Origin of the sequence: Ramlibacter sp. (genome assembly GCF_035627355.1) — a bacterium.
Lineage (GTDB): Bacteria > Pseudomonadota > Gammaproteobacteria > Burkholderiales > Burkholderiaceae_C > Ramlibacter.
In genome coordinates this window covers 1-46,607 of sequence record NZ_DASPLW010000062.1, presented here as the reverse complement: position 1 = coordinate 46,607, position 46,607 = coordinate 1, and the positions used below count along the sequence as shown (strand labels likewise).

Here is a 46,607-nt window from a genome sequence, read left to right as displayed (position 1 = left end):
GCAGTCCACCAGCGTCGGCCAGATCAACGTGTCCATGGGGCAGCTGAGCCAGATCACCCAGCAGAACGCCTCGGCCGCCGAGGAGCTGGCCGCCACCTCCGAGGAAATGAGCAGCCAGGCCCAGGCCCTGCAGCAGCTCATCGGATTCTTCCGGGTCGAGGAACGCAGCGCGGCAGCCGTCGACGCTGGTGCGGCGCCTGCGGCACCGGCAGGGGGCTGGCCGGGACAGCTGGCCGGCGCCCGGTGAGCCCACCCCCTCCGCCACCGCCATTCGTCGCCCAGGCGCTCGGCGACCAGGAGTTCCGCGCCTTCAGCGCCTGGATCTACCGCGAGTCCGGCATCCACCTGGGCGAGCAGAAGAAGGCGCTGGTGGCGGGGCGGCTCGCGTCGCGGCTGCGGCACCACGGGCTGCAGCGCTTCGGCGACTACTACGAGCTGCTGCACAGCCCGCTCCATGCCCCGGAGCGGCAGATCGCGGTGGACCTGCTGACCACCAACGAGACCTACTTCTTCCGCGAGCCGCGCCACTTCGATTTCCTGCGCGACCAGATCGTGCCGGCCCATGCGGGCGGCAAGCCGCTGCGCGTGTGGAGCGCGGCCTGCTCCAGCGGGGAAGAGCCCTACAGCATCGCGCTGGTCCTGCGCAGCACGCTGGGCGACGGCCCCTGGGACATCCTCGCCTCCGACCTCAGCTCGCGGGTGCTGGAGCGCGCCCGGACCGCGCGCTATGCGATGGCGCGTGCCAGCCACATCCCGCCGGCGCTGCTGCACGCGCATTGCCTGAAGGGCACCGGGCGGCACGAAGGCGTGTTCGCGATCGCGCCGGAGGTCGCCGCGCGCGTGCGCTTCATGCAGGTCAACCTCAATGCGCCGCTGCCGCAACTGGGCGAGTTCGAGCTGGTCTTCCTGCGCAACGTGATGATCTATTTCGACGCGCCCACCAAGCAGGCCGTGCTGGACCGGGTGCTGGCCTGCCTGCGTCCGGGCGGCCACCTGCTGATCGGCCATTCGGAGAGCCTGGCCGGCCTGCGCACCGGGCTCAAGGCGGTCGCCCCCGCCACCTACCTCAAGCCCTGAGCCCATGGCCAACCCGCCCGCGCCGCCGGACGTCCTGGAGATCTTCCTGCAGCCGGGCGAGCTCTGGTTCGGCGACGAGAAGACGCGCATCCGCACGGTGCTGGGGTCCTGCGTCGCCATCGTGCTGTGGCATCCGCAGCGGCGCATCGGCGGCATGTGCCACTTCATGCTGCCGGAGCGTCCGCGCCCGCGCACGGCCGGCCAACCGCTGGACGGGCGCTACGGCGACGAAGCGATGGAACTGCTGCTGCGCGAGATCCGCCGCGCCGGCACCGTGCCGGCGGACTACCAGGCCAAGCTGTTCGGCGGTGGCTGCATGTTCTCCGGGGAAGGCGCTCGCGGCGGTCCCGACATCTCCCGGCGCAACATGGCGGCCGGGCGCGCCCTGCTGGAGCGCGAGGGCTTGCGGCTGCTCACGCACGACCTGGGCGGGCAGGGACACCGCAACGTGATCTTCGACGTGTGGAGCGGCGACGTGTGGTTGCGGCGTCCGCCGCCGTCGCCGGGCGCCGCGCTGGAGGGCAATGCATGACCCCGATCCGGGTGCTGGTCGTCGACGACTCGGCCGTGGTGCGGCAGGCGCTGACGGAGATCCTGTCGCAGGACCCGCGGCTGCGGGTGATCGCGGCGGTCGCCGACCCGCTGTTTGCCCTGCAGCGGATGCGCAGCCAGTGGCCCGACGTGATCGTGCTGGACATCGAGATGCCGCGCATGGATGGCCTGACCTTCCTGCGGCAGGTGATGGCGCAGCGGCCGACGCCGGTGGTGGTCTGCTCGAGCCTGACCGGCCACGGCGCGGCCATGACGGTGGCGGCGCTGGCAGCCGGTGCGGTCGCGGTCGTGGCCAAGCCGAAGGCCGGCGTGCGCGCCCACCTGCACGCCTCGGCGGGCGAGCTGGTGCAGGCGGTGCGGTCGGCGGCGCTGGCCAACGTGCGCCGGCTGCCCGCGGCGGGCGAGCCAGTGGCGCTGGAGCCGGCCGGCACAGCGAGCCTTCCCGTGGCCGACCGGGAAGCCGCGAGCCATGTGATCGCCCTCGGGGCCTCGACCGGTGGCACGCAGGCGCTGGAGTCCGTACTGAAGGCACTGCCGGACGGGATCCCGGGGATGGTGGTGGTGCAGCACATGCCGGAGGCCTTCACGGCGCCATTCGCGCAGCGGCTGGACGGCCTGTGCCGGCTGGACGTCCGGGAGGCACGCGACGGCGACGCAGTGCTGCCGGGCCGGGTGCTGATCGCGCCCGGCGGACGCCACATGAGCCTGCGGCGCGGCGGAACCGGCTATTTCGTCGAGGTGCGCTGCGGACCGGCGGTGCACCACCACTGTCCTTCGGTCGACGTGCTGTTCCGCTCGGTGGCGGGTGCCGCCGGTGCACGCGCGCTGGGCATCATCATGACCGGCATGGGCGCCGACGGCGCCCTCGGCCTGCGCGACATGCAGCGGGCCGGGGCCTTGACGCTGGCGCAGGACGAGGCCAGCAGCGTGGTGTTCGGGATGAACCGGGAAGCGATCCGCGCCGGCGGGGTCGACCGGGTGGTGCCGCTGGGCGCGCTGGCCGGGGAGATCGTGCGCTACGCCGGCAGGATGCCGTCGGATTCGAGATAGCCGCCGAGGACCGGTTGCTGGGCGCGGCTGGCGTTGAGCAGGGCCACGACCCGGCTGCGGATCACTTCACAGAGGCGGCGCTCGAAGCGGATGATGACCCCTTCGCGCTCCAGCGTCCCCAGCGCCCGCGCGATGGTCTCGCGCGTGGTGCCCAGAAGCGCCGCTAGCGCCGAATGGGTGGGCAGCTCCACCACCGTGCTGCGCTGCGCCTGCGAGAGCAGCAGCACGGCATAGGCGAGCTGGTTGGTGATGCCCTGCACGCGCATGCACTCCGACCAGGCGGCGATGGAGCCGCAGCCGCGCACCATGCTGGCGGCGATCTGCTCGGCCAGCAGGGCGCTTTCCTTGGCGCGGGCCCTCAGTGCCACCACCGGGATGACGCAGGCGCGGCCTGCCGAGGCGGCGATGCCGGTGACCTGGTTGGGCTGGCCGAAGAAGCTGAACATCCCGAACGACGCGCCCCGACCCGCGATGCCGATCGGCCGCGCCGCCCCGTCCAGGCCGCAGCGGTAGCCGAACACGCTGCCCACCTTGATCACCTTCACCTCGTCCGATTGCTGCCCCTCCTCGAGCAGCACGTCGCCCTTGCGGAACCGGATCTCGCGGATGGCGGGTTGCAGCGAGCGCAGCATCTCCGGGCTCTGGTTGGCGAGGATGCAGGCGGGCCGCGTCACGCATTGTTCGCAGCCGCCGGGGCCGCGCAGAGTGCAAGCGGGCCCCGGGGCACGGGGGACGGAATCAAGGTCCAGCATGGGAGAGTGGAGTCACCGGGGATCGGGTCGGGGGAGCAGCCCGGGCATCCGGCGGTTCGGCCGGGCGCTGGCCGGCCGCACGTAACAGGATGTTTGCTGCATGTCGCGATTGTGCGGCGCAACAGTGACCTCCGACGCGGTCCGTTGCTGGATGTGATGCATCCGACATTCCGCCGCAGGTTCCGGCAACACCGGCCGGAAAAAACAACGCCCACGGCAAGCGTGGGCGTCGGGGTGGCGGAGGGTACGGTCAGCTGGCGGCCGGCTCGCTGCCCTCGGCGGCGGGTTCGGGCCGGTCGACCAGTTCGACCAGCGCCATCGGCGCGTTGTCGCCGACGCGGAACCCCATCTTCAGGATGCGGGTGTAGCCGCCCGGGCGCGACTGGTAGCGCGGGCCCAGTTCGCCGAACAGCTTGGCGACGCTGTCGCGGTCGCGCAGGCGGTCGAAGGCCAGGCGCTTGTTGGCGACCGAGTCCTGCTTGCCCAGGGTGATCATGGGCTCGACGACGCGGCGCAGTTCCTTCGCCTTGGGCAGCGTGGTCTTGATCACCTCGTGCTCGATCAGGGAGTTCATCATGTTGCGCAGCATCGCGAGGCGGTGCTCGCTGGTGCGATTGAGTTTGCGAAGGCCGTGGCCGTGGCGCATGGTGATTTCCTTTCCTTATCAATGATCCCAGCCGTATCAGGTACTGGGATGTTCACCTTCCGAAGGACAAGGCCGCGCAGCAGCCTTGGTTCCTGTTTGCGGAGCGTTACCGCTTGTCCAGGCCGGCGGGCGGCCAGGATTCGAGCTTCATGCCGAGCGTGAGCCCGCGCGAAGCCAGCACTTCCTTGATCTCGTTGAGCGACTTGCGACCCAGGTTGGGGGTCTTGAGCAGCTCGTTCTCGGTCCGCTGGATCAGGTCGCCGATGTAGTAGATGTTCTCGGCCTTCAGGCAGTTGGCCGAGCGCACGGTGAGTTCCAGCTCGTCGACCGGACGCAGCAGGATCGGGTCGAACTGCTGGCTGCTGCGCTGCACCGGCTGGTCGAAGGCGGCCAATTCGCTGCCTTCCAGCTGGGCGAACACGGCGAGCTGCTCGACCAGGATCTTGGCCGAGGCGCGCACGGCGTCTTCGGCCGTGATGGCGCCGTTGGTCTCGATCTCGACGACCAGCTTGTCCAGGTCGGTGCGCTGCTCGACGCGGGCGCTCTCGACCGTGTAGCTGACGCGCTTGACCGGCGAGAAGGAGGCGTCCAGCACGATGCGGCCGATCGACTTGGTCGGCTCGTCGGCGTAGCGGCGCATGGTGCCCGGCACGTAGCCGCGGCCCTTCTCGACCTTGATCTGCATGTCGATCTTGCCGCCCTGCGACAGGTGCGCGATCACGTGCTCGGGATTGATGATCTCGACGTCGTGCGGGGTCTGGATGTCGGCCGCGGTGACGACGCCTTCGCCGTCCTTGCGCAGCGACAGGGTGACCTCGTCGCGGTTGTGCAGCTTGAAGACCACGCCCTTGAGGTTCAGCAGGATGCTGACCACGTCCTCCTGGACGCCGTCGATCGACGAGTACTCGTGAAGCACACCGGCGATGGTGACTTCGGTTGCCGCATACCCGACCATCGAGGAGAGCAGCACGCGGCGCAGGGCGTTGCCCAGCGTGTGGCCATAGCCGCGCTCGAACGGCTCCAGCGTCACCTTGGCACGGTTGGTGCCAAGCTGTTCCACATTGATGGCTTTGGGTTTCAGCAGATTGGTTTGCATGCAGGACTTCCTCTCAATACCCCCGGCTCGTTACACCGGTAAGGCTGGCGAAGTGCCCGGCGGGGATGCCTCCCCGGCGGGAACGGAAACTGCGGAGATGGGCTGCACGGCAGCAGCCCGGTGGTCGGGTCCGCGAAGCAGCCCCGTCTTCCCCTTGCTTATCTCGAATACAGCTCAACGATCAGCGACTCGTTGATGTCGGCGCCGAATTCGTCGCGGTCGGGCACCTTCTTGAACGTGCCTTCGGCCTTGTCGGCATTCACTTCCACCCAGGCGGGGATGCCCACCTGCTGGGCCAGCTGCAGGGCCTCGACAACGCGGTTCTGCTTCTTGGACTTCTCGCGCACGGCGATCACGTCGCCGGTCTTGACCATGTAGGACGGGATGTTCACCGGCTGGCCGTTGACCGTGATCGCCTTGTGGCTGACCAGCTGGCGCGCCTCGGCGCGGGTCGAGCCGAAGCCCATGCGGTAGACCACGTTGTCCAGGCGCGATTCCAGCAGGAACAGCAGGTTGGCGCCGGAGTTGCCCTTGCGGCGCGAGGCTTCCTCGAAGTAGCGGCGGAACTGCTTCTCGAGCACGCCGTACATGCGCTTGACCTTCTGCTTCTCGCGCAGCTGCAGGCCGAAGTCGCTGGTGCGCTGGCCCGAGGTGCGGCCGTGCTGGCCGGGCTTGGAGTCGAACTTGGCCTTGTCGCTGATCGAGCGGCGGGCGCTCTTGAGGAACAGGTCGGTGCCTTCGCGGCGGGAGAGTTTGGCCTTGGGGCCGAGATAACGTGCCACTTTTCTCTTTCCTTCAAATGTCTGCCGCGGCCACTTGCCGCGGGAGCCTGCGATGCGAGCACCGCAGGCAGTGGGCTTCGAACAAGGACCGGAAGGTCACGGCGGGCCGAGGCGCACCGCGTTCCCAGTCGGTTAGATCCGGCGGCGCTTCTGCGGGCGGCAGCCGTTGTGCGGCACCGGCGTCACGTCGGAGATGGAGGTGATGCGGATGCCCAGCGCGCCCAGCGCGCGCACGGACGATTCGCGGCCCGGGCCGGGGCCCTTGATCTCGACGTCCAGGTTCTTGATGCCCTGCTCGATCGCGGCACGGCCGGCCACCTCGGAGGCGACCTGGGCGGCGAACGGCGTGGACTTGCGCGAACCCTTGAAACCCTGGCCGCCGGAGGAGGCCCAGGAGAGCGCGTTGCCCTGGCGGTCGGTGATCGTGATGATCGTGTTGTTGAAGGACGCGTGCACGTGCGCGATGCCGTCGGACACGTTCTTGCGGACCTTCTTGCGCACGCGCTGCGCTGCGTTGCTGGCGGGAGCCTTTGCCATGTCTTAACTCTCTTCCTATATGTGAGGGGCCCGGGCAACGCGCTACGCGCTCCTGGTTCCGACCCCTGGCACTTATTTCTTCAGGGCCTGGGCGGCCTTGCGCGGGCCCTTGCGGGTGCGGGCGTTGGTGCGGGTGCGCTGGCCGCGCAGCGGCAGGCCGCGGCGGTGGCGGAAGCCCCGGTAGCAGCCGATGTCCATCAGGCGCTTGATGTTCATCGTGGTCTCGCGGCGCAGGTCGCCCTCGATCGTGAACTGGCCGATGGCTTCGCGGACCTTCTCGAGTTCGGCGTCGGACAGGTCCTTGACCTTCTTCGAGTAGGCGATGCCGCAGGCCTCGCAGATCAGGCGGGCGCGGGTGCGGCCGATGCCGTAGATCGCGGTCAGCCCGATTTCGGCGTGCTGGTGCGGCGGGATGTTGATGCCGGCGATACGTGCCATTTCTCTCTACCTTCCGGAATGCCTGTTGCTCAGCCCTGGCGCTGCTTGTGCCGCGGGTCGGTGCAGATCACGCGCACCACGCCCTTGCGGCGGATGATCTTGCAGTTGCGGCAGATCTTCTTGATGGAAGCCGAAACTCTCATTCTTTCTCTCCTAAATCCTCTAATCGGAGGCGCCAGGGCAAATTGCTTCGCAATCCTGGTCTGGCACCTTCCTGCTCGGAGGTGCCCGAGCAATCGCGCTTCGCGCTCTTGGTCCGGCACCTGGTACTTACTTAGCCCTGAACACTATCCTTGCCCGCGACAAGTCGTAGGGCGTCAATTCAACGGTGACCCTGTCACCTGGCAGGATGCGGATGTAGTGCATGCGCATCTTTCCGGAGATGTGTCCGAGCACCATGTGCCCGTTTTCCAGCTTCACCCTGAAGGTGGCATTGGGGAGGTTTTCGACCACCTCCCCCTGCATCTGGATCACATCGTCCTTGGCCATCGCTCCTCTCAGCCGCCAAGCGAAGTCTTGAAGTTGGCTTTCTTCAGCAGCGACTCGTATTGCTGGCTCATCAGGTAGTTCTGCACCTGGGCCATGAAGTCCATGGTGACCACCACGATGATCAGCAGCGAGGTGCCGCCGAAATAGAACGGCACGTTGTACTTCAGGATCAGGAACTCCGGCAGCAGGCAGACGATGGTGATGTACACCGCGCCGGCCAGCGTCAGCCGCAGCAGGATCTTGTCGATGTAGCGGGCCGTCTGGTCGCCCGGCCGGATGCCGGGGACGAAGGCGCCGCTCTTCTTCAGGTTGTCGGCGGTTTCGCGGCTGTTGAACACCAGCGCCGTGTAGAAGAAGCAGAAGAACACGATCGCGCCGGCATACAGCATCACGTAGATCGGCTGGCCCGGCGACAGCGTCGCGGCGATGTCCTTCAGCCAGCGCATGGAGTCGCCGGCGGAGAACCAGCCCACCACGGTGGCCGGTAGCAGGATGATCGACGAGGCGAAGATCGGCGGGATCACGCCCGACATGTTCAGCTTCAACGGCAGGTGCGACGACTGCCCGCCGTAGACCTTGTTGCCCACCTGACGGCGTGCGTAGTTCACCAGGATCTTGCGCTGCCCGCGCTCGATGAACACCACGATGTAGGTGACCACCACCACGAGGGCGACGATGAGGATCGCGACCAGGATGCTCATGGCGCCGGTGCGCACCAGCTCCAGCAGGCCACCGATGGCACTGGGCAGGCCGGCCGCGATGCTGGCGAAGATCAGGATCGAGATGCCGTTGCCCAGCCCTCGCTCGGTGATCTGCTCGCCCAGCCACATCAGGAACATCGAGCCCGCCGTCAGGCTGACCACCGCCGTCATTCGGAAGCCGAAGCCCGGATCGATCACCAGGCCGGGCGACTGCTCCAGCGCCACGGCGATGCCCAGCGACTGGAACAGGCACAGGCCGAGCGTGCCGTAGCGCGTGTACTGCGTGATCTTGCGGCGGCCCGCCTCGCCTTCCTTCTTCAGCTGCTCGAACTGCGGCATCACGTAGGTGAGCAGCTGCATGATGATCGAGGCCGAGATGTACGGCATGATGCCGAGCGCGAACACCGTGAACCGGGACAGCGCGCCGCCCGAGAACATGTTGAACAGGCTCAGGATGCCGCCCTGCTGGCCCTTGAACAGGGCCTGGAGCTGGCCGGGGTCGATCCCGGGCACCGGGATGTAGGACCCGACGCGGTAGACCACCAGCGCGAGCAGCAGGAAGACCAGCCGGCGACGCAGGTCGCCGAACTTGCCGGTCTTCGCCAGTTGGGCTGCGTTAGTGGCCACGCACTGCTTCCTTCAGCGTCATTCAGCCGTGGCCACGCTGCCGCCGGCCGCCTCGATGGCAGCCTTGGCACCCGCGGTGGCGGCGACGCCGGTCAGCTTGACCGCGCGCTTGATCTCGCCGGACTTGATGACCTTGACGTTGCGGATCAGCTCGCCGACCAGGCCGGCCTGCTTGAGGGCCAGCAGGTCCACCTCGGCCGCACCGAGGCGCTCGAGCGCCGCCAGCGACACCTCGGCGTTGAACTTGCGCGTCTGCGACTTGAAGCCGCGCTTGGGCAGGCGGCGCTGCAGCGGCATCTGGCCGCCTTCGAAGCCGACCTTGTGGTAGCCGCCGGCGCGGGACTTCTGGCCCTTGTGGCCGCGGCCCGCGGTCTTGCCCAGGCCGGAGCCGATGCCACGGCCGACGCGGCGGCGCGGCTTGCGCGCGCCGGGGGCCGACTTGAGCGTATTCAGTTCCATCTCAAACAACCTTCACCAGGTAGGCGATCTTGTTGATCATGCCGCGCACGGCGGGCGTGTCCTGCAGCTCGGAAACGGAGTTCAGCTTGCGCAGGCCCAGCCCGCGCACGGTGGCGCGGTGCGATGCCTTGGTGCCGATGGGGCTGCGCACCAGCTGCACCTTGACCGTGTTCTGTTGGGTAGCCATCTCGTGTACCTCGCTCAGGCGGCGAACAGGTCCTCGACCGACTTGCCGCGCTTGGCCGCCACCTCGGAGGGGGTGGTGGAGTTCTTCAGCGCGTCGAGCGTGGCACGGACCATGTTGTAGGGGTTGGTCGAGCCGTGGCTCTTGGCCACGATGTCGGTGATGCCCATGACCTCGAACACCGCGCGCATCGGGCCGCCGGCGATGATGCCGGTGCCCTTGGGGGCCGGCGCCATGATCACGTGGGCGGCGCCATGGTGGCCGACCACGTTGTGGTGCAGCGTGCCGCTCTTGAGCGACACCTTGGTCATGTTGCGGCGGGCTTCTTCCATCGCCTTCTGCACGGCAGCGGGCACTTCCTTGGACTTGCCCTTGCCCATGCCGACGCGGCCGTCGCCGTCGCCCACCACGGTCAGCGCGGCGAAGCCGAGGATCCGGCCGCCCTTCACAACCTTGGTGACGCGGTTGACCGCGATCATCTTCTCGCGCAGGCCGTCTTCCGGACCGTCGCCTTGCGTCTTCGCTTGAATTCTTGCCATGTCTCTGATCCGTGTGCGTTAGAACTGCAGGCCTGCTTCGCGCGCAGCGTCGGCCAGCGCCTTGACGCGGCCGTGGTAGGCGAAGCCCGCGCGGTCGAACGCCACCTGTTCCACCCCGGCAGCCTTGGCCCGCTCGGCGATTAGCTTGCCGACACGTGCGGCCGCGGCGGCGTTCCCACCCTTGCCGGCACCGCCGAGTTCCTTGCGCAGGTCGGCCTGGGCCGTCGATGCGGAGGCCAGCACCTTGCTGCCGTCGCCGGAGATGACGCTGGCGTAGATGTGCAGGTTCGTGCGGTTCACCGTCAGCCGCGCAACGCCCTGGGTGGCGATGCGGATGCGGGTCTGGCGGGCCCGGCGAAGACGCTGTTCTTTCTTGGTCAACATCGTCCGCTCCTTACTTCTTCTTGGTTTCCTTGATCACGACCTTCTCGTCCGCATAGCGGATGCCCTTGCCCTTGTAGGGCTCGGGCGGACGGATGGCACGGATCTCGGCGGCCACCTGGCCGACGCGCTGGCGGTCGGCACCCTTGACCACGATCTCGGTCGGGCCGGGCGTGGCCACGGTGATGCCCGCGGGCATGTCCTTGTTGACCGGGTGGGAGAAACCCACCGCCAGGTTCAGGCGCGAGCCCTGGGCCGTGGCCTTGAAGCCCACGCCGACCAGGTTCAGCTTCTTCTCGAAGCCCTTGCTTACGCCCACCACCATGTTGTTGACCAGCTGGCGCATGGTGCCGCTCATGGCGTTGGCCTCGCGCGTCTCGTCGGCCGGGACGAAGGTCAGCTTGCCGCCTTCGTTGTTCACCTTGACCAGCGAATTGACGGTGAGCGACAGCTGGCCGCCCGCGCCCTTGACGCTGATCTGGTCTTCCTTGATCTGCACGTCCACGCCTTGCGGGACGGCGACCGGCATCTTGGCTACTCGGGACATCTCTCGTTCCTTCCCCTTACGCCACGTAGCACAGCACTTCGCCACCGACACCGGTGGCGCGCGCCTTGCGGTCGGTCATCACGCCCTTGGGCGTGGTGACGATCGCCACGCCCAGGCCGTTCATGACCTGGGGGATGGCGTCGCGGCCCTTGTAGACGCGCAGGCCCGGGCGGCTGACGCGCTCGATGCGCTCGATCACCGGACGGCCGGCGTAGTACTTCAGCGCGATCTCGAGCTGGCTCTTGTTGCCGTCCTTGGTCACTTCGAAGCCGTCGATGTAGCCCTCGTCCTTCAGGACCTGGGCGATCGCGACCTTGAGGTTGGAGGCCGGCACGCTCACCGACGGCTTGGCCACCATCTGCGCATTGCGGATGCGGGTCAGCAGGTCGGCGATGGGATCACTCATGCTCATGTCTTGTCACTCCTCGCCGCTTACCAGCTGGCCTTGATCACGCCCGGGATGTCGCCCGAGAAGGCCATCTCGCGGATCTTGTTGCGGGCCAGGCCGAACTGGCGGAACGTGCCGCGCGGGCGGCCGGTGATCTCGCAGCGGTTGCGCTGGCGCGTCGGGTTGGCGTTGCGCGGCAGCTTCTGCAGGGCGAGCCGGGCGGCGGCGCGCTCCTCGTCGCTGCGCTTGGCATCGCCGGCGATCGCCTTCAGTTCCGCATGCTTCTTGGCGTACTGCGCGACCATCTTGTCGCGCTTGAGTTCGCGTTGGATCAGTGCTGTCTTGGCCATGCTGCGCCTTCAGTTCTTGAACGGGAAACGGAAGCCCGCGAGCAGCGCCTTGCACTCCTCGTCGGTCTTGGCCGTGGTCGTGATGCTGATGTTCAGGCCGCGCAGGGCATCGACCTTGTCGTACTCGATCTCGGGGAAGATGATCTGTTCCTTGACGCCCACGTTGTAGTTGCCGCGGCCGTCGAAGGCACGGCCGGAGATGCCGCGGAAGTCGCGCACTCGGGGCAGCGCCACGGTGACGAAGCGGTCCAGGAATTCGTACATCTTCACGCCGCGCAGGGTGACCATGCAGCCGATGGCCTGGCCTTCGCGGATCTTGAAGCCGGCGATGGCCTTGCGGGCCTTGGTCACGACGGGCTTCTGGCCGGCGATCTTGGTCAGGTCGGCGACGGCGTTGTCCATCACCTTCTTGTCGGCCACCGCCTCGCTCACGCCCATGTTCAGCGTGATCTTGGTCAGGCGCGGGACTTCCATCGGCGACTTGTAGCCGAACTTGGCGGTCAGCTCGGGGACCACCTTCTCGCGGTAATGCTGCTGCAGTCGTGCCATGGTCATGCCACCTTGATTTCTTCGCCGGAGGACTTGAACACGCGCACGCGCTTGTCGCCTTCGACCTTGATGCCGACCCGGTCGGCCTTGCCGGTGGCGGGATTCCAGATCGCCACGTTGGACTGGTGGATCGGCATGGCCTTCTCCACGATGCCGCCGGTGGTGCCGGCCATCGGGTTGGGCTTGGTGTGCTTCTTCACCAGGTTGATGCCCTCGACCACCACGCGCTCGTCGTCCTTGCGCAGGACGACCTTGCCGCGCTTGCCCTTGTCGCGTCCGGCCAGGACGATGACCTCGTCGCCTTTGCGGATCTTGTTCATTGCGTTCCCCTTACAGGACCTCGGGGGCCAGCGACACGATCTTCATGAAGCGCTCGGTGCGCAGCTCGCGCGTGACCGGGCCGAAGATGCGGGTGCCGATCGGCTCCAGCTTGTTGTTGAGCAGCACGGCGGCATTGCCGTCGAACTTGATCAGCGAGCCGTCGCCGCGGCGGATGCCCTTGGCCGTGCGCACCACGACGGCGCTGTAGATCTCGCCCTTCTTGACGCGGCCGCGCGGCGCGGCTTCCTTCACGCTGACTTTGATGATGTCGCCCACGCTGGCGTAGCGACGCTTGGAGCCACCGAGCACCTTGATGCACAGGACGGACTTCGCGCCCGTGTTGTCGGCGACTTCGAGCCGGGATTCAGTCTGGATCATTTGTTTATTCCCAACTTGTCCCCGATGCCGGGCCAGGCGCCACGGCGATCAGGTCAGTCTTGGGCCTGTCGTCCCCGGCCGGCTGGCCGCCCGGTTCCGCTGTAGGCTGAAAGCTCGCCCAAAAATAGGCGAGCCCGCGATTATGCCTTATCCGCTGGCCTTGTCAAACCCCCGGGCAGCAGCAGGGCCTCAGGCCGGCTGGCGTTGCGGCAGGTAGCTGGCGGCCAGTTCGGCGAACGCCGCCTGGCGCGGGTCGCCCCGCGTCTCCTCCCGCAGCAGCCGCGCCACCACCGGCGCCAGCCGGGCGGCCAGGGCGGCGTCCAGGAACAGCAGGCGCGAGCGCCGCGCCAGCACGTCCTCGACCGTCCGGGCGTATTCGTGGCGGGCGGCGAAGCGGACCATGGCCTCGGTCAGCCCGCCACCGAGCTCGGCGCCGGCACCGGGCAGCGACTGCACGGCGGCAGCCTCGGAGCCGTACAGGTGCGCGCCGGGAGGCTCGGACAGCGGCACCGCCGTGCGTCCACCCAGGTCCCCGCCCACCAGCGTCAAGTTAGTAGTCACTCCCGCGGCAGCCCTTGCCAGCAGCTTCGCCTCGAAGCAGCGCTCCAGCACGTCCTCGGCCATGGCGCGATAGGTCGTCCACTTGCCGCCGGTCACCGTCACCAGCCCCGAGGGGCTGACCAGCACCGTGTGCTCGCGGCTGAGGGTCTTGGTCGCGGCCCCGTCGTCCCCCTGCGGCTTGACCAGCGGGCGCAGCCCGACCCAGATGCTGCGCACGTCCTCCAGCCGGGGTGCCCGGGCCAGGTAGCGGGCCGCCTCGCCGAGGATGAAATCGAGCTCGTGGGCGAACGGCCGGGGCTCGCGCGCCAGGTCGTTGCGCGGCGTGTCGGTGGTGCCCAGGATCACCTTGCCCAGCCAGGGAACGCCGAACAGCACCCGCCCGTCGGCCGTCTTGGGCACCATCAGCGCATACCGGCCGGGCAGGAAGGAGCGGTCCACCACCACGTGGACGCCCTGGCTGGGCGCCACGATAGCCTGCACCGGCCGCCCCGAGGCCTGGGCATCCTGCTGGCGCAGGTGGTCCACCCAGACCCCCGCGGCATTGATGACGCAGCGGGCGCGCACTTCGTAGGAGCGGCCGGTCTCCCGGTCCTCGCAGCGCAGCCCGCGCACGCGCCCCCCTTCGTGCAGGACGCGCACCACCGGGCAGTAGTTCAGCAGCAGCGCGCCCTTGGCCGCGGCGGTCCGCGCCAGGGCCAGCGCCAGCCGCGCGTCGTCGAACTGGCCGTCCCAGTACTCGACGCCGCCGCGCAGCCCTTCGGACCGCGCGGTCGGCAGCGCCTCCAGGGTGGCGGCGCGGCCGAGCAGCCGGGTGGGAGCCAGCCCGGCCTTGCCGGCCAGCGCGTCGTACAGCTTGAGGCCGGCGCCGTAGAAGGGCGTCTCCCAGAGCCGGTAGGAGGGCATCACGAAGGGCAGCGGCTGCGCCAGGTGGGGCGCGTTGCGCAGCAGCACGCTGCGTTCGTGCAGGGCCTCGCGCACCAGCGGGATGTTGCCTTGCGCCAAGTAGCGCACGCCGCCATGGACCAGCTTGGTCGCGCGCGAGGAGGTGCCGCCGCCGAAATCGTGCGACTCCAGCAACAGCACCGAGAAGCCGCGGGCCGCGGCATCCAGTGCAACCCCCAGCCCGGTGGCGCCACCCCCGACGACGGCCAGGTCCCACACCGTCGGGCTGGCCAGCCGGGCCAGCAGTTCCTGTCGATTCATCGGCGGCGATTGTCGCGCAGCGCGACCATTCGAATACGTAGACTCCGCGACATGGCACTCCAGGACACGCACATCGCCTTCATCGGGGGCGGCAACATGGCCACGGCGATCATCGGCGGGCTGATCCGGCAGGGCCTGCCGCCGGACCGGTTGCAGGTGGTGGAGCCTTGGGCCGAGGCGCGCGAGCGCCTCGCACGCGACCACGGCGTGCAGGCCGAGGCGGCCGCCGGCTCGACCCTAGGCCGTGCCGCCCTGGTGGTCTGGGCGGTCAAGCCGCAGACGTTTCGCGAGGCCGCGCAGCCGGTCGCCGCGCACACGGCCGGCGCACTGCACCTGAGCGTGGCCGCCGGCATCCGTTCGGACAGCATCGCGCGCTGGCTGGCCAGCGAGCGGGTGGTCCGCTGCATGCCCAACACCCCCGCGCTGGTCGGCCGCGGGATGACGGCCCTGTTCGCACGGGCGGCCGTGACCCCGGGGGACCGCGCGCTGGCCGAGCAGGTGCTGGCGCCCACCGGCGCCACTTTGTGGGTGGACCAGGAAGTGCAACTGGACGCCGTCACGGCGCTATCGGGCTCCGGCCCGGCCTACGTGTTCTATTTCATCGAGGCGATGGCGCAGGCCGGCCAGCAGATGGGCCTGCCGGCGGACAAGGCGCTGCAGCTTGCGATCGGCACCTTCGGCGGTGCCGCCGAACTGGCGCGCACGGCCAGCGAGCCGCCGCAGGTGCTGCGCGAGCGCGTCACCTCCAAGGGCGGCACCACCTACGCGGCGCTCACCGCCATGGAGCAGTCGGCGGTCGGCCGGCATTTCATCGAAGCCATGCACGCGGCCTGCCGGCGGGCAGCCGAACTGGGCGACGAATTCGGCCGCGACTGAGGCGCGCTACTTGAGCGAATAGCTGGCGACGATGCCGGAAAATACTGCGAAGCCGACCCAGTGGTTGAGTCGGAAGGCCTGGAAGCAGCCTTCGCGCGTGCGCTCGCGGATCAGGCGCCAGTGCCACGCGGCCTGCGCCGCCGCGGCGGCGATGCCCAGCAGGAAGGGCCAGCCCAGCTCGCGCGGCGCCAGCGCCACCCACCAGATCGCCAGGAAGGCGGCGTAGCAGGCCAGCACCACCGCGACGTCGGCGCGGCCCAGCGTGATCGCCGAGGTCTTGATGCCGATCCGCAGGTCGTCGTCGCGGTCCACCATCGCGTATTCGGTGTCGTAGGCCAGCACCCAGAACAGGTTGCCCAGCAGCAGCACCCAGGCCAGCAGGGGCACGCGCGACTGCACCGCCGCGAACGCCATCGGGATGCCGAAGCTGAAGGCCACGCCCAGCACCGCCTGCGGCATGGACACGACCCGCTTGGCGTACGGATAGATCACCGCCACGGCCAGGGCCGCGAACGACCAGGCGACGGCGGCGGCGTTGGTGGTGAGGACCAGCGCGAACGCCAGCAGCGCCAGCACCGCGCCCACGGCCAGTGCCTCCTTCACCCCGATGCGGCCGGCCGTGACCGGGCGCTGGGCGGTTCGCTTGACGTGGCGGTCGAACTCGCGGTCGGCCACGTCGTTGAGGCAGCAGCCGGCGCTGCGCATCAGGATGGTGCCCAGCGTGAACACCGCGATCAGGTGCCAGCCGGGAAAGCCGTGCGCCGCCACCCACAGGGCGCTGAGGGTGGGCCACAGCAGCAGCAGCCAGCCGGCCGGCCGGTCCCAACGCACCAGGTCCAGCCAGAGCGCGAAGCGTTGGGCCAGCGTCATGCGAAGCCGAGCCGGCGCAGGTCGAGCCGGCCGTCGCGCATGGGCGGACACCAGAAGTAGGCGCCGGTGACCGGCTTGGAGATGCCGAACAGCGCGTCGACGATGCCGTCGTCCTGGCCGGCCATGCGCCGCATCTGCGCCTCGAAGGCCGCGTGCGAATGGCCGAAGGCCACGAACATCAGGCCCGCCCGGGTGCCCGACATCCACGGCATGGAGCGGCGCAGCACGAAGGCGGGCGGGTCGAAGTCCTCCTGCGCCGTGCGCTTGACGTGGGCCGAGACCGGCGAGTCCTCGATTTCCTCGTTGTCCGCCAGCCGGCGCCCGAAGTGGTGGTCGCGGTCCTGCTCGGTGAGCGCTTCGAAGGCGTCGAAGTCGTGCACCCACTGCTGCACGGCGACGTAGCTGGCGCCGTCCAGCCCCGAGCCCTGCCCGTGCACGAACGCGGCCTGCAGTGCGGCCTCGCCCGACGGGTTCTCGGTGCCGTCCTCGAAACCGGTGAGGTCGCGGCCATGTCCGCTGGTGGCGCTCAGCTTGTGGCGGAACGCGTCCACGATGTGGCGCAACTCGAACACCGGCGCCAGCGCCTTCTGCACCCGTCGCGTGATGTGCATCAGGTCGCCCAGGTCGTCGCCGCGCAGCCAGCACCACAGCTGGCCGGGCGTGGACGGCACCTCCACCCGACCCGAGAAGTCGGCCGGGAATTCATGCAGGTCCGGGATCTCGCCGCCCAGCGCCTTGACCAGCGAGGGGCCGATGCCGACGACCACGTCGCTGCCATTGGCCAGCGGCGACAAGCGCATCAGCGCCTCGCGGATCGCCTGGGCCGGCTGCTGTTCGCCGGCCATCTCGAAGAGGACGTAACGGGCCAGCGCGGGGATCCCGTCCAGGATGCCGGGCTGGTAGAGGGCAGGAGTGGGTTGCATGTCGCGTGTTCGCTCGAAAGGCCGGATTGGAGCGCGTGCGTCAGGACAGCCGCTTGACGCCCGGCAACTCGCAGGCGTAGATCGCGTTGCGCAGCGCGGCGATCGCCTCGTAGCGCGTGAAGCTTCGACGCCAGGCCAGCACCACCCGCCGGCTGGGCGGCTCGCCCTCGAACGGGATGTAGCGCACGAAGGCCTGGTCGTCCTTGCGCCGCCGGGGCTTGGGATCCAGCGCCTCGGCCGGCACCGACAGGCGCGGCACCAGCGTCACGCCCATGCCGGCCGCCACCATGTGCTTGATGGTCTCCAGCGAGGAGCCCTCGAAGCTCTTGCGGATGCCTTCGGCATCGCTGGAAAAGCGCGCGAACTCCGGGCAGACCTCCAGCACGTGGTCGCGGAAGCAGTGGCCCGTGCCCAGCAGCAGCATGGTCTCGCTCTTGAGTTCCTGGGCGGTGACCGTCGCGCGCTGCGCCAGCGGGTGGTTGACCGGCACCGCGGCCAGGAAGGGCTCGTCGTACAGCGGCGCCAGCGCCAGCCCGGTGTCGGGGAAGGGTTCGGCCATCACGGCGCAGTCGATCTCGCCGGTGCGCAGCATCTCCAGCAGCTTGACGGTGAAGTTCTCCTGCAGCATCAGCGGCATCTGCGGCGTGCGATCGATGGCCTGGCGCACCAGCGAGGGCAGCAGGTAGGGCGCGATGGTGTAGATCACGCCGAGCTTGAGCGGGCCGGCCAGCGGGTCCTTGCCGCGCTTGGCGATCTCCTTGATCGCGGCCGCCTGCTCCAGCACGCTCTGCGCCTGGCGCACGATGTCCTCGCCCAGCGGGGTGACGCTGACCTCGTTGGCGCTGCGCTCGAAGATCTTGACCTCCAGTTCGTCCTCCAGCTTCTTGACCGCCACCGACAGGGTCGGCTGCGAGACGAAGCAGGCTTCGGCGGCCTTGCCGAAGTGCTTCTCCCGGGCCACGGCGACGATGTACTTGAGCTCGGTGAGGGTCATTCGATTCGGTTCTTCGTGTCGGTTGCTCAACTGCGCGTCGCACGACGCGTAGCGTACGAAATCGCGTGGCCTAGTCCAGTGGCCACCGCGGAACCGGCTTTGCCGGGCCGCTGGTGGCGCCCCTTGAGGGGAGGCGCCGCAGGCGCTTCGGGGTGGTCTTTCACTTCAAGCCTTGAGGTACTCGGATTTTCCCCCCAACCAGCGCTCGGCGTGCCGCCGCGCGTGCTCGGGGAAGCGATCCAGCATGGCCGGCGCCAGCCGGCGCGCCGCCTGCAGCAGCCGGGTGTCGGTGGCGAGGTCGGCGAACCGCAGCAGCGGGGCGCCCGACTGGCGCGCGCCCAGGAACTCGCCGGGGCCGCGGATCTCCAGGTCGCGCCGCGCGATCTCGAAGCCGTCGTGGGTCTCGGCCATGGCCTTCAGGCGGGCCCGGGCGGTGTCGCCGAGCCGGCCGTTCTCGCCCGGCGAATACAGCAGCACGCAGGCCGAGGCCGCCGCGCCGCGCCCGACCCGCCCGCGCAACTGGTGCAGCTGCGACAGGCCGAAGCGTTCGGCATGCTCGATCACCATCAGCGAGGCGTTGGGCACGTCGACCCCGACCTCGATCACCGTGGTGGACACCAGCACGCCCATCTGGCCGCCGGCGAACTGCGCCATCACCGCCTTCTTCTCGCCGGCCGGCATGCGCGAGTGCAGCAACCCGACCTGCACGCGGGGCAGTGCGGCGGCCAGCTCCTGGTGGGTCTCGGTGGCATTGCGCAGGTCCAGCGCCTCGCTCTCCTCGATCAGCGGGCAGACCCAGTAGACCTGCCGGCCCTGCGCGAGCTGGGCCCGGATGCGCTCGACCACCTCCTCGCGCCGGCTGTCCGCCACCACCTTGGTGACGACCGGCGTGCGGCCCGGCGGCAGCTCGTCGATGGTGGAGACGTCCAGGTCCGCGTAGTAGCTCATCGCCAGCGTGCGCGGGATGGGGGTGGCGGTCATCATCAGCAGGTGGGGTTCGAGGGAGCGCTGGACCTCCGCTGCCCGGCCCATTTCTTCCTCATTCCCGCCCGTTTTTCCGTCATTCCCGCGAAGGCGGGAATCCAGGGCTTCTGGCACGTCGGACTGGATCCCCGCTTTCGCGGGGATGACCGCTGTCGCGGTCACCTTGCTGCGCAGCGCCAGCCGCTGCGCCACGCCGAACCGGTGCTGCTCGTCGATGATGGCCAGCCCCAGGCGACGGAACTGCACCTGTTCCTGGATCACCGCGTGCGTGCCCACCACCAGCGCCGCCTCGCCGCTCGCCAGAGCCTCCAGCATCGCGCCGCGCTCCTTCTTGCGCTGCCCGCCGGTCAGCCAGGCGACGCCGTGCCCCAGCGGCGCGAGCAGCGGCTCCAGCCAGCCGACCAGCTTGCGGAAGTGCTGCTCGGCCAGGATCTCCGTTGGCGCCATCAGCGCGCACTGCCAGCCGGCATCGATCGCCACGGCCGCGGCCAGCGCCGCCACCACCGTCTTGCCGGAGCCGACGTCGCCCTGCAGCAGCCGGTGCATGGGCACGGTGCGTGCGATGTCGGCGGCGATCTCCTCGCCCACCCGGCGCTGCGCCGCGGTCAGTTCGAACGGCAGGGCCGCCAGCAGGCGCTCGTGCAGCCCGGCGGCCCGGGCGCGCAGCGCCGGTGCGTGCAGCCGGTCGCGTTCGCGCTTGCTCTGCAGTTGCGACAACTGCTGCGCCAGCAGCTCCTCCGCCTTCAGCCGCTGCCAGGCCGGGTGGCTGTGGTCCTCCAGCGTGGCCAGCGAGGTGTCCGGACCCGGGTGGTGCAGGAACTCCAGCGCCTCGCGCAGCGTCCACGCGGGCTGCAGCCCCAGCTGCGGGCTGAGCGGCTCCGGGATGGTCTCGGACAGGTCGGCCCGGGCCAGCCCGGACAGCACCGCCTTGCGCAGGTAGGCCTGCGGCAAGGCCGCGACCGTGGGGTAGACCGGCGTGAGTGCCTGCGGCAGCGTGCCACCGGCGGGCTTGCACACCGGGTGCACCATCTGCCGCCCGTACAGGCTGTCCTTGAGTTCGCCGCGCGCGAGGATCCGGTTGCCGACCGCCAGCGCCTTCTGCTGCGACGGGTAGAAGGAGAAGAAGCGCAGCACGCAGGCGCCGGTGCCGTCGTCGATGGTGACCACCAGCTGCCGGCGCGGCCGGTAGGCGACGTGGTTGTCGGTGATCGTGCCTTCGACCTGCACCGTGTCGCCGTCGCGCGCGTCGCGCAGCTTCACGATGCGCGTCTCGTCCTCGTAGCGGTACGGCAGGTGCAGGGCGAGGTCGATGTCGCGTGCCAGTCCCAGCTTGAGCAGGGCTTTCTGCGGCGCGGACAGGGCCTGGGCAGCGGGCATGGGACAATTCTGCCCTCCCACTTGGAACGGGCTCCGTCCAGCCCTCAAGCATGCGTGCATTCACCCTGGGCGACTTCGACTTCGCCCTGCCCCCCGAACTGATCGCCCAGCAACCGGCCGCCGAGCGCAGCGCCTCGCGCCTGCTCGATGGGCGGCACCAGCCGCCGGCCGACCGCGTGTTCCGCGAACTGCCGGCGCTGCTCACCCCGGGCGACCTGCTGGTGTTCAACGACACCCAGGTGATCAAGGCCCGCCTGTTCGGCGAGAAGCCCACCGGCGGGCGCGTCGAACTGCTGGTCGAGCGCGTGTTGCGCGGCTGCGAGGCGGTGGTGCACCTGCGCGCCAGCAAGAAACCGCCCGTGGGCACCACGCTGGCGATGGAGGGCGGCTTCACCGCCACCCTGCTAGGGCGCTGGCCCGACGAGGACGGGCCGCTGTTCCACTTCGCCTTCAGCGACGAACCGTTCGCGCTGATGGAGCGCCACGGCCACGTGCCGCTGCCGCCCTACATCGAGCACGCCGACACGGCGCAGGACGCCGAGCGCTACCAGACCGTGTTCGCGCGCTCGCCCGGCGCGATCGCCGCGCCCACCGCCGCCCTGCACTTCGACGACGCGGTGCTGTCCAGCCTGGAGGCCTGCGGCGTGCGCCGCGCCAGCCTCACCCTGCACGTGGGCGCCGGCACCTTCCAGCCGGTGCGCACCGACGACATCGCGCAGCACCGCATGCATAGCGAGTGGTACGAGATCCCGGCGGCCACGCAGGAGGCGATCGCGCGCACCCGCCTGCAGGGTGGCCGCATCGTCGCTGTCGGCACCACCACCGTGCGCACGCTGGAGAGCTGGGCGCTGACCGGCCAGACCGAGGGGGACACCGACATCTTCATCACGCCGGGCTTCCGCTTCCGGCTGGTGGACCTGATGGTCACCAACTTCCACCTGCCCAAGTCCACGCTGATGATGCTGGTGTCGGCCTTCGCCGGCCACGAGCACGTGATGGGCCTTTACCGGCACGCGGTCGAGCAGCGCTACCGCTTCTTCTCGTACGGCGACGCGATGCTGCTCGAGCGCAGAACATGACCACCCCGACGCGGCCTGCGGCCGCCGCAACCCCTGAGCAACGATCCTGATCGGCATGCTGCAATTCGAGATCCTCGCCACCGAGGGCCGCGCCCGCCGTGGCCGGCTGACCCTCAACCACGGCGTCGTGCAGACGCCGATCTTCATGCCGGTGGGCACCTACGGCACGGTCAAGGGCGTGACGCCGCGCTCGCTGGAGGAGATGGGCGCCCAGATCATCCTGGGCAACACCTTCCACCTGTGGATGCGCCCGGGGCTGGACGTGCTGGCGCAGTTCGGCGGGCTGCACCGTTTCGAGGGCTGGGAGCGGCCGATCCTGACCGACTCCGGCGGCTTCCAGGTCTGGAGCCTGGGCGAGATGCGCAAGATCAGCGAGGAGGGCGTGAAGTTCGCCTCGCCGGTCAACGGCGACCGGCTATTCCTCACGCCCGAGGTGTCGATGCAGGTGCAGACCGCGCTGAACAGCGACATCGTGATGCAGTTCGACGAGTGCACGCCCTACGAGACCAAGGGCCATGTGACGACCGATGCCGAGGCGCGCTTCTCGATGGAGCTGTCGCGCCGATGGGCGGTGCGCTGCCGGGCCGAGTTCGCGCGGCTGGAGAACCCGAACGCGCTGTTCGGCATCGTGCAAGGCGGCATGTTCGAGCACCTGCGCGAGGAGTCGCTGGCGGCCCTGGTGGAGATGGACCTTCCCGGCTACGCCATCGGCGGCGTCAGCGTGGGCGAGCCCAAGGAGGACATGCAGCGCATCGTCGCCCACACGCCGCACCGGCTGCCGGCGCACAAGCCGCGCTACCTGATGGGCGTTGGCACGCCGGAGGACCTGGTGGACGGCGTGGCCAACGGCGTGGACCTGTTCGACTGCGTGATGCCGACCCGCAACGCCCGCAACGGCCACCTGTTCACGCGCTTCGGCGACCTGAAGATCCGCAATGCGCGGCACCGCAGCGACGAGCGTCCGCTGGACGAGACCTGCACCTGCTACACCTGCCGCGGCCACGCGCGGGCCGACGGCAGGGTCAGCGGCGGCTTCTCGCGCGCCTACCTGCACCACCTGGAGCGCTGCGGCGAGATGCTGGCGCCCATGCTGGCCACCATCCACAACCTGCACTACTACCTGAACCTGATGCGCGAGATCCGCGAGGCGCTGGAGGCGCAGCGCTTCGCGGCCTTCGCGCGGCAGTTCCGCGAGGACCGCGCGCGCGGCGTCTGACGGCGCCGGGTCGTCCTCAGGCGCCCTCGGCCGCCAGCGGCGCCGAGCCGCGCGCCGCGCCGGTGCCGCAGGCGTGGCAGAAGCGGGCGAAGGCGTTCTTGCGCGTGGCGCAGTGGCCGCAGCGGTCGAACAGGCCGATGCCACAGTGCGGGCAGAAATCGATCTTCTCGTTCTTCAGGTCCACCGGCCGCTCGCAACCCGGGCACACGCCCTTGGACAACCGCGCCAGCGCCGTGTCGTAGGGCAGTTCCTCGCGCCGCTCGGCGTCCGGCTTCTGCTCGGCCGCCTTCTGCCGCTGCAGGTAGCGTTCCAGCGCCAGGATGGCCTGCCGGCCGGCCAGCACCGTGATGACGATGCCGACGGCGTAGCGCACGTAGCCACCATAGCTGGGCAGGTAGGGCACCAGCTCGACGAAGAAGGTGAACAGGGCGAACAGGATGAAGCCCCACACGAAGGGCCAATAGGTGCCCTTGCGCTTGTGGCGGAACAGCCAGCCGGCCACCACCAGCAGCGGCAGCGTGAGCGCCAGCCGGTACAGGAACACGCGCAGTTCGACCTTGCGCTGCTCGGCGGCCAGGCGCTGGCCGGCGTCGTGCTGCATCTCGGACAGCGTCAGCCGGGCACGCTCCTGCCGCTGGCGCGCATCCAGGGCGGCCTGCTCCTGCTGCTCCACGGCCGACTGCGCCGTGCGCTCGACCTGCTTGAGTTCGTCGAGCTGGCGGGTGCGCGCCAGCAGCTCGGGGTCCTGCTCCGCGAGCTGGGTGGCTCGCCGCGTCGCCAGCCAGTTGCCGAAGGTCTCGCGCGCCGTGCCGGCGTCGGCCCGCGCCACCTGCAGCTTGAGGCGGGCCTGCTCCAGCGCCGACTGCGCTTCGCGCTGCGCCCGCTCGCCGGCCTTGATGTCGGCCCGCAGCCGGTCGGCGGCGGCGCGGTCCAGGAAGTCGTCCAGCGTGAGCCGCTGCTCCACCTTGGGCAGGTCGCCGACCAGCGTGCCGCCCAGCCCGGTCAGGAAGCCCGCGAACACGATCGCCACCAGCCACAGGCCGCGGCGAAACCACTTCTCCGAAAGGCGCAGTGCCTTGCCCATGGTCCCCTCCTCTCGCCAGGCCGCGCCCGGCGGCGGCCCCGCCGCATTCTGCACGGCGGCACAGGGGACGCGGTCAGCGGAACACCGTCAGCACGCCGGTGTAGCCATACAGGTGGTGGCGCGCGATCTCGCCGCCGGCGAAGAAGCCCACCAGCGGCACGTCGCCGAGCGCATGGCGCACGATCTGCAGCTCCGCGCTGGGGCCGCCGAAATGTGGTCCGCCGCGGCCCGCGCAACTGACGTAGATGGCGCCGGCGATGCGCCGCGCCGGATTGGGGGCCGACTGCGCCTCCGGCGCCGCCAGCGCGGCGGCCACCGGATGGGGCATCTCCTCGGGCTCCAGTTCCTCGCGGATCTCGGAGCAGATGCGCACCAGGTCGGCGCGCGCGGCCCGGGCGTTGCGGGTGCAGAAGGCCATGCGCATGCCAGGTTCGACCCGGCTGGCGATGGCGACGCCGCGCCGGCCCGGATCGAGGCCGATGATGTGGCGCACCTCGACGTCGGCGCCGAAGGTGCCGCCGCGCGCCATCAGGTCCTCGCCCGGTGCCGTCAGGCCGACCAGGGTGGCACGCAGCCGGGCGATGGCCGCTTCGGGCTGCTCCAGCGAGATGTCGGCTTCCTCCAGCAGCACGTCCAGCGCCGGCTCGCCGTCGAGCGAGAGCAGGACGTTGTCCTCGGCAGCGGTGACCAGCCGCTCGCGGCCGAGCGGCTGGCAGCCCTGGGTCACGCGCGAGACCAGCTGCACGCCCTCGCCGAAGGCCACGCCCGAGAGCCCGCCGCGGAACACGCCGCCGGCGTGGCCCTGGCCCCGGATGTTGCCGTTGCCGCCGACCGCGAACTGCACGGTGTCGCCGCGGCTGGCCGCCAGCCCGCCGAACAGGTAGCCGGTGGCGGTGCGCCCGGCCATCTCGGCGACCAGCTCGCCCAGCTCGGGGGTGGAGGCATCGGCGTGCACCAGCGCGGTGTGCGGCTCGAAGCCCATGCCCTCGCCGGCGCCCAGCGGTGCCACGCCGGAGAACACCCGGTACTGGTGCGGCGGCACGGCGCACAGCATCACGGCCAGCGCCGGCTCGTCGAAGTACTCGACGTTGCTGGACGCGATGCCCACCCCCACGGTGCCGGCCCAGTCGGTGACCTCCGGCAGTTCGGCCGACAGATGGTCCAGGATGTCCTGCGCCTGCGCCGCGTAGTGGTCGGTGATGTACAGCAGCCCGAGCGTGGGCGTGGCCGCGTAGTCGGGCAGCGCCAGCTGCGCGCGCAGCTGCGCGAGCACCAGCCCGACGGCCATGGGCCACTGGGGATGGGTGGCGTGCGCGAATGGGAACAGCTTCATCGCGTGGTGGCCGTCAGCGGTTGGTGGCACGCTTGCGCGGTGCGGGCTTGCGCGCCTTCGCGGTGCCGGTTGATGTCTTGCGGGCCGCCTTCTTCGAGCCCGCGCCCGGGGTGGCCCCACGCATCACGCCGCCGGCGGAGCGGACGGCGTCGCGCGCCAGGCCGGTCGCCATGTGGCGCGCCGTGTCGATGGCCGTGTTGCGGGTGGCGTCCTTGAGCGCATCGGCCGCGATCTGCTGGAACTGCTGGGTCAGTGCGCCCCACCACTGCATCGGATCGACCACGCCGTCGGCGGCCTTGGCACCGCCCTTCGCGCCGGCCTTGGCGCCCGACGTGCGGCCGCTCGCGGCGCGGGCCACGCCGGACACCGTGCCGGCGGCACCGGCGGCCGTCTCGGTGACCTTCTGCACCCCGCCCAGCACGGTGTCGGCCGCCTTGAGCTTGAGGGCATTGGCCACGTCGCCCATGTTGAAGTTCATGCCCTTGAGCGTGGCCAGCGTCATCTTCTGGACCTCCAGCGCCTGCACCGTGGCGGCCAGGGCCTTGGAGTTCTGGTCCAGCCAGAAGTGCACGGCCTTGAGCTCCTCGATGCGCTTCTCCAGCTCCTCGACGTTGAGCGTGGGCGCCACCCAGTTCGCCAGGTTGGGCATCTGCGGGATCGACTGCCCGGCGCCCTTGGCCAGGTTCTGCAGGAAGTCGAACCCGGGGACGAACTTGCCGAAGCCCAGGGGGTCTTGCTCGCTCATGGCTGCGCCTTTCTCGGGAGGAAGCCGCAGCTTAGAGCATTGCAGCCGGAAAGGAGGACGAGTCGGCGAAAGCCGTTGGCACGCAAGAGCGGCGCCAACGGCCCGGCTGCTCAGTGCTTCCGGTGGCCGTGCGCGGCGGCCGCGCCGGCTTCGCGCGGCGGCGTGGCCGAGACCGGCACCTGCAGCGCGAGCTCGCGGGTCTCGCCGGCGGCGGTCCTGAAGGTCAGCGTCAGCGGCAACTGGGTGTTGGCCACCAGCGGTGCCTTCAGCTCCATCAGCATCAGGTGGTAGCCGCCCGGCTTGAGCTGCACCGGCTGGTCGGGCTTGAGCTCGAGGCCGTCGACCGCCCGCATGCGCATCACGTCGCCTTCCATCTTCATCTCGTGCACCTCGGCCACGCCGGCGGCCGGGGTGGAGACCCGCACCAGGGTGAGGGGCTCCTGCGCGACCAGCGTCATGAAGGCGCCGGAGGCGCGCTGGCCCGGCACGCTGGCACGGGCCCAGGGGGCCAGCACCGTGACCGGCGCAGCGGCCTGTGCCCAGGCGCCGGCGATGGAAGCGAGCGCCAGCGCGGCGCCCAGCAGGGACTTGGTGATCGTGTTCATCGTGGGCTCCTTGTCTCGATCAATGGCGATGGCCGTGGCTGTGGCCGCCGGCGGGCAGCACTTCCAGCACGGCGGCCGGTTCCTTCAGGTCGCCGGCCTTCTGTCTGGCCTGGGGCAGCTGGGCCCAGTCGACCCGGCCCTGTTCACACACCTGGCTCACCGGCCAGTAGAGCGGGCCGGGTTCGGCCGGCAACTGCGCCACCAGCACGAATTCGTCGTACTGGTCGGACGGCAGCGCGGCGTCGGCCGAGCGGGCGGTCCAGGTGATGCGCGTCACGGCCTCGCTGACGGTGCGGCCATGCGAGCTCACCGGCTTCGGCAACGGGGCCCGGTCGATCGCCACGGTCCAGCCGGGCTTGGGCATGGGCCGCGCGCCGAGCACGCCGGCCGGCATGCTCACGACCAGCTGGCGGGTGGCGGAGCTGCCGCAGCCGTGCCCGACCTTGAAGGTCGCCTTGTAGCTGCTGCCCGCGGGCGCGGCGCCCTGCTCGAGGGCCACGTGGGCGGCGGCGGGAAGCGCGATGCCGAACGCAGCGGCGCTCGCGCAGGAGAGGAGGAAATGCTTCATGGTGACGGCCGCCGTGCGGCCCCTGGGGAGAAAGCGAAAGCCCCGGCTGCGGACGGACCGCGGCCGGGATCGGTTCAGGCCAGGAGGGCAGGCGGCCCACGCGCCGGGAGCGGCGCCGCGGCCTGCGCGGCGGGCGCGCGGGCGGGAATCGAACGCAGCACCTCGCCCAGCGGCAACGACGCGGTCGCCACCGCGGTGACCGCCGGAGGCGGCGCCACGCTGGCGCACAGCGGGCAGTCGAGCGTGTGGCTGGCCGGCGGCGCACCGCCGTCGTCGGCCTTGACCAGCAGCTTCATGGACCCACCGCTGCAGACCAGCTCCAGCGAGGCCGACCGCGTGAGTGGCGCGGCCACCGCGACGCCGATCGCCAGCGCGAACCACGCCAGCACGAGGCGGGCGAGGAAGCGGGCTTGGCGCAGGCGCTGCATGCCCGCGATTATCGGCCGCCCGCGCCGGCGCACCGGCGGCACTGGGCGGCACTGGGCGGCGCTTGACGCGGCGCAAGGCCCGAGGCGGGCTCAGGCGCCCGGGAACTTCGGCGCCCGGCGCTCGCGCAGCGAGGCCACGCCCTCGCGCACGTCGGGGCCGCCGAAGCCCATGAACTCCAGCGCCAGCGAGGTGTCGAAGGCCGGACCGGCCTGTCGCAGCCAGTTGTTGAGCGAGTACTTGGTCCAGCGGATCGCACTCTGGCTGCCCTGCGCCAGCCGGTCGGCCACTTCGTAGGCCTTGGCCACCAAGGCATCGTCCTCCACCGCCAGCGCCACCAGGCCGATGCGTTCGGCCTCTTCGCCGCTGACCGGCTCGCACAGCATCAGGTAGTACTTGGCCTTGGCCATGCCGCACAGCAGCGGCCAGACGATGGCGGCGTGGTCGCCGGCCGCCACGCCCAGCCGGGTGTGGCCGTCGACGATCTTCGCGTTCTTCGCCGCGATCGGGATGTCGGCCAGCAGCCCCGCCACCAGCCCGGCGCCCACGGCCGGCCCGTGCATGGCGCTGACGATCGGCTTGTCGCAATTGATCACGTTGTAGACGAGGTCGCGCGCTTCCCGCCAGACCCGGCTGCGGACCTCGAAGTCGGTCGCCATGTCCTGCACCAGCGACAGGTCGCCGCCGCCGGAGAAGCCCTGGCCTTCGCCGCGCAGCACGGCACAGCGCACGCTGTCGTCGGCCGACACGTCGCGCCAGATCTCGGTCAGCTCGCGGTGGCCGTCGTGGCCGGCGGTGGGCAGCTTGCCGTTGGTCGCGCGCATGACGATGTCGAGCACCGAGTCGCCCGGGCCGCGGCGGCTGATCGAGAGGGTGCGGTAGCGCGAATAGTCCATGGCGTTGGGGTGCAGTAGTCTTGCGGAATGGCAAGCTTATTCCACCTCGCCTTCCACGTGACCGACCTGGACGAGGCGCGCCGCTTCTATGGCGGCGTGCTCGGCTGCGCCGAAGGGCGCAGCACCGACACCTGGGTCGATTTCGATTTCTTCGGCCACCAGCTGTCGCTGCACCTCGGCACGCCCTTCGCCACCACCCGCACCGGCCGCGTCGGCGACCAGCTGGTGCCGATGCCGCACTTCGGGCTGGTGCTGGAACTGCCGCAATGGCAGGCGATGGCCGAGCGCCTGCGCGCGGCCGGCACCGAATTCGTCATCGAGCCGCACCTGCGCTATGCGGGCCAGCCGGGCGAGCAATGGACCATGTTCTTCTGCGACCCGTGCGGCAATCCGATCGAGGTCAAGGGCTTCCGTTCGCTGGCCGGCCTGTACGCGCCGCAGCCGGCCGGCTGAGTCGTGCGGACCCATCCCGCCCGTAAGCCTCGTCCTACGCAGGGCCACGGTGGCTCCGCCCGGCCCGCGATGCCGGCCCCGTGTTACGGTCGACGTCCATGAATTTCGTCGACATCCTGTGTCCGGCCTGCGCGCTGTTCCTGGACTTCGACGGCACGCTCGTGGACATCGCGCCGGAGCCCGGCGCCGTGGTCGTCCCCTCGGGCCTGGTGCCCACCCTGGCCGCCCTGCAGGAGTACCTCGGGGGCGCGGTGGCCGTGGTCAGCGGCCGTCCGATCCGGGAGATCGACCGCTTCCTCGATCCGCTGCGGCTGCCGGTGGCCGGGGTGCACGGCGCCGAGCGCCGCACCGCGGCCGGCGCGATGGCGCACATGCCGCCGCATCCGCTGCAGGAGGTGGAGGAGGCGGCGCGCGAGCTGGTGGCGCGCCACCCCGAGCTGCTGCTGGAGAACAAGGACCGCTCGCTGGCGCTGCACTACCGCCAGGCGCCGCATCTCGAAGCGCTGTGCATAGAGACCATGGAGCAGGCGGTGGACCGTTCCCCGGGCCTGGCACTGCTGCGCGGCAAGATGGTGGTCGAGGCCAAGCCGGGCGGCGCCAGCAAGGGCAGCGCCATCGAGGCCTTCCTGCGCGAGGCGCCGTTCGCGGGCCGCACCCCGGTGTTCGTCGGCGACGACGTGACCGACGAGGCGGGCTTCACCGCGGTGCAGCGCGTCGGCGGCCTCGGCGTCAAGGTCGGCGAAGGGCCGACCGTGGCCTGGCAGCGCCTGTCGCACCCGGGCGCGCTGCGCCTCGAATTCGAGAACGCGGTGGCCATGAAGGTCGCCCGCAAGGACGTGGCATGAGCCTGCGGGCGCCGCGGCCATGCTCCGCGTCCGCGGGGCCCGGGCCGGTGGCGCAGCCCGCTGCCGCGCCCATCGCGAAAGGAATTTCCCGATGCGAGCCAACACCTCGATCCCCAACCTGAACCTCGGCGTCGTCGGCAACTGCGCGTACAGCGCGCTGATCGACGAGCGCGGCAGCGTGGTCTGGTGCTGCCTGCCGCGGTTCGACGGCGACCCGGTCTTCAACGCGCTGCTGGACCCGAGCGAGAACGCAGCGCTGTGGGCATTCGAGCTGGAGGACTTCGCGCGCAGCGAACACCAGTACGAGCCCAATACCGCGATCCTGCGCACCCGCCTGTACGACCGCCAGGGCCAGGGGATCGAGATCACCGACTTCGCGCCGCGCTTCTGGCACCGCAACCGCAGCTTCCGGCCGCTGTCGCTGATCCGGCGGGTGCGCGTGCTGGGCGGCACGCCGCGCATGCGGGTGGTGCTGCGCCCGCGCTTCGACTGGGGCCGCCAGCAGCCCCAGGTCACGCGCGGCAGCACCCACATCCGCTTCGTCGGCCCCTCGCAGACCCTGCGCGTGAACACCGACGCGCCGATCGAGTACATCCTGTCGGAGACCTTCTTCGTCGTCGACCGCCCGCTGAACTTCATCCTCGGGCCGGACGAGACGCTCACCGGCGGCATCGAGGACACGGCGCGCTCGTTCGAGCAGGACACGGCCGCCTACTGGCGCCACTGGTCTCGCTCGCTGTCGCTGCCCTTGCAGTGGCAGGACGCGGTGATCCGCGCGGCCATCACCCTCAAGCTGTCGCTGTTCGAGGACACCGGCGCGATCGTCGCCGCCATGACCACCAGCATCCCGGAGGCGCCCAACAGCGGGCGCAACTGGGACTACCGGTACTGCTGGCTGCGCGACGCGTTCTTCGTCGTGCGCGCCCTCAACAGCATCTCCGAAGTGGCCACCATGGAGGAGTACCTGCGCTGGCTCAACAACGTGGTGGTGCGCTCGCGCGGCGGCCACATCCAGCCGCTGTACGGCGTGGGCCAGGAGGAGCAGCTGCCCGAATCCATCCTCGGGCACCTGGGCGGCTATCGCGGCATGGGCCCGGTGCGGGTGGGCAACCAGGCCGCGGAACACTTCCAGCACGACGTCTACGGCAACATCATCCTGGGCGCGGCCCAGGCCTTCCACGATCACCGGCTGCTGCGCCGCTCCGGCCGCGCCGAGTTCGCTTCGCTGGAGGCGGTCGGCGAGCAGGCCTTCCGCATCTACGACACGCCCGACGCCGGCATGTGGGAGCTGCGCACGCGCGCGCGCATCCACACCTCCTCGGCCCTCATGGGCTGGGCGGCCTGCGACCGGCTGGCCAAGGTGGCGATCACGCTCGACATGCAGGACCGGGCACACTACTGGCGCGAGCGCGCCGAGACCATCCGCGAGCGCATCCTGCGCGAGGCCTGGAGCGAGGAGCGCCAGGCCTTCGCCGAGAGCTTCGGCGGGCGCGACCTGGACGCCAGCGCGCTGCTGATGGCCGAGGTCAACTTCATCGATCCCAAGGACCCGCGCTTCATCGCCACCGTCGAGGCGCTGGAGAAGCACCTGGGCGACGGGCCCTACATGCGCCGCTACGAGGCGGCCGACGACTTCGGCAAGCCCGAGACCGCCTTCAACATCTGCACCTTCTGGCGCATCGACGCGCTGGCGCGCATCGGCCGGCGGCAGGAAGCGCGCGAGATCTTCGAGCTCATGCTCAGGAGCCGCAACCCGCTCGGCCTGCTGTCCGAGGACACCCATGCGCAGACCGGCGAGATGTGGGGCAACTTCCCGCAGACCTACTCCATGGTGGGCCTGATCAACGCCGCGGTGCGGCTGTCGGTGTCCTGGGATACCGTGATCTGAAGCGGGGTCGACCATGGGCCGCATCGTCGCCGTATCCAACCGCGTGGCCGACCCGCGCAAGACCGCCGCCGGCGGGCTGGCGGTGGCGCTGGGCGAGGTGCTGCAGCGCAGCGGCGGGCTGTGGTTCGGCTGGAGCGGCAAGCTGTCGGAGAACGGCGACGGCGGCGAGCCGCAGGTGCACCAGCAGCAGGCCGGGCCGGTCCGGCTGGCCACCATCGACCTCAGCCCGGCCGACTACGAGTCCTACTACGTGGGCTACTCCAACGGCGTGCTGTGGCCGGTGTTCCACTACCGCCTCGACCTGGCCGACTTCGACGCCGGCTACATCGAAGGCTACCGGCGCGTGAACCAGCTGTTCGCCCGCGCGCTGCTGCCCCTGCTGCGCCCGGACGACGTGATCTGGGTGCACGACTACCACCTGATCCCGCTGGCGGCGGAACTGCGGGCGCTGAGCTGCACGCAGCCGATCGGCTTCTTCCTGCACATCCCGCTGCCGCCGCCGCTGATCCTGGCGGCGATCCCGGGCCACGACTGGCTGATGAAGGGCCTGTGCTCGTACGACGCGGTGGGCTTCCAGAGCCATGCCGACCACGAGCACTTCTGCCGCTACATCCAGGACGAGGCCCACGCCCAGGATGCCGGCGGCGGGCGCTGGCGCGTGTTCAACCGCACCATCCACCCGCTGGCGCTGCCGATCGGCCTGGACGTCGGCGAGTTCCAGGCGCTGGCCGAGGCGCCCGAGGCGCGCGAGATGTACGAGCGCATGCGGCGCGAGTACTCGCGCCGCAAGCTGCTGGTGGGGGTGGACCGGCTGGACTACTCCAAGGGCCTGCCGCAGCGCATCCGCGCCTTCGGCGAGCTGCTGGCGCGCTACCCCGAGACGCGCCAGAGCGCCACGCTGATCCAGATCGCCTCGCCCAGCCGGGAGGACGTCAGCGCCTACACCGACATCCTGCACGAGCTGGAGAGCCTGTGCGGCGCGATCAACGGCAACTACGGCGAACTGGACTGGATGCCGGTGCGCTACATGCACCGCACGGTCGCTCGCGCCCGCCTGCCCGGCCTGTACCGCGCCAGCCGGGTGGCGCTGGTGACGCCGCTGCGCGACGGCATGAACCTGGTGGCCAAGGAGTTCATCGCGGCGCAGGACCCGCACGACCCCGGCGTGCTGGTGCTGTCGCGCTTCGCCGGCGCCGCCGAGCAGCTCAAGGAAGCGCTGATGGTCAACCCCTACGACGTCGAAGGCACGGCGGCGACCATCCACCTGGCGCTGCAGATGGGGCTGGAGGAACGGCGCGAGCGCCACGCCGCGCTGCTGGAGACGCTGCGCCGGCAGGACGTGCACTGGTGGTGCGACACCTTCCTCGACGCGTTGGGCCAGGCCGAGGCCCAGGAGTCGGGGACGCCCTGGCTGCGGTTGTGAGCCGGCGCTACGCGGACGGCGCTGCGATCTTCTGGTCGATGGCGCCGAAGATGCTCTTGCCGTCGCGGCCCTTCATCTCGATCTGGATGGTGTCGCCGAACTTCATGAACTCCGTGGACGGCTTGCCGTCCTGGATGGTCTCGATGGCGCGCTTCTCGGCGATGCAGCTGTAGCCCTTGGGCCAGTCCATCCGGCCGTCCTTCTCGACGCCCTTGTTGCTGACGGTGCCGGAGCCCACGATGCTGCCGGCGCGAACGTTGCGCGTCTTGCAGATGTGCGCGATCAACTGGCCGAAGTGGAAGGTCATCTCCGGCCCGGCCTCGCACAGGCCGACCTTGCGGCCGTTCCAGGTGGACTGCAGCGTCAGATGCACGCGCCCGCCCTGCCAGGCGTCGCCCAGCTCGTCGGGCGTGACCGCCACCGGGCTGAAGGCGGTGGCCGGCTTGCTCTGGAAGAAGCCGAAGCCCTTGGCGAGTTCGGCCGGGATCAGGTTGCGCAGGCTGACGTCGTTGGCCAGCATCAGCAGACGGATGCCCTCCAGCGCCTGCTCCGGCGTGCTCAGCATGGGCACGTCGCCGGTGATGACGGCGATCTCGGCCTCGAAGTCGATGCCGTAGTCCTCGCTGGGGACCACCACGTCGTCGCACGGCCCGATGAAGTCGTCGCTGCCGCCCTGGTACATCAGCGGGTCGGTGTAGAACGTCTGCGGCACTTCCGCCTTGCGGGCCGCGCGCACCAGCTCCACGTGGTTGATGTAGGCCGAGCCGTCGGCCCACTGGTAGGCACGCGGCAGCGGCGCCATGCAGCGCTGCGGCTCGAACTGGAAGGCGTGGCGCGCCTTGCCCTGGTTCAGCGCCTCGTACAGGTCCTGCAGTTGCGGGGCGACGAAGCCCCAGTCGTCCAGCGCCTGCTGCAGGCGGTCGGCAATGCCGGTCGCATAATGGGCCGTCGCCAGGTCGCGTGAGACCACCACCAGCTGGCCGTCGCGCGAACCGTCCTTGTACGTCGCAAGCTTCATCCCGGATTGCCTTCGTTTCGCGTGTTGCGCTAGAGTCGCAGCCGACCCAGGCGTTACGCATGGTGAAATGAATTTACCTAATCGAAATTCTACAAGAAGCCCCCGCGCATGAAGGAACGCGCCGGGATCCAGTCGGTGGAGGTGGGGTTCGCGCTGCTCGACGCGCTGGGCAAGGCGCGCGGGGCGCTGATGCTGCGCGACCTGGCTGCCGCTGCCGGCATGAGCGCGGCCAAGGCGCACCGCTACCTGGTGAGTTTCCAGCGCCTGCAGCTGGTGGCACAGGACGCCGCCACCACCCGCTATGACCTGGGGCCGGCGGCGCTCAAGCTGGGGCTGGCCTCGCTGTCGCGGCTGGATGCGGTCAAGCTGGCGCGCCAGCGCATCGCCGAGCTGACCGGGCGCATAGGCCACACCCTGGCCTTGGCGGTCTGGGGCAACCACGGGCCCACCATCGTGCACTGGGAGGAGTCGCCTTCGGCCGTGACCGTGAACCTGCGGCTGGGCGACGTGATGCCCTTGCTGACGTCGGCCACCGGCCGCTGCTTCGCCGCCTGGTCGTCCAAGGAGGCGATCACGCCGCTGCTGCGCGAGGAACTGTCCCGGGCCCAGAAGCAGGGCCGCACCGACGTGCCGGCCAGCATGGCCCAGGTGCGCGCCATGCTGGAAGAGGTCCGCCAGCGCGGCGCCGCCCGGGTGGTGGACGTGGTGCTGCCCGGCATCGTCGGCTTCTGCCTGCCGGTCTTCGACGCCGACGGCCACATCGCGCTGGGCATCGTCGCGCTCGGCCCCACCGGCACCTTCGACCCCGCCTGGGACGGAGCCGTGCATGGCCCGCTGAAGGCGGCCGCGACGCAGTTGTCGCGCGACCTCGGCTGGCGGGGATGAGACCCACCGCGGGCGTGCCGGTCCGGCCGCTCGCGGTGCTCGCACTGGTCGTGATCGCGCTGCATGCGCTGGCCTTGTGGATGGCGCCCGGCGCGGCGCCGCCCACGCTGCGGGCGGCCCCCTGGCAGTGGCGCACCATCGAGCCGCAGCGCCCGTCAGCACCGGCAACAGGTGATACGGCTCAGCCGCAGCCACAAGCGGCCACGCCGCCCGCCGCGCTCCGGCAGCAGCCAGCGCCCGCGGTATCGCAGCGGGCGGCTCCATCGGAGCCGGCCCGATCGGCAGCGGATGCGGTGAGGCCGTCCCAGAGCGCGAGCACGACCCCGCAGGGGAGCGAACCCAGCGCTACGGCTGAGGCAGCGACGCCGCTGGCCGGGCCCATCGCGCTGCCCGCACCGGCGCTCTGGCGCTACGCCGTCACCGCCCACTACCGCGGCCGGCTGGTGACGGGCGAGGCGCAACTGGCCTGGCGGCACGACGGCCATGCGTACGAAGCCGTGCTCCAGGTCAGCGCGCCGCCGCTGCCGCTGCGCATCCAGCGCAGCACCGGCACGATCGGCCCCGAAGGGCTGGAACCGCTGCGCTTTTCCGAGCGCCTGCGCGGCGAACGGGCCGCGCACTTCGATCGCGAGCGCGGTCGCATCGTCTTCAGCGGCAACGACCCGGACGTGGCACTGCAGCCCGGGGCACAGGACCGCCTGGGCGTGCTGCTGCAACTGGCGGCGCGGGTGGCGGCCGACCCCGCGCGCTTCGCCCCCGGCACGACCGTGGTGCTGCAGGTGGCGACCGCGCGCGAGGCCGCCGACTGGCGGTTCAGGGTGGCCGGCCTGGAGCCGCTGGCGCTGCCGGCCGGCCCCGTGACGGCGTTGAAGCTGGTGCGGGCGCCCCGGCACGAATGGGACCCGTGGATCGAGGCCTGGCTGGTCCCGGGTGGGGACTACGGTCCGGCGCGCCTGCGTCTGACAGCCCCCAATGGCGATTGGCTGGACCTGCAGAAGTCCGGCACCGACAAAGGCTGAGGCAGGCACCGCCTACTCTGAATCCAGTGCCAACCCAGGCCAGGGTCATCTTGAAAGCTACCCCGGCGTTGATATCTGGAGTGCGAAGGATTCACCACCATGCAAATGCTCTATGACTCCGACTCGTTCGTCGTCGTGCACATGCAGGCGAACGAACCCGCCGAGGGCGATCCGCCGCCGCGCTCCGTACGCCATGGCTTCGAGATCGTCGACAAGCGCACCAACAAGGAGGTGTACCTCGACGGCACCTGGGCCGAGGCGTTCCAGCGCCAGATCAACGCTTGGCAACTCAACACGCCCACCCAGGAAGAAGTCGAGGAGACCCTCGATGGCTACGCGGAACTGGCCCAGAACCCGCTCGTGATGCACTGATCCCCTCCGGCCGGGCGACGCCCCGGCCGCGTCCCTTCCTGCGCCGGCGGCCCGCGCCGCCGTTCGCCCCCGCTTACGATCCCCTGCATGCGCCTGCTGCCTTGCATTGCCATGCTCGCCGTGCTGCTGGCCGGTTGCGGCTCGGCCCCGCCCCGCACCGATGAGCTGGACGGCGTGGACGTGGTGCTCCTCGGCGAGATCCACGACGAAGCGGACCACCAGCGTCACCACCTCGAGGTCGTGCAGGCGCTGGCGGCACGAGGCGAACTGGCTGCGCTGGCGCTGGAGATGGCCGAGCAAGGCCGCACGACCGCCGGCCTGCCGCGCGATGCGCACGAGGATGCCGTTCGCGCCGCGCTGCAATGGAACGACCAGGCCTGGCCGTGGCAACCCTACGCCCCCGCGGTCATGGCGGCCGTCGCCGCCGGGGTGCCGGTGCTGGGAGCCAACCTGCCGCGCGGACGGATGCGCGCGGCCATGGCCGATGCGAGCCTGGACGCCACACTCGACGCCGAAGCCCTGGGCGCCCAGCTCGAAGCCATCCGCGCCGGCCATTGCGACCTGCTGCCGCAGCGGCAGCTCCTGCCCATGGTGCGGGTGCAGATCGCGCGCGATCGCGCCATGGCGCAGACCGTGGCGCAGGCCGCGCAGCCCGGCCGTCGCGTCGTGCTGCTGAGCGGAGCCGGTCATGCGGATCCGATGCTGGGCGTCCCTCGCCACCTGCCGGCGGTGCTGGTCGCCCGGCCGGTCCTGCTCCAGCGGTCGGCCGGCGCCGTCGCCCGGGACTACTGCGCCGAACTGCGCGAGCAGCTGCCTCGCAGCACGCCCTAGCCGTTCATCGCTGTCCGCCGGCGCCCAAGGTCGGGCAGGCCGGCGGCTGCGGCAGGCCGACCCGCCGCACCCTGGCTCAGGCGTGGGCCTTGATCGAGTCGGCCAGCGTGTTCACGAGCTGGTCGATGTGCGACTTCTCGACCACGTAGGGCGGCGCGATCACCAGCACGTCGCCGGCCGGGCGCACCAGCGAGCCCTTGTGGAAGCAGTCGCGGAAGATGTCGAAGGCGCGCTTGCCGGGGGCACCGGCGATGGGGGCCAGCTCCACCGCGGCAGCCAGGCCCAGGCTGCGGATGCCGATCACGTTGGGCAGGCCCTTGAGCGTGCCGTGGAAGGCGTCGCCCAGCACCTTGCCCATCTCGCCGGCACGGGCGAACAGGTTCTCCTGCTGGTACAGCTCCAGCGTGGCGATGGCCGCGGCGCAGGCCACCGGGTGGCCCGAGTAGGTGTAGCCGTGGAAGAACTCGACCACGTGCTCGGCCGCGTCGGTCTTCATCATCTGGTCGTACAGCTTGTCGCGGCAGATCACCCCGCCCAGCGGGACCACGCCGTTGGTCACGCACTTGGCGAAGTTCAGCATGTCGGGCACCACGCCGTAGAAGTCGGCGCCGAAGTTGGTGCCCAGGCGGCCGAAGCCGGTGATCACCTCGTCGAAGATCAGCAGGATGCCGTGCCTGTCGCAGATCTCGCGCAGGCGCTGCAGGTAGCCCTTGGGCGGCAGGTACCAGCCGGCCGAACCCGCGACCGGCTCGACGATGATGGCGGCCACGTTGCTCGGGTCGTGCAGCGGCAGGATGCGCTGTTCCAGGTCCAGCAGCGGATCCTCCTTCCACACCGGCTCCTCGTTGTGGATGAAGGCGTGGTTCACCGGGTCGTGGATGAAGCGCATGTGGTCCACCCGCGGCAGCAGCGAGGTGCCGAAGACCTTGCGGTTGGCGGCGATGCCGCCCACGCTCATGCCGCCGAAGCCGACACCGTGGTAGCCCTTCTCGCGCCCGATGAACAGGTTGCGGTGGCCCTCGCCGCGCGCCCGGTGGTAGGCCAGCGCCACCTTCAGCGCAGTGTCGGCCGCCTCCGAACCGGAGTTGCAGAACAGCACCTTGTTGAGATCACCCGGCGCCATCGCCGCGATCATCTCGGCGGCCCGGAAGGCCTTGTCGTTGGACGCTTGGAACGCGGTGGCGTAGTCCAGCGTGTCCAGCTGCTGCTTGATCGCCTCGTTGATCGGCTTGCGGTTGTGGCCGGCGCCCACGCACCACAGGCTGGAGATGCCGTCGATCACCTGCTTGCCGTCATGGGTGGTGAAGTGCATGCCGTCGGCGCGGACGAACACGCGCGGGTCCTTGCGGAATTGGCGGTTGGGCGTGAAGGGCAACCACTGGTTGTCCATGCTGAAGTCGTTGTAGGCCATGCGAGCTCCTTGGATGCGAAGGGCGATTGTGCGACGGCGGGGGCGCCCTGGCGCCGGGCGCGGGATTCAGCGGATGGCGCCGAACACCCTGGACAGGATCGAACTGCCGGTGCCGACCGGGTCGCGGCGGATCTTCTTCTCCTCCTCCCCGATCACCAGGTAGAGCCCGTCCAGCGCCTTGCGGGTGACGTAGTGGTCGATGCTGGCGTCCTCCTGCCGGACCAGCCCGAACCCGGCGGCCCGGCCGGCCACGCGGTCGTACTTGGCGGCCAGCCCAACGCGCGAGGTGGCCTTCTTCACCACCGGCAGGAACTGGCCCGAGAGCGGCTCGCGGGTCTTGCCGGCGAAGAACTCGGTGACCGAGGTGTCGCCGCCCGCCAGGATGTTCTTGGCGTCGGTCACGGACATGTTCCTCACGGCGTTCACCAGCAGGTTCTTCGCCAGGGGGACGGCGCTCTCGGCGGCGCGGTTGATGGCGACCTCCAGTTCATCCAGCTGGCTGCCGCGGCCCATGGCCCTGAGCAGCTTGCCGGCGTCCTGCAGCGCGCTGGGCAGCGGGATGCGGACCTTGGGGTTGCCGAGGAAGCCGTCCGGTACCCCCAGCAGCCGGACGGCCGCCAGTGCGCCGGTTTCCAGCGCGGTCCTCAGCCCGCGAGTGGCGTCGGCGTTGCTCAGGGCAGCGAGCCCGCCGGCGCGGGCGGCTTGCGGCAGCACCAGGGGCGCGGAAACGGCGGCGAGGACGAGGATTCGGCGATGCATCGTGGGCGTCGAAGGCGTGCGGAAACGGCCATCATGCCCCGACCCTGGCGGCGGGCCAACCAAGGCGCCTTTGCGACAATACCGGGTTCGACCATGAAGCACGCCTACATCCTCACCCTGTCCTGTCCCGACCGCACCGGCATCGTCCACGCCGTCTCCGGCTTCCTGCTGGAACGCGGCGGCAACATCGAGGAAGCGGCGCAATACAACGACCCTGCGACCGGCCTGTTCTTCATGCGGGTGCAGTTCGCGTGCGCCCAGCACACCTTCGAGGACCTGAAGTCGCAATTGCAGTTCTTCGCCGAGCCGCTGCGGATCAGCTGGAAGCTGCATGCCGTACACGAGCCCATGCGCACCGTGATCCTGGTCAGCAAGGAAGGCCACTGCCTGAACGACCTGCTGTTCCGCTGGAAGAGCGGCCTGCTGCGGCTGGACATCGCGGCCATCGTCTCCAACCATCGCGACTTCTACCAGCTGGCGGCCAGCTACAACGTGCCGTTCCACCACATCCCGGTCAGTGCCGCGACCAAGGCCCAGGCCGAGGCCCGCCAGTACGAGATCATCGAATCCGAACGGGCCGAGCTGGTGGTGCTGGCGCGCTACATGCAGGTCCTTTCGGACGAGCTGTGCGGCAAGCTGGCCGGCCGCGCGATCAACATCCACCACAGCTTCCTGCCCAGCTTCAAGGGCGCCAAGCCCTACTACCAGGCGCACGAGCGCGGCGTGAAGCTGATCGGTGCCACCGCCCACTACGTGACGGCGGAGCTGGACGAGGGACCGATCATCGAGCAGGACGTGGCCCGGGTGGACCACGCGCACACGGTCGAGGACCTCACCGCCGTCGGCCGCGACACCGAGAGCCAGGTGCTGGCGCGCGCGGTGAAGTGGCACAGCGAGCACCGGGTCCTCCTCAACGGGCACAAGACGGTGGTGTTCCGCTGACGACATGCCGCCGCGCATCCCGCCCATCCAGTGCCTGCTGACCTTCGAGGCGCTGGCGCGCCTGCGCTCGGTCACGCAAGCGGCTGACGAGCTGTGCGTCACGCCCAGCGCGGTCAGCCACCGGGTGCGGCAACTGGAGCAGATCCTGGGCACCAAGCTGTTCGGCCGCTCCGATTTCTCGCTGACCACCGAGGGCAGCGAATACCTGGCGCACGTGCGCGAAGGCCTGGCCAGCCTGGAGCGCTTCCCGGGCCGCGACGCCGCCCAGGGCAAGCGCAAGCTGCGGGTGGCAGTGACGCCGACCTTCGCGCGATCCATCCTGATGCCGCGCCTGCGCAGCTTCACCGAGGCCTATCCGGAGATCGACCTCACGCTGCAGGTGTCGATCCCGTTGCTGGACGTGGTGGCCGAGGATGCCGACCTGACCATCCGCTTCGGCACCGGCCGCTACGCCGACGTCGAGCACCTGTGCCTGCTGACCGACGAGGTCACGCCGCTGGCCTCGCCCGCCTTCCTGCGCGAGCACGGTCCCTTCGACACCACCGAGGACCTGCTCGCCGCCCGGCTGCTGAAGAGCCCGCTGGAGCCCTGGCGCACCTGGTTCCTGGCCCACGGCATCGATGCGCCCGAGCCGGCCGAAGGTTCCTCCTTCAACGACATCGGGCTGATGTGCGATGCCGCCGCGCAGGGGCTGGGCATCGCACTGGTGCGCCTGAAGCTGGGCCAGCCCTGGCTGGAAGACGGCCGGCTGGCGCGGCTGTCGGAACGCAACGTGCCCAGCCCGCACGCGCACTACCTGTGCTGGCGCACCGGCACCATGGACCGCTGGGAGTGCGCCGCCTTTGCCGACTGGTTGAAGAAAAGCCTGGCCTGAGGCCCTCGAGCGTGCGCCGGCCGGGGCGGCAAGGCGCTGCTGTACAGTGGCTGGCAGAGGAGTCGGGCAAGCATGGGAACAGGACACTGGGCAGCCGCGCTGGGCGTCGGCCTGCTCGCCGCCGCAGGTGCCGGGGCACAGCCCGCGGCGCTGGCCCCCGACGAGCTGTTCGAACGGCTGGCGCCCAGCGTCTGGACGGTCCAGACATTCGACGAGAAGAACCAGCCGGTCGCAATCGGCAGCGCCGTCGTCATCGGGTCGGGCAGCGTGGTCACCAACTGCCACGTGCTCAAGAAGGCGGCACGCGTGACCGTGACGCGCGAGAACGTCAGCTATGGGGCCTTGCCCGACCATTTCGATCCGGAGCGCGACCTCTGCCTGCTGCGGGTGCGCAACTTCCAGGCGCCGGCCGTCACCATCGTCAATCCCGAGGAAATGCGGGTCGGCGCCCGCGTCTACGCCATCGGCAGCCCGCGCGGGCTGGAGCACACCATCAGCGACGGCCTGCTGTCGGGCATCCGCCGTACGGCAGAGGGCGAACTGGCCGCGCTGCAGGTGACGGTGCCGATCTCGCCCGGATCCAGCGGCGGCGGCCTGTTCGACGCCCAGGGGCGGCTGGTCGGCATCACCACCTTCGCCCTCCGGGATTCGCAGAACCTCAACTTCGCCGTGCCGGCGACCTGGATCGCCGAGATCCCGCAGCGGGCCCAGGCGGCGCGCGCCGCGCGGGCCGAGGGCCGCCCGTCCGTTGCCGCTGGCCGCGGGCAGGTCTTCGAGTACCGGCTCCATGACCGCACCACCGGCATCGACCGCTCCGTGGTGTATCGCCTGGACCGGGTCGACGGCGAGCGGCTGGTCTTCAATGGCGGCTCGCGCATCGAGGCACCGGAGGGCGAAGTGCTGGCGCTCACGGCGGCCATCGGGGGCGAGTACGAGGTGGCCCAGCCCCCCGGCGGGTGGGCCAAGGCCATCCCGGCCGCCGGCAAGACCTGGGAGGGCGTGTGGAGCTCTCCGCTGCCGGGACGTTCCATCAAGCTGGAGCTGGCCGCCCGGGCAGCACGCGAGAGCACGCTGAACTTCAAGGACCGGCCGCTGCGCGTGCTGCAGGTGGACTACAGCGGCCACACCGATCGGTACGTCGGCCTGGGCGGTGTCGGCAATCGCGGCAGCTACGCGGCCAGCATCTGGTACTCGCCGGAGCTCGGCCGGGTGGTCCGCTTCGAGGCGCGCACCCGTGGAGGTTCCGGCGGGGCCGCCTTCCTGGTCGACGAGGTGCTCGAGCTCGTGGACATTCGGACCGAGTGAGGGTGGCGACCCGCGGCAAGCATTTGAAAGCCGCGCGCGTCCGGCCTGAAGATTCCTCACCCCAGGGCCCCTGCATCCGGTTCACGATACGACCATGAACGCTCCGCTCCCTCCCTCCGCTGCGGCCGTACCGCTGGACCGGGTGCTGCCTGCCCTGCAGGCGGTGCTGCCCGCGCACGCGCTGCTGTGGCACGCCGAGGACACCACACCTTACGAATGCGACGGCCTGACGGCCTATCGCGAGCGCCCGCTGGCCGTCGCCCTGCCGGAAACCGAGGAGCAGGTGCAGGGCGTGCTGCGCGCCTGCCATGCGCTGGGGGTGCCGGTGGTCGCGCGCGGGGCCGGCACCGGGCTGTCCGGCGGCGCCCTGCCGCACCGCCATGGCGTCACGCTGTCGCTGGCGCGCTTCAACCGCATCCTCGAACTCGATCCGGCCAGCCGCACCGCCCGCGTGCAGTGCGGTGTGCGCAACCTGGCGATCAGCGAGGCGGCGGCGGTGCACGGCCTGTACTACGCGCCCGATCCGTCGAGCCAGATCGCCTGCACCATCGGCGGCAACGTGGCCGAGAACTCGGGCGGCGTGCACTGCCTGAAGTACGGGTTGACGGTGCACAACGTGCTGCGGGTGCGCGGCTTCACGGCCGACGGCGAGCCGGTGGTGTTCGGCAGCGAGGCGCTGGACGCGCCCGGCTACGACCTGCTGGCCGCCACGATCGGCAGCGAAGGCATGCTGGCGGTCGCCATCGAGGTCACGGTCAGGCTGGTGCCCCGGCCGCAATTGGCCCGCTGCATCATGGCCAGCTTCGACGACGTACGGAAGGCCGGCGACGCGGTGGCGGCGGTGATCGCCGCCGGCATCATCCCGGCCGGGCTGGAGATGATGGACAAGCCCATGACCGCCGCGGTGGAGGACTTCGTCCATGCCGGCTACGACCTGGCCGCCGAGGCCATCCTGCTGTGCGAGAGCGACGGCACGCCCGAGGAAGTCGAGGAGGAGATCGGCCGCATGGAGCAGGTGCTGCGCACCGCCGGCGCCACCGCCATCGCCGTCAGCCGCGACGAGGCCGAGCGGCTGCGATTCTGGAGCGGCCGCAAGAACGCCTTCCCGGCCTCCGGGCGCATCAGCCCGGACTACATGTGCATGGACTCGACCATCCCCCGTAAGCGGCTGGCCGACATCCTGCTGGCGATCCAGGACATGGAGAAGAAGTACGGGCTGCGCTGCGCCAACGTGTTCCATGCCGGCGACGGCAACCTGCACCCGCTGATCCTGTTCGATGCCAACGACGCCGACCAGCTGCACCGCTGCGAGCTGTTCGGCGCCGAGATCCTGGAGACCAGCGTCGCCATGGGCGGCACCGTCACCGGCGAGCACGGCGTCGGCGTGGAGAAGCTCAACTCCATGTGCGTGCAGTTCAGCCCGGGCGAGATGGAGCAGATGCGCGCCCTGAAGCGCGCCTTCGATCCCGCCGGCCTGCTCAATCCCGGCAAGGTGATCCCGACCCTGAACCGCTGCGCCGAGTACGGCAAGATGCTGGTGCGCGGCGGCCGGCTCGTGCACCCGGACCTGCCGCGCTTCTGACCCGGCGCCTTCCGGTCGGGGAAGGCCGCCAGCCTGGGTCAACCCGGCTGGCAGGCGGTGTCGGTCACGACGATGTCGGCGCTGCCTTCCGGCCGGCCCTCGTCCTCGTCGCGGCGCTGCCGCCGCTCCCCGATGGCGTTGTTCTGGCTTTCGGTCACCACCTGCTGGATCTGCTCCAGCGACACCCCCGGCAGCACCTCCTGGATGGCCGCGATCAGGCCGGTGCCGACCAGCGGCGAACTAGGCGACGGCAGCGCGGTGAAGCCCGGCACCGGGACCGCCGTGCCGCCGACGTTCATGCGGATCTGCGACACCAGTTCGGGCGGACCGGAGATCAGCGCGAACTCGCCGCCGGCGGAAGCGGCGCTGAGCAGTTCGTAGGAGGCCGTCGGCAACGCGGAAGTGGCAGCCAGCTGCGTGGCCGATGCCACCAGCAGCGAGCTGCTCGGCGCAGCCACCTCAGGCACCGCCGCCACCTTCAGCTGTCCGCCCAGGGTGGCGCTGCCGTGCACGACGAGCTGGTCGTAGGTGACCCCAGGCACGAAGGTGGTGTTGGCCGCGATGTCCGCCAGCAGGACGCCGGTGGCCCGCTGCGAGAAGTTGCCGGTGACCGTCAGCGCACCGATGCCGCCCGAAGCGGTGCCGGGTGCCACCGTGCCGGCATTGTCCAGGTGGCCGTGGATCAGGCCGGAGCCCTGGATCGTGCCCGCCGGCGCATTCAGCAAGGTGACCCCGCCGGGCTGGAACGTGTCGCTGTAGTGGTCGTAGTTGCCCAGCGCCAGGGTCGCTCCGGACGCGATGTCGATGCTGCCCTCGTTGAGCAGGGTGCCCGTGGTCATCACCATGGCACCGGACTGGATCGCGAGCGGGGAGCTGTTGGTCCACTGCGCGTCGATCCGCAGCTCACCCGGCACGATGCTGCCCGGGGGCGGAGGCTCGGTGGGCAGTTCCATCATCAGCTGCGGCTCGGAGCCCAGCGGCGGCGACAGCTCGGCCACCTGCACGGTGGAAGGCACCACGATGCCGCCGGCGGCGGCGGTACGGACCGTGCCGGTCGTACCCACCGGGCCGGAGCGCGCGGGATCCACGTCGTAGCTCTCGTAGCTGGGATAGGCCTCGCCGCCCCCGCCGCCGGCGGCATGGACGTCGCCGGCCAGCTGCAGCGTCGCCCCGGCGCCGGTCACCTCGATCCGCACGGCGCCGCCGTTGCCGCCCTGGCCGCCCAGTGCCACGGTGCCATCGACATAGCCGCCCCAGCCACCGGAAGCGTCCATCCTCCCCAGCAGCCGGCTGTTGCCTGCAGCGCGGATGTCGATCGCGCCGCCATGGCCGCCCTGCCCGCCGCGCGCGGCTCCGCCACCGCCCTCGCCGCCGTCACCGTAGCCGCCGTAGCCGCCCTCGGCCGTCAGGACTCCGAGCTCCGGACCCTCGGTGTAGCCGCTGTCCATGGGCTGGTAGGCGTCGATCACGACCCCGCCCCCCTGGGCCTCGACCGTGATGCGCCCGCCATCGCCGCCCTTGCCGGCCACGGCCAGGCTGGAGCCGCCTTCGCCGCCGCCGGCATCCACGTACGAGTTCGACAGCACGAGGTCACCGCTGCGCTGCACCAGGCGGATGTCGCCGCCGGCACCGCCGGCGCCGCCGCCCTCGTAGCCACCGCCGCCGCCCCGGGCGACCACGAAGAAGGTCTGCAGCGAGTGGCCGGCTTCGATGTCGACCAGCCCGCCGCGACCCCCGGTCGACGCGACATCTTCGCCGTAGCCCCCGGCCGCAATGAGCCAACCGGCGTCGACGGCCCCGCCGGCGCGGATCCGCACTTCGCCGCCGGCGCCGCCGCTGCCGGACATCCGGAAGGTGTCGCCGCCATAGACCTCGATGTACCCGACGGACGTGTTCCCGCCGGAGACCAGGCTCACCTTGCCGCCCTTGCCCCCATCGCCATCGCTCGAGCCCCCGGCGCCCGTGGCGTAGATGCCGTCCTGGATCGTGATGTCGCCTCCGGCCGTCACCGAGACCTGGCCACCGGCACCGGGCGCGCCCTCCCCGAGGTTGCCGCCGGACGCATCGATGCTCCAGCCGCTGACGTGGCCGCTGGCGTTGATGGTCACGTTGCCGCCCGCCGTGCGGCCCGATTCACCGGCGCTGGCGTCGAGGTAGTCGAAGAGCACGCTGCCGTTCAGCGCCGACAGGTTCATGTTGGCCGCCGAGATCCAGGCCGATTGCACGTCCAGGTCGCCGGCTTGATGGGTGATGCTCAGGTCGTTGGCGAAGAAGTAGAGCGAGCCCGGCGAGTTGAAGGACTGGGTCACGGCGACATTGGTGTTGCCCGTGAAGTCCATGGTGCCGCTGTTGCTCAGGTTGGCCACCCGGAACTGGCCTTCGTTCAGCCAGACGGAGCCCATGTTGTTGAACGTGCC

Annotated in this window: 52 protein-coding genes and 2 pseudogenes; 19 read left to right on the top strand and 35 right to left on the bottom strand. The window is 70.4% G+C overall.

The window, feature by feature from the left end; genetic code table 11:
* From VEC03_RS15270 to VEC03_RS15255, 4 genes and pseudogenes are all read left to right on the top strand, one after another.
* Positions 1–247 (top strand): annotated as a pseudogene (locus tag VEC03_RS15270) (methyl-accepting chemotaxis protein); the annotation flags it as partial.
* Positions 244–1,077, top strand: coding sequence for a CheR family methyltransferase (locus tag VEC03_RS15265; protein ID WP_324916842.1), 834 nt, complete (start codon positions 244–246; stop codon positions 1,075–1,077). The pseudogene VEC03_RS15270 and the gene VEC03_RS15265, both read left to right, overlap by 4 nt.
* A 4-nt stretch (positions 1,078–1,081) precedes the next feature.
* Positions 1,082–1,609 carry a chemotaxis protein CheD gene (locus tag VEC03_RS15260; RefSeq protein ID WP_324916839.1) on the top strand — a complete coding sequence of 176 codons (528 nt, stop codon included), beginning with the start codon at positions 1,082–1,084 and terminating at the stop codon, positions 1,607–1,609.
* The gene (locus VEC03_RS15255; RefSeq protein WP_324916836.1) at positions 1,606–2,679 is read left to right on the top strand and encodes a chemotaxis response regulator protein-glutamate methylesterase; all 1,074 of its coding nucleotides are present in this window, start codon (positions 1,606–1,608) and stop codon (positions 2,677–2,679) included. The genes VEC03_RS15260 and VEC03_RS15255 overlap by 4 nt, the downstream gene beginning before the upstream one ends.
* Here the strand turns inward: VEC03_RS15255 and VEC03_RS15250 are convergent.
* The 20 genes from VEC03_RS15250 to VEC03_RS15155 all read right to left on the bottom strand — a co-directional run bounded on the left by VEC03_RS15250 (position 2,646) and on the right by VEC03_RS15155 (position 14,607).
* Entirely contained in the window at positions 2,646–3,353 is a 708-nt protein-coding gene (locus VEC03_RS15250; RefSeq protein WP_324916833.1) for a Crp/Fnr family transcriptional regulator, read from the bottom strand. The genes VEC03_RS15255 and VEC03_RS15250 overlap by 34 nt on opposite strands.
* Positions 3,354–3,681: 328 nt before the next feature.
* Positions 3,682–4,077 carry a 50S ribosomal protein L17 gene (gene rplQ / locus VEC03_RS15245; RefSeq protein WP_324916830.1) on the bottom strand — a complete coding sequence of 132 codons (396 nt, stop codon included), beginning with the start codon at positions 4,075–4,077 and terminating at the stop codon, positions 3,682–3,684.
* 106 nt (positions 4,078–4,183) lie between these two features.
* The gene (locus tag VEC03_RS15240; RefSeq protein WP_271232786.1) at positions 4,184–5,173 is read right to left on the bottom strand and encodes a DNA-directed RNA polymerase subunit alpha; all 990 of its coding nucleotides are present in this window, start codon (positions 5,171–5,173) and stop codon (positions 4,184–4,186) included.
* Between the two features lie 158 nt (positions 5,174–5,331).
* Positions 5,332–5,955 carry a 30S ribosomal protein S4 gene (gene rpsD, locus VEC03_RS15235; protein WP_324916825.1) on the bottom strand — a complete coding sequence of 208 codons (624 nt, stop codon included), beginning with the start codon at positions 5,953–5,955 and terminating at the stop codon, positions 5,332–5,334.
* Between the two features lie 132 nt (positions 5,956–6,087).
* Entirely contained in the window at positions 6,088–6,492 is a 405-nt protein-coding gene (gene rpsK / locus VEC03_RS15230) for a 30S ribosomal protein S11 (RefSeq protein WP_324916822.1), read from the bottom strand.
* Between the two features lie 72 nt (positions 6,493–6,564).
* Positions 6,565–6,930: a 30S ribosomal protein S13 gene (rpsM, locus tag VEC03_RS15225; RefSeq protein WP_324916819.1), complete on the bottom strand. Its 366-nt coding sequence runs from the start codon at positions 6,928–6,930 to the stop codon at positions 6,565–6,567.
* Between the two features lie 29 nt (positions 6,931–6,959).
* The gene (rpmJ, locus tag VEC03_RS15220) at positions 6,960–7,073 is read right to left on the bottom strand and encodes a 50S ribosomal protein L36 (RefSeq protein ID WP_271232782.1); all 114 of its coding nucleotides are present in this window, start codon (positions 7,071–7,073) and stop codon (positions 6,960–6,962) included.
* Positions 7,074–7,200: 127 nt separating this feature from the next.
* The gene (gene infA, locus VEC03_RS15215) at positions 7,201–7,419 is read right to left on the bottom strand and encodes a translation initiation factor IF-1 (RefSeq protein ID WP_324916812.1); all 219 of its coding nucleotides are present in this window, start codon (positions 7,417–7,419) and stop codon (positions 7,201–7,203) included.
* Positions 7,420–7,427: 8 nt separating this feature from the next.
* Positions 7,428–8,747: a preprotein translocase subunit SecY gene (gene secY / locus VEC03_RS15210; RefSeq protein WP_324916809.1), complete on the bottom strand. Its 1,320-nt coding sequence runs from the start codon at positions 8,745–8,747 to the stop codon at positions 7,428–7,430.
* 18 nt (positions 8,748–8,765) lie between these two features.
* Entirely contained in the window at positions 8,766–9,206 is a 441-nt protein-coding gene (gene rplO, locus VEC03_RS15205; RefSeq protein WP_324916806.1) for a 50S ribosomal protein L15, read from the bottom strand.
* 1 nt (position 9,207) lies between these two features.
* Positions 9,208–9,393: a 50S ribosomal protein L30 gene (rpmD, locus tag VEC03_RS15200; RefSeq protein WP_324916803.1), complete on the bottom strand. Its 186-nt coding sequence runs from the start codon at positions 9,391–9,393 to the stop codon at positions 9,208–9,210.
* Positions 9,394–9,407: 14 nt separating this feature from the next.
* A complete protein-coding gene (gene rpsE, locus VEC03_RS15195) occupies positions 9,408–9,929 on the bottom strand; it encodes a 30S ribosomal protein S5 (protein WP_324916800.1) in 522 nt (173 codons plus the stop codon).
* Between the two features lie 18 nt (positions 9,930–9,947).
* Positions 9,948–10,313, bottom strand: coding sequence for a 50S ribosomal protein L18 (gene rplR / locus VEC03_RS15190; protein WP_324916797.1), 366 nt, complete (start codon positions 10,311–10,313; stop codon positions 9,948–9,950).
* Positions 10,314–10,323: 10 nt separating this feature from the next.
* Positions 10,324–10,857 carry a 50S ribosomal protein L6 gene (gene rplF, locus VEC03_RS15185; RefSeq protein ID WP_324916794.1) on the bottom strand — a complete coding sequence of 178 codons (534 nt, stop codon included), beginning with the start codon at positions 10,855–10,857 and terminating at the stop codon, positions 10,324–10,326.
* A gap of 16 nt (positions 10,858–10,873) precedes the next feature.
* Positions 10,874–11,269: a 30S ribosomal protein S8 gene (rpsH, locus tag VEC03_RS15180; RefSeq protein ID WP_324916791.1), complete on the bottom strand. Its 396-nt coding sequence runs from the start codon at positions 11,267–11,269 to the stop codon at positions 10,874–10,876.
* A 20-nt stretch (positions 11,270–11,289) separates the two neighbouring features.
* A complete protein-coding gene (rpsN, locus tag VEC03_RS15175; protein WP_324916788.1) occupies positions 11,290–11,595 on the bottom strand; it encodes a 30S ribosomal protein S14 in 306 nt (101 codons plus the stop codon).
* Between the two features lie 9 nt (positions 11,596–11,604).
* Positions 11,605–12,144, bottom strand: a complete 540-nt coding sequence (gene rplE, locus VEC03_RS15170; protein WP_324916844.1) for a 50S ribosomal protein L5 — start codon at positions 12,142–12,144, stop codon at positions 11,605–11,607.
* 2 nt (positions 12,145–12,146) lie between these two features.
* A complete protein-coding gene (gene rplX, locus VEC03_RS15165; protein ID WP_324916785.1) occupies positions 12,147–12,464 on the bottom strand; it encodes a 50S ribosomal protein L24 in 318 nt (105 codons plus the stop codon).
* Positions 12,465–12,474: 10 nt separating this feature from the next.
* The gene (gene rplN / locus VEC03_RS15160; RefSeq protein WP_091812804.1) at positions 12,475–12,843 is read right to left on the bottom strand and encodes a 50S ribosomal protein L14; all 369 of its coding nucleotides are present in this window, start codon (positions 12,841–12,843) and stop codon (positions 12,475–12,477) included.
* Between the two features lie 189 nt (positions 12,844–13,032).
* Positions 13,033–14,607, bottom strand: a complete 1,575-nt coding sequence (locus tag VEC03_RS15155) for a glycerol-3-phosphate dehydrogenase/oxidase (RefSeq protein WP_324916776.1) — start codon at positions 14,605–14,607, stop codon at positions 13,033–13,035.
* A gap of 51 nt (positions 14,608–14,658) precedes the next feature.
* Here VEC03_RS15155 and proC point away from each other — a divergent pair, with 51 nt between their 5' ends.
* Positions 14,659–15,483 (top strand): pyrroline-5-carboxylate reductase, encoded by an 825-nt coding sequence (gene proC / locus VEC03_RS15150; protein WP_324916773.1) that lies wholly within the window; start codon positions 14,659–14,661, stop codon positions 15,481–15,483.
* 6 nt (positions 15,484–15,489) lie between these two features.
* Here proC and ubiA read toward each other — a convergent pair whose 3' ends face one another.
* The 4 genes from ubiA to recG form a co-directional block, all read right to left on the bottom strand.
* Positions 15,490–16,353, bottom strand: a complete 864-nt coding sequence (gene ubiA, locus VEC03_RS15145) for a 4-hydroxybenzoate octaprenyltransferase (RefSeq protein WP_324916771.1) — start codon at positions 16,351–16,353, stop codon at positions 15,490–15,492.
* Positions 16,350–17,276 carry a Dyp-type peroxidase gene (locus VEC03_RS15140; protein WP_324916768.1) on the bottom strand — a complete coding sequence of 309 codons (927 nt, stop codon included), beginning with the start codon at positions 17,274–17,276 and terminating at the stop codon, positions 16,350–16,352. Before VEC03_RS15140 ends, ubiA begins: the two co-directional genes overlap by 4 nt.
* A gap of 40 nt (positions 17,277–17,316) precedes the next feature.
* Positions 17,317–18,270, bottom strand: a complete 954-nt coding sequence (locus VEC03_RS15135; protein ID WP_324916765.1) for a hydrogen peroxide-inducible genes activator — start codon at positions 18,268–18,270, stop codon at positions 17,317–17,319.
* 165 nt (positions 18,271–18,435) lie between these two features.
* Positions 18,436–20,631: an ATP-dependent DNA helicase RecG gene (recG, locus tag VEC03_RS15130; RefSeq protein WP_324916762.1), complete on the bottom strand. Its 2,196-nt coding sequence runs from the start codon at positions 20,629–20,631 to the stop codon at positions 18,436–18,438.
* Between the two features lie 50 nt (positions 20,632–20,681).
* On the opposite strand from recG, the gene queA reads away from it, so the two are divergent.
* Positions 20,682–21,710 carry a tRNA preQ1(34) S-adenosylmethionine ribosyltransferase-isomerase QueA gene (queA, locus tag VEC03_RS15125; protein ID WP_324916760.1) on the top strand — a complete coding sequence of 343 codons (1,029 nt, stop codon included), beginning with the start codon at positions 20,682–20,684 and terminating at the stop codon, positions 21,708–21,710.
* Between the two features lie 55 nt (positions 21,711–21,765).
* Positions 21,766–22,926, top strand: a complete 1,161-nt coding sequence (gene tgt / locus VEC03_RS15120; RefSeq protein ID WP_324916756.1) for a tRNA guanosine(34) transglycosylase Tgt — start codon at positions 21,766–21,768, stop codon at positions 22,924–22,926.
* 16 nt (positions 22,927–22,942) lie between these two features.
* Here tgt and VEC03_RS15115 read toward each other — a convergent pair whose 3' ends face one another.
* The 7 genes from VEC03_RS15115 to VEC03_RS15085 all read right to left on the bottom strand — a co-directional run bounded on the left by VEC03_RS15115 (position 22,943) and on the right by VEC03_RS15085 (position 28,583).
* On the bottom strand, positions 22,943–24,010 hold the full coding sequence (locus VEC03_RS15115) for a serine endopeptidase (RefSeq protein ID WP_324916752.1): 1,068 nt from the start codon (positions 24,008–24,010) through the stop codon (positions 22,943–22,945).
* A 73-nt stretch (positions 24,011–24,083) separates the two neighbouring features.
* Positions 24,084–25,343, bottom strand: a complete 1,260-nt coding sequence (locus VEC03_RS15110; RefSeq protein ID WP_324916749.1) for an FIST signal transduction protein — start codon at positions 25,341–25,343, stop codon at positions 24,084–24,086.
* Positions 25,344–25,356: 13 nt separating this feature from the next.
* Entirely contained in the window at positions 25,357–26,088 is a 732-nt protein-coding gene (locus VEC03_RS15105) for a PhaM family polyhydroxyalkanoate granule multifunctional regulatory protein (protein WP_324916746.1), read from the bottom strand.
* Positions 26,089–26,198: 110 nt separating this feature from the next.
* Positions 26,199–26,693: a copper chaperone PCu(A)C gene (locus VEC03_RS15100; RefSeq protein ID WP_324916743.1), complete on the bottom strand. Its 495-nt coding sequence runs from the start codon at positions 26,691–26,693 to the stop codon at positions 26,199–26,201.
* 19 nt (positions 26,694–26,712) lie between these two features.
* On the bottom strand, positions 26,713–27,261 hold the full coding sequence (locus VEC03_RS15095; protein WP_324916740.1) for a YcnI family protein: 549 nt from the start codon (positions 27,259–27,261) through the stop codon (positions 26,713–26,715).
* 74 nt (positions 27,262–27,335) lie between these two features.
* The gene (locus VEC03_RS15090; RefSeq protein ID WP_324916737.1) at positions 27,336–27,689 is read right to left on the bottom strand and encodes a DUF2946 family protein; all 354 of its coding nucleotides are present in this window, start codon (positions 27,687–27,689) and stop codon (positions 27,336–27,338) included.
* Between the two features lie 90 nt (positions 27,690–27,779).
* Positions 27,780–28,583, bottom strand: a complete 804-nt coding sequence (locus VEC03_RS15085; RefSeq protein WP_324916733.1) for an enoyl-CoA hydratase/isomerase family protein — start codon at positions 28,581–28,583, stop codon at positions 27,780–27,782.
* 27 nt (positions 28,584–28,610) lie between these two features.
* Between VEC03_RS15085 and VEC03_RS15080 the strand changes: the two genes are divergently transcribed.
* The 4 genes from VEC03_RS15080 to VEC03_RS15065 all read left to right on the top strand — a co-directional run bounded on the left by VEC03_RS15080 (position 28,611) and on the right by VEC03_RS15065 (position 33,192).
* Positions 28,611–29,036 (top strand): VOC family protein, encoded by a 426-nt coding sequence (locus VEC03_RS15080; protein ID WP_324916730.1) that lies wholly within the window; start codon positions 28,611–28,613, stop codon positions 29,034–29,036.
* Positions 29,037–29,134: 98 nt separating this feature from the next.
* Positions 29,135–29,881: a trehalose-phosphatase gene (otsB, locus tag VEC03_RS15075; protein ID WP_324916727.1), complete on the top strand. Its 747-nt coding sequence runs from the start codon at positions 29,135–29,137 to the stop codon at positions 29,879–29,881.
* 91 nt (positions 29,882–29,972) lie between these two features.
* On the top strand, positions 29,973–31,769 hold the full coding sequence (locus VEC03_RS15070; protein WP_324916724.1) for a glycoside hydrolase family 15 protein: 1,797 nt from the start codon (positions 29,973–29,975) through the stop codon (positions 31,767–31,769).
* 13 nt (positions 31,770–31,782) lie between these two features.
* Positions 31,783–33,192, top strand: coding sequence for an alpha,alpha-trehalose-phosphate synthase (UDP-forming) (locus tag VEC03_RS15065; RefSeq protein ID WP_324916721.1), 1,410 nt, complete (start codon positions 31,783–31,785; stop codon positions 33,190–33,192).
* A 7-nt stretch (positions 33,193–33,199) separates the two neighbouring features.
* Here the strand turns inward: VEC03_RS15065 and VEC03_RS15060 are convergent, their stop codons facing one another.
* Complete coding sequence (locus VEC03_RS15060) at positions 33,200–34,210, bottom strand: fumarylacetoacetate hydrolase family protein (protein WP_324916718.1); 1,011 nt, start codon at positions 34,208–34,210, stop codon at positions 33,200–33,202.
* A 108-nt stretch (positions 34,211–34,318) separates the two neighbouring features.
* Here VEC03_RS15060 and VEC03_RS15055 point away from each other — a divergent pair, with 108 nt between their 5' ends.
* From VEC03_RS15055 to VEC03_RS15040, 4 genes are all read left to right on the top strand, one after another.
* Positions 34,319–35,095 carry an IclR family transcriptional regulator gene (locus VEC03_RS15055; protein WP_324916715.1) on the top strand — a complete coding sequence of 259 codons (777 nt, stop codon included), beginning with the start codon at positions 34,319–34,321 and terminating at the stop codon, positions 35,093–35,095.
* Positions 35,092–36,114 (top strand): DUF3108 domain-containing protein, encoded by a 1,023-nt coding sequence (locus tag VEC03_RS15050; protein WP_324916712.1) that lies wholly within the window; start codon positions 35,092–35,094, stop codon positions 36,112–36,114. Before VEC03_RS15055 ends, VEC03_RS15050 begins: the two co-directional genes overlap by 4 nt.
* Positions 36,115–36,213: 99 nt before the next feature.
* Complete coding sequence (locus VEC03_RS15045) at positions 36,214–36,486, top strand: BTH_I0359 family protein (RefSeq protein ID WP_324916709.1); 273 nt, start codon at positions 36,214–36,216, stop codon at positions 36,484–36,486.
* 87 nt (positions 36,487–36,573) lie between these two features.
* Positions 36,574–37,317, top strand: a complete 744-nt coding sequence (locus VEC03_RS15040) for a ChaN family lipoprotein (RefSeq protein ID WP_324916705.1) — start codon at positions 36,574–36,576, stop codon at positions 37,315–37,317.
* Positions 37,318–37,393: 76 nt separating this feature from the next.
* On the opposite strand, the gene VEC03_RS15035 is transcribed toward VEC03_RS15040, so the two are convergent.
* Positions 37,394–38,728, bottom strand: a complete 1,335-nt coding sequence (locus VEC03_RS15035) for an aminotransferase class III-fold pyridoxal phosphate-dependent enzyme (RefSeq protein ID WP_324916702.1) — start codon at positions 38,726–38,728, stop codon at positions 37,394–37,396.
* A 66-nt stretch (positions 38,729–38,794) separates the two neighbouring features.
* Positions 38,795–39,487: a DUF4197 domain-containing protein gene (locus VEC03_RS15030; RefSeq protein ID WP_324916699.1), complete on the bottom strand. Its 693-nt coding sequence runs from the start codon at positions 39,485–39,487 to the stop codon at positions 38,795–38,797.
* A 93-nt stretch (positions 39,488–39,580) separates the two neighbouring features.
* Here VEC03_RS15030 and purU point away from each other — a divergent pair, with 93 nt between their 5' ends.
* From purU to VEC03_RS15010, 4 genes are all read left to right on the top strand, one after another.
* Positions 39,581–40,429, top strand: a complete 849-nt coding sequence (gene purU / locus VEC03_RS15025) for a formyltetrahydrofolate deformylase (protein WP_324916697.1) — start codon at positions 39,581–39,583, stop codon at positions 40,427–40,429.
* A gap of 4 nt (positions 40,430–40,433) precedes the next feature.
* On the top strand, positions 40,434–41,303 hold the full coding sequence (locus VEC03_RS15020) for a LysR substrate-binding domain-containing protein (protein WP_324916694.1): 870 nt from the start codon (positions 40,434–40,436) through the stop codon (positions 41,301–41,303).
* Positions 41,304–41,375: 72 nt separating this feature from the next.
* Positions 41,376–42,608, top strand: a complete 1,233-nt coding sequence (locus VEC03_RS15015) for a serine protease (protein WP_324916691.1) — start codon at positions 41,376–41,378, stop codon at positions 42,606–42,608.
* A 94-nt stretch (positions 42,609–42,702) separates the two neighbouring features.
* Positions 42,703–44,190 (top strand): FAD-linked oxidase C-terminal domain-containing protein, encoded by a 1,488-nt coding sequence (locus VEC03_RS15010; RefSeq protein ID WP_324916689.1) that lies wholly within the window; start codon positions 42,703–42,705, stop codon positions 44,188–44,190.
* A 38-nt stretch (positions 44,191–44,228) separates the two neighbouring features.
* Here the strand turns inward: VEC03_RS15010 and VEC03_RS15005 are convergent.
* Positions 44,229–46,607 (bottom strand): annotated as a pseudogene (locus VEC03_RS15005) (hypothetical protein); the annotation flags it as partial.

Excerpts from the sequence above, each read along its gene's own strand:
- VEC03_RS15140 (WP_324916768.1), bottom strand. The coding sequence starts at position 17,276 with ATGCAACCCACTCCTGCCCTCTACCAGCCCGGCATCCTGGACGGGATC.
- rplF (WP_324916794.1), bottom strand. The coding sequence starts at position 10,857 with ATGTCCCGAGTAGCCAAGATGCCGGTCGCCGTCCCGCAAGGCGTGGAC.
- VEC03_RS15010 (WP_324916689.1), top strand. The coding sequence starts at position 42,703 with ATGAACGCTCCGCTCCCTCCCTCCGCTGCGGCCGTACCGCTGGACCGG.
- proC (WP_324916773.1), top strand. The coding sequence starts at position 14,659 with ATGGCACTCCAGGACACGCACATCGCCTTCATCGGGGGCGGCAACATG.
- VEC03_RS15115 (WP_324916752.1), bottom strand. The coding sequence starts at position 24,010 with ATGGGCAAGGCACTGCGCCTTTCGGAGAAGTGGTTTCGCCGCGGCCTG.
- purU (WP_324916697.1), top strand. The coding sequence starts at position 39,581 with ATGAAGCACGCCTACATCCTCACCCTGTCCTGTCCCGACCGCACCGGC.
- ubiA (WP_324916771.1), bottom strand. The coding sequence starts at position 16,353 with ATGACGCTGGCCCAACGCTTCGCGCTCTGGCTGGACCTGGTGCGTTGG.
- VEC03_RS15015 (WP_324916691.1), top strand. The coding sequence starts at position 41,376 with ATGGGAACAGGACACTGGGCAGCCGCGCTGGGCGTCGGCCTGCTCGCC.
- VEC03_RS15240 (WP_271232786.1), bottom strand. The coding sequence starts at position 5,173 with ATGCAAACCAATCTGCTGAAACCCAAAGCCATCAATGTGGAACAGCTT.
- rplN (WP_091812804.1), bottom strand. The coding sequence starts at position 12,843 with ATGATCCAGACTGAATCCCGGCTCGAAGTCGCCGACAACACGGGCGCG.
- rpsH (WP_324916791.1), bottom strand. The coding sequence starts at position 11,269 with ATGAGCATGAGTGATCCCATCGCCGACCTGCTGACCCGCATCCGCAAT.
- VEC03_RS15085 (WP_324916733.1), bottom strand. The coding sequence starts at position 28,583 with ATGGACTATTCGCGCTACCGCACCCTCTCGATCAGCCGCCGCGGCCCG.
- tgt (WP_324916756.1), top strand. The coding sequence starts at position 21,766 with ATGCTGCAATTCGAGATCCTCGCCACCGAGGGCCGCGCCCGCCGTGGC.
- VEC03_RS15050 (WP_324916712.1), top strand. The coding sequence starts at position 35,092 with ATGAGACCCACCGCGGGCGTGCCGGTCCGGCCGCTCGCGGTGCTCGCA.
- VEC03_RS15095 (WP_324916740.1), bottom strand. The coding sequence starts at position 27,261 with ATGAAGCATTTCCTCCTCTCCTGCGCGAGCGCCGCTGCGTTCGGCATC.
- rpsM (WP_324916819.1), bottom strand. The coding sequence starts at position 6,930 with ATGGCACGTATCGCCGGCATCAACATCCCGCCGCACCAGCACGCCGAA.
- rplX (WP_324916785.1), bottom strand. The coding sequence starts at position 12,464 with ATGAACAAGATCCGCAAAGGCGACGAGGTCATCGTCCTGGCCGGACGC.
- rpsK (WP_324916822.1), bottom strand. The coding sequence starts at position 6,492 with ATGGCAAAGGCTCCCGCCAGCAACGCAGCGCAGCGCGTGCGCAAGAAG.
- VEC03_RS15040 (WP_324916705.1), top strand. The coding sequence starts at position 36,574 with ATGCGCCTGCTGCCTTGCATTGCCATGCTCGCCGTGCTGCTGGCCGGT.
- queA (WP_324916760.1), top strand. The coding sequence starts at position 20,682 with ATGCGTGCATTCACCCTGGGCGACTTCGACTTCGCCCTGCCCCCCGAA.
- recG (WP_324916762.1), bottom strand. The coding sequence starts at position 20,631 with ATGCCCGCTGCCCAGGCCCTGTCCGCGCCGCAGAAAGCCCTGCTCAAG.
- rplQ (WP_324916830.1), bottom strand. The coding sequence starts at position 4,077 with ATGCGCCACGGCCACGGCCTTCGCAAACTCAATCGCACCAGCGAGCAC.
- rplO (WP_324916806.1), bottom strand. The coding sequence starts at position 9,206 with ATGGAACTGAATACGCTCAAGTCGGCCCCCGGCGCGCGCAAGCCGCGC.
- rpsE (WP_324916800.1), bottom strand. The coding sequence starts at position 9,929 with ATGGCAAGAATTCAAGCGAAGACGCAAGGCGACGGTCCGGAAGACGGC.
- VEC03_RS15080 (WP_324916730.1), top strand. The coding sequence starts at position 28,611 with ATGGCAAGCTTATTCCACCTCGCCTTCCACGTGACCGACCTGGACGAG.
- VEC03_RS15035 (WP_324916702.1), bottom strand. The coding sequence starts at position 38,728 with ATGGCCTACAACGACTTCAGCATGGACAACCAGTGGTTGCCCTTCACG.
- infA (WP_324916812.1), bottom strand. The coding sequence starts at position 7,419 with ATGGCCAAGGACGATGTGATCCAGATGCAGGGGGAGGTGGTCGAAAAC.
- VEC03_RS15110 (WP_324916749.1), bottom strand. The coding sequence starts at position 25,343 with ATGAAGCTGTTCCCATTCGCGCACGCCACCCATCCCCAGTGGCCCATG.
- VEC03_RS15045 (WP_324916709.1), top strand. The coding sequence starts at position 36,214 with ATGCAAATGCTCTATGACTCCGACTCGTTCGTCGTCGTGCACATGCAG.
- rpmJ (WP_271232782.1), bottom strand. The coding sequence starts at position 7,073 with ATGAGAGTTTCGGCTTCCATCAAGAAGATCTGCCGCAACTGCAAGATC.
- rplR (WP_324916797.1), bottom strand. The coding sequence starts at position 10,313 with ATGTTGACCAAGAAAGAACAGCGTCTTCGCCGGGCCCGCCAGACCCGC.
- rplE (WP_324916844.1), bottom strand. The coding sequence starts at position 12,144 with ATGGCACGACTGCAGCAGCATTACCGCGAGAAGGTGGTCCCCGAGCTG.
- VEC03_RS15090 (WP_324916737.1), bottom strand. The coding sequence starts at position 27,689 with ATGCAGCGCCTGCGCCAAGCCCGCTTCCTCGCCCGCCTCGTGCTGGCG.
- VEC03_RS15255 (WP_324916836.1), top strand. The coding sequence starts at position 1,606 with ATGACCCCGATCCGGGTGCTGGTCGTCGACGACTCGGCCGTGGTGCGG.
- VEC03_RS15260 (WP_324916839.1), top strand. The coding sequence starts at position 1,082 with ATGGCCAACCCGCCCGCGCCGCCGGACGTCCTGGAGATCTTCCTGCAG.
- VEC03_RS15030 (WP_324916699.1), bottom strand. The coding sequence starts at position 39,487 with ATGCATCGCCGAATCCTCGTCCTCGCCGCCGTTTCCGCGCCCCTGGTG.
- VEC03_RS15105 (WP_324916746.1), bottom strand. The coding sequence starts at position 26,088 with ATGAGCGAGCAAGACCCCCTGGGCTTCGGCAAGTTCGTCCCCGGGTTC.
- VEC03_RS15070 (WP_324916724.1), top strand. The coding sequence starts at position 29,973 with ATGCGAGCCAACACCTCGATCCCCAACCTGAACCTCGGCGTCGTCGGC.
- VEC03_RS15060 (WP_324916718.1), bottom strand. The coding sequence starts at position 34,210 with ATGAAGCTTGCGACGTACAAGGACGGTTCGCGCGACGGCCAGCTGGTG.
- VEC03_RS15055 (WP_324916715.1), top strand. The coding sequence starts at position 34,319 with ATGAAGGAACGCGCCGGGATCCAGTCGGTGGAGGTGGGGTTCGCGCTG.
- VEC03_RS15100 (WP_324916743.1), bottom strand. The coding sequence starts at position 26,693 with ATGAACACGATCACCAAGTCCCTGCTGGGCGCCGCGCTGGCGCTCGCT.
- VEC03_RS15135 (WP_324916765.1), bottom strand. The coding sequence starts at position 18,270 with ATGACCCTCACCGAGCTCAAGTACATCGTCGCCGTGGCCCGGGAGAAG.
- VEC03_RS15065 (WP_324916721.1), top strand. The coding sequence starts at position 31,783 with ATGGGCCGCATCGTCGCCGTATCCAACCGCGTGGCCGACCCGCGCAAG.
- rpsN (WP_324916788.1), bottom strand. The coding sequence starts at position 11,595 with ATGGCCAAGACAGCACTGATCCAACGCGAACTCAAGCGCGACAAGATG.
- rpmD (WP_324916803.1), bottom strand. The coding sequence starts at position 9,393 with ATGGCTACCCAACAGAACACGGTCAAGGTGCAGCTGGTGCGCAGCCCC.
- otsB (WP_324916727.1), top strand. The coding sequence starts at position 29,135 with ATGAATTTCGTCGACATCCTGTGTCCGGCCTGCGCGCTGTTCCTGGAC.
- VEC03_RS15155 (WP_324916776.1), bottom strand. The coding sequence starts at position 14,607 with ATGAATCGACAGGAACTGCTGGCCCGGCTGGCCAGCCCGACGGTGTGG.
- VEC03_RS15020 (WP_324916694.1), top strand. The coding sequence starts at position 40,434 with ATGCCGCCGCGCATCCCGCCCATCCAGTGCCTGCTGACCTTCGAGGCG.